The sequence below is a fragment of the Streptomyces sp. NPDC042002 genome, assembly GCF_055588305.1.
The window spans coordinates 1-56110 of record NZ_JBVJCT010000002.1; the positions used below are offsets into that span (position 1 = coordinate 1).

A 56110-nucleotide genomic window follows, 5' to 3' on the forward strand; every position below is an offset into this window, starting at 1 on the left:
CCCCCCCCCCCCCCCCCCCCCCCCCCCCCCCCCCCCCCCCCCCCCCCCCCCCCCCCCCCCCCCCCCCCCCCCCCCCCCCCCCCCCCCCCCCCCGGTGCCGTTGCGCGCGGCGGACGCGGCCGATGCCGCTCGGCGGGGGGCGGGTTCGGCGCCTCTCGGCGCGGCCGATTCCCGCCGACGCCTCTTTGTCGTCTCTTGACCTGCTCATGCCAGAACCCTCACCATGAGCGCCACACCCGCACCAGGCACGTCACCTTGAGCCACTCCCCAGCTCCACTCCCCCACAATTCCGGAGATCCCGGGATTACCGGAGAAACAAGGAGACACCATGCGATTTCGCCCACGCGGCAGCGCACGTGCCGACGGCAGGGGCAGAGGCGGCCGACGCTCCGCCGCCCTGGCCGTCCTCGCCGCGCTCGCCCTCGCGGCTCCCCTGACCGCCACCGCCACCGACGCCACGGCGAGCGGGGCCAGGGCTCTTCGGCCCTCGCCCGACGACGTCAGGCAGTACGAGATCCACCAGAGCTCGACCCCCGCGTCCCGTACGGAGATCCAGCGGTCGGGCGTCACCGTGGACGAGGCCGACGAGGAGACCGTGGTCGTCTCGGGCCGCGCCGACCAGATCGCCACGCTGCGCCGACAGGGCTACGACGTCTCGCTGTTGGGCTCCGCGCCCGACCGTGCCGCCTCCGCCGGCGACGTGCGCCTCTTCGACTTCCCGACGGCGGACTCGAAGTACCACAACTACGCGGAGATGAACGCGGAGATCGACCAGCGGCTCGCGGCCTACCCGAGCATCATGAGCAAGAAGGTGATCGGCAAGTCGTATCAGGGCCGGGACATCGTCGCCATCAAGGTCAGCGACAACGTCGCCACCGACGAGAGCGAGCCCGAGGTCCTGCTCACCTTCCACCAGCACGCCCGCGAGCACCTCACGGTCGAGATGGCGCTGTACCTGCTGCGCGAACTCGGGGCCGGCTACGGCAGCGACTCCCGTGTCACCGACATGGTGAACAACCGCGAGATCTGGATCGTCCCGGACCTCAACCCGGACGGCGGCGAGTACGACATCGCGAGCGGCTCCTACCGCTCGTGGCGCAAGAACCGCCAGCCCAACTCCGGCTCCTCGTACGTCGGTACGGACCTGAACCGCAACTGGAACTACAAGTTCGGCTGCTGCGGCGGCTCTTCGGGGTCCACGTCCTCCGAGACCTACCGCGGCGCGTCGGCCGAGTCGGCGCCCGAGGTGAAGGTGGTCGCCGACTTCGTGCGCGGCCGGGTCGTCGGCGGGAAGCAGCAGATCACCGCCGGGATCGACTTCCACACCTACAGCGAGCTGGTGCTGTGGCCGTTCGGGTACACCACCTCCGACACGGCGACGGGGATGACGGCGGACGACGCCAACGCCTTCAAGGCCGTCGGCCAGAAGATGGCCGCGAGCAACGGCTACACGGCCGAGCAGTCCAGTGATCTGTACATCACGGACGGCTCGATCGACGACTATCTCTGGGGCACCCAGAAGATCTTCGACTTCACCTTCGAGATGTACCCGACGTCCAGTTCCGGCGGCGGCTTCTATCCGCCCGACGAGGTCATCGAGCGGGAGACGTCCCGCAACCGGGACGCGGTGCTCCAGCTCCTGGAGAACGCCGACTGCATGTACCGGTCCATCGGCAAGGCGGCGCAGTACTGCGCCTAGGCCCCACACCGGCCCATCCGGCAGGTGACCGGGGATCCGCGCGCCCTTCGTGACCGGGCGCGCGGATTCCCGTACGGCCTAAGGCTTTTCGGCCGCGTTCTCGCTCTCGGCCTCGACCTCGTCGTCCTCGGACACGTCGGTTGCCTCGGACTCCTCCGCCGCCTCGGACGCGGCGACGGACGTGACGTCGTCGGCATCCCCGGTGGACTCGATGGCCTCGGCGTCCTCACCGTCCTCGAAGTAGGCGTCCAGGACGGCGTCGAGCTGCTCCTCCCACTCCTTGAAGCGTGCTCGGGCGTTCGCCTCGATCTCTATCGGATACCAGCGGCGCTCCGGCGTGTGCACCGTGATGGTGAACCGCTTGCCGAAGCGCGGCGACTCCGTCTCGACGGCGCCGATCTCGTCCCAGCGGAACTCCGCCTCCTGGTCGTCCAGGCGCAGCCGGACTCCGCTGTGGTCGGCCTTGATCGAGGCACGCCGGTCGGAGGCCTCGAAGACGGGACCGTCGGGGGCGGGGCCGGTTTCCGGGTCGGTCCCGGACTCCGTCTCCGTCCCGGCGTCGGTCTCCTCCTCGGGCACGGACTCCTCCGGGGTCTCGGCGGCGGGCGCCTCGTCGGACGCCGCGTCGTCGGAGACCGTCTCGTCGGAGACGGTCCCCTCGGACTCCACGACCGCGTCCTTCGGCTCCGCCGGCACGGGTGACGTAAGCCCGGGGATGTACGCCGGGTTCACCGCGGCGGCGTCCAGGGGCTGGCTCTTCGAACCTATGCGCTGCTCCACAGCGGGAAGTATGGTCGAAGATCCTGTGCCGGACACAGTCAGCCCCTACTTAGCGATGCCTCTGTTACACGAAGAGACTCATCGCGGCTGTACGAAGCGGCCGGCGGTCGCTGTACGAGGACGCCGACCGCGGCCGCACGAGGACGCCTGCCACGACTAGACGAAGACGCTGACCACCGCGGCCACGGCGAACCCCGCGACGGACAGCACCGACTCCAGGACGGTCCAGGTCCTGAGGGTGTCGCGCTCGCTGATGCCGAAGTACTTGGCCACCATCCAGAAGCCGCCGTCGTTGACGTGCGAGGCGAAGATGGAGCCCGCCGAGATCGCCATGATGACCAGGGCGACGAACGCCTGGGAGTGGTGGCCCTCGACGAGCAGCGGCGCGACGATGCCGGCCGTGGTGACGATCGCGACCGTCGCCGAACCCTGGGCGACCCGCAGGACCAGGGAGATCAGATAGGCCAGGACGATCACCGGGAGGCCGACGTCGTTGAAGGTGTCCGAGAGGGCCTGGGCGACTCCGCTCGCCTTCAGCACGGCGCCGAAGACACCGCCCGCGCCGACCACCAGGAGGATGTTGCCGACCGGCTTGAGGGACGAAGTCGACACCTTTTCCAGGGACTTGCGGGACCAGCCGCGCCGGATGCCGAGCAGGTAGTAGGCGAGGAGCAGGGCGATCGTGAGGGCGACGAACGGGCTGCCGAAGAACTCGATGACCGAGCGCGGGGTGGAGGGGTCGAGGGCGATCGAGGAGAAGGTGGCGGCGAGGATCAGCACCAGCGGCGTACCGATGATGCCGAGGACCGTGCCGAGCGGCACCGGCTTCTCCCGCGGCTCGGCGCCGTCCCCCGGGCTGTCGGCCTCACCCGGCAAGGGGGCACCCGCGCCCCGCTGTTCCTCGATGACGGCCCGCTTGGCCTCGGCCGCGGCCTCGACCATGTCCTGCGGTACGGGGACGAAGATCCGCTTGCCGATCCAGGCGGCGTAGACCCAGGCGGCCAGCACGGCGGGGACGCCGCAGACGATGCCCATGAGGATGACCCAGCCGAGCTGGACGTGCAGCAGTCCCGCGGCGGCGACCGGGCCGGGGTGCGGCGGCAGGAAGGCGTGGGTCATCGACAGACCGGCGAGCAGCGGCAGACAGTAGAGCAGGATCGACTTGCCGGACCGCTTGGCGGCGGCGTAGACGAGTGGCGCGAGGACGAAGATGCCGACGTCGAAGAAGACCGGGATGCCGAAGATCAGGCCGGTCAGGCCCATGGCGAGCGGGGCCCTCTTCTCCCCGAAGAGGTTGAGCAGCCGGGAGGCCAGCACCTCGGCGCCGCCGCTGACTTCGAGGATCGCGCCGAGCATCGTGCCGAGGCCGATGATGATCGCGACATGGCCGAGGATGCCGCCCATGCCGGTCTCGATGACCGACACGGCGGTGGACCGCTGGACCGTGCCGAACAGCTCCGTCACCGAGAGTCCGGCGGAGAGGCCGACGGCTATGGAGACGGCGAGCAGGGCGACGAACGGCTGGAGCCTGACCTTCATGATCAGGAAGAGCAGGAGCGCGATGCCGAGGGCGGCGACCGTGAGCAGTCCGGCTGTGCCGTCGAGAAGGAGCAGGAGACCACCGGTGTGCGGTGGTGTCTCCGGGGCCGGTGCTGTCGCGGCGAGCGGATACGACGACATGTCGGGAGGCCTCGTTTTCGTGGGTCCACAGAGCTTTCGGGCAGGGCGGATCGCGGTGCGGCACCCCGGGTTCCGCGGGTGCCGCACCGTGACGTCGTACGCGGTGCGGGAGTTGCGCGGGCGTGGGCCCGGAGGAGCGGTGTGCGGGGCAGGGGCCCGCACGGGCGACGTCAGCCGAGAACGGCGAGCACGTCGATCTCGACGAGGAGTCCGGCCGGCAGTCCGACGTAGACCGTCGTGCGGGCGGCGGGGGGCGCGGTGAGGCCCTGGTCCTCGAAGTACTGGTTGTAGATCTCGTTCATCTCGGCGAAGTGGCCGGTGTCCGTGAGGTAGACGCGGATCATCATCGCGTCGTCCCAGCCGGAGCCGCCCTCTTCGAGGATGGCCTTGACGTTGGCGAGGGTCTGGAGGGTCTGCTCGCGCAGGGTCGGTCCGGCGGGCGTCGGGGGCCTGCCCTCCTCGGCGGGCAGGAAGCCGACCTGGCCGGCGACCTGGAGGATGTTCCCCTTCCGCACACCGTGGGAGAACCTCGCGGGCGGGGCGGTGTGGGTCGAGGGGGTGAGGGCGATCTTGTCGGTCATGCGGTGATCATTTCTTCGGGTCTTCCTTCGTGGGGGCTTTGCCGGAGTAGTCGTGGCTGATGGCGTCCGCCGTACGGCGTACCAGCGGGAGCAGGGCGAGGAGTTCCTCGGCGGTGACGACGACGTTGGGCGCGGAGACCGACATGGCGGCGGCGACGCGTCCGTCGGCGCCGCGGACGGGGGCGGCCACGCAGTTGATGGATTCCTCGTGGCCGCCGAGGTCGGTGGCCCAGCCCTGTTCGCGCACCGCCGCCAACTCCTTCAGGAAGGCGGGGGCGTTGGGGGTCGAACGGGCCGTGTACATGGGGTAGTCGAGCTTGTCGGCGACGGCGCGGCGCTCGGCCTCGGGCAGATCGGCGAGGAGGAGTTTGGCCACCGCCGCGACGGTGATGGCGACGGGTCTGCCGATCCGCGAGTACATGCGCACCGGGTAGCGGCTCTCCACCTTGTCGATGTAGAGCACCTCGTTCTCCTCGTACACGGCGAGGTGGACGGTGTGTCCGCAGTTCTCGTTGAGGCGGACGAGGTGGGGGTGGGCGATCTCGCGGACGTCGAGGTTCTCGACGGCCTCCTGGGCGAGGGCGAAGAGCCGGGCGCCGAGGCGGTAGCGCTGGTCGGACTGGCGGTACACCAGGCCGTGTTCGTGCAGGGTGCGCAGCAGGCGGAGCGCCGTGGACTTGTGGACGCCGAGGCGGTCGGCGACCTGCCCGAGGTCGGCGGGGCCCTCGGCGAGCAGCGGCAGGATGCTCAGCGCTCGGTCGACGGTCTGGCTCATGGCGTACGTTCCTCCTCCGCGGCCCGTGCGTCGGCTTCGGTCCAGCCGGGGCCGAGACGAAGTGTCTCCCAGGCACGGTCGCCGAGAGCGGCCAGCCGGTCGGCGTGCCCTCGGGCGGGCGGCTCGGCGAGGTCGCCCGGCACGGTGAGGGCGGCGGCGGCCATCAGGTGGCCGTGCCGCAGCCGGTCGCGGACGGGAAGCCCGCGCAGGGTGGCGGAGAGGAATCCGGCGGCGAAGGCGTCCCCGGCGCCGACGGCCGCGACGACGTCGACCCGCAGCGCGCGGACGAAGGTGGCCGTGCCGACGGCTTCCCCGGTCCCCCGGGTGTCGTCCTGAGCCCCCCGGGCGGCGCCCTCGCTCCCGCCGGCGGTGTCCCTCGCCCCCTCGGCGGTGGCCGTCCCGCCGTCGGCGTTCTTGTCGAACGCGACCGCTCCGCCCTTGCCGTACTTGACGACCAGGACGGCCGGTTCGGGCAGCGCGTCGCGGATCGCGCGGGCCCCGCGCAGCCCCCAGGCCGCGCGGGCCTCGTCGTCCCCGACGAAGACGATGTCCGCGCCGCGCGCGAGGTCGAGCAGCACGCGGGGACCTTCGGGGGCACGCCACAGTCCCGGGCGGTGGTTGACGTCGAAGGAGACGAGGGGGCGGCCGGGCCGGGGGGCGGTCAGTTCGCGCATCAGGGCCAGACAGCCGTCGGACAGTGCGGCGGTGATGCCGGACAGGTGCAGCAGGCGGCCGGACCGGGCGGCTGCCAGGTCCACGTTGTGCGCGGTCATCGCGGAGGCGGCGGATCCGGCGCGGTAGTAGGCGACTTCGTGGGCGTCGGTCGCCCGGTCGCCCGCGGTGCGGAAGTAGACGCCGGTCGGGCGGTCGGGGTCGCGGCGTACGGCGGAAGTGTCGACGCCGTACGCGGTGATCGCCTCCACCAGGTGGTCGCCGAACCCGTCGGCGCCGACCCTGCCGACCCAGCGGGCGGAGTGACCGGCGCGGGCGAGCACGCAGGCCACGTTCGACTCGGCGCCGCCGATGCCCCGCTCGAAGGAGGGCACGTCGGCGAGGCGTCCGGCCCGGGTGGGCAGAAAGGTGACCATGGACTCGCCGAGCGCCACCAGGTCGACGGTGCCGGTGTCGGTGTCGACATCGATGTCGGCGTCGGGGGACGCGGCACCTGCGGGTCCGTTGCTGGTCACGGCGGTCGGGGCTCCTCGCTCTGGCGGCCGACGGCGGCGAACGGCACCGTTGACCCTGCGTTGGCTGGGATGTTAGACAGCAGTAAGCGACATACGCAATGAGCGTTGCACATGATGCAACGCAACTCGTCAACACGCAGACCCAGGAGGCCCCATGAGCGCCGACACCGCCGCCGAACCGCTGGCCGCTCTCGCGGCGGAGCGCGTCGACCACCGTTTCAAGGGCCTGCCTCCGGACGCGGACGGGCTGAGCGTCGGCGAGCTGGCCGCCCAGCGCCGCAACCTCTTCACGGACGGCTTCACCACCCCCGTCCTCGCCCTCTCCGCCGAGCGCCTGGCCCACAACCTCGAACTCATGGAGACGTACGCCACCCGGCACGGCCTCGCCTTCGCCCCGCACGGCAAGACGTCCATGGCGCCTCAGCTGTTCTGGCGGCAGATCGAGCACGGCGCCTGGGGCATCACCCTCGCGGTCCCCCACCAGGTGCGGGTGGCCCGGGAGTTCGGCATCGACCGGATCTTCCTCGCGAACGAACTCGTCGACCCCGCGGCCCTGCGCTGGATCGCCGCCGAGCTGGCCGGGGACCCGGACTTCCAGTTCGTCTGTTACGTCGACTCGGTGCGCGGTGTGGAGCTGATGGACGCCGCGCTGGGCGGGAGCGCCCGCCCGGTGGACGTCGTCGTCGAACTCGCCGCCGGCGAGGGCGCCCGTACCGGCGTGCGTACGGAGGAGGAGTGCGCGGCGGTCGCGGACGCGGTGGCCGCGACGGCGACGCTCCGGCTGGCCGGTGTCGCGGGGTACGAGGGCGAGGTCCCGGACGCGAACCCCGAGCGGGTGCACGCCTGGCTGCGGCGGCTGACGGCGCTCGCGGCTGCCTTCGACGGCGCCGGGCGGTTCAAGGGCCTGGACACGATCGTCGTCAGCGCGGGTGGCAGCGCCTGGTTCGACGCGGTCGCCGACGTCTTCGCGGAGATCCCCGAACTCTCGCTTCCCGTGCTGAAGTTGCTGCGTTCGGGCGCGTACGTCTCGCACGACGACGGCCACTACCGGAAGCTGACCCCCTTCACCCGCGTCCCGGAGGAGGGCGCCCTGCACCCGGCGTTCCGCCTCTGGTCGCAGGTCGTCTCCCGGCCCTCCCCCGGGCAGGCCTTCACCAACGCCGGCAAGCGGGACGCGGCCTACGACCTCGGCCTGCCGTTCGCCCAGGTGGTGCGCCGGGACGGCGAGGAGCGCCCCGCGGCCGGTATCGAGGTCAGCGGGCTCTCCGACCAGCACGCGTGGCTGCGTACGGCTCCCGGGGCGGACCTGGAGGTCGGCGACTGGTTCGGCATGGGCCTGTCCCATCCGTGCACGTCCTTCGACAAGTGGCAGCTGATCCCGCTGGTCGAGGCGGACGGCACGGTCGTCGACTACATCCGCACGTTCTTCTAGTCGATTACGTCCGCACGTTCCTCCAGGGTCGGGAGACACCCCATGGATCACGCCGATCTCGTCCTCCAGGACGTGGACGTCGCCGACGGCAGTGGCGCCCCCGCGTACCGCGCCGACGTGGCCGTCAAGGGCGGCCGGATCGTCGCGATCGTCCAGGAGGCCGCGGCGGCCGGCTGCCAACGGCCGCGCGGCACAAGGGAGCTGGACGCCGAGGGGCTCGTCCTCGCCCCCGGCTTCATCGACATGCACGCGCACAGCGACCTAGCGCTGCTGCGGGACCCGGACCACAGCGCGAAGGCCGCCCAGGGCGTGACCCTCGAAGTCATCGGCCAGGACGGCCTGTCGTACGCGCCGGTCGACGACCGTACGCTCGCCGAGGTCCGCCGGACGATCACCGGCTGGAACGGCCACGGCGACGACATCGACTTCACCTGGCGCTCCGTGGGCGAGTACCTGGACCGGCTCGACCACGGCTTCGACGGCGAGGGCATCGCGGTGAACGCCGCCTACCTCGTCCCGCAGGGCACCGTCCGGATGCTCGCCGTCGGCTGGGAGGACCGCGAGGCGACCCCCCAGGAGCTGGACCGCATGCGGCAGTTGGTGGCGGACGGACTGCGGGAGGGCGCGGTCGGCCTGTCCTCGGGACTGACGTACACCCCCGGGATGTACGCCCGGGACGCCGAACTCACCGCCCTGTGCCAGGTGGTGGCGGAGCACGGCGGCTACTACTGCCCGCATCACCGCTCGTACGGGGCGGGCGCCCTGAAGGCGTACGAGGAGATGGTGACCCTCGCGCGCGAGGCCGGCTGTCCGCTCCATCTCGCCCACGCCACCATGAACTTCGGCGTGAACGAGGGCAAGGCGCCGGACCTCCTCGCCCTGCTGGACAAGGCGCTGGCGGAGGGCGCGGACATCACCCTCGACACCTATCCGTACACCCCGGGGTGCACCACCCTGGTGGCGATGCTGCCGAGCTGGGCGGGCGAGGGCGGCCCCGAGGCGGTTCTCGCGCGGCTGCGGGACGACACGACCGCCGAGCGCGTCCGGCACCACATGGAGGTCGTGGGCGCGGACGGCTGCCACGGCGTTCCCATCGCGTGGGACACGATCGAGATCTCGGGGGTCAGCGACCCCGGCCTCGGCCCGTACGTGGGCCGGACCGTCCAGGAATCCGCCGGCCTGCGCGGCGAGGCCCCCTGGACCACCGCCCGGCGGCTGCTCATCGAGGACCGGCTCGGCCCGACGATCCTGCAGCACGTCGGCCACGAGGAGAACGTCCGGGCGATCATGCGGCACCGGGTACACACCGGCGGCTCCGACGGCATCCTGCGCGGCGACAAGCCGCACCCGCGCGCGTACGGCACCTTCCCGCACTATCTCGGCCGGTACGTACGGGAGTTGGGCGTCCTCTCGCTGGAGGAGTGCGTCGCCCATCTGACCGGCCGCCCGGCCGCCCGGCTGCGGCTGCCCGACCGCGGTCTCGTCCGCGAGGGGTACCGCGCCGACCTGGTCCTCTTCGACCCGGCGACGGTCGCGGCGGGTTCGACCTTCGCGGCGCCGCGCACCCTGCCGTCCGGCATCCCGCACGTCCTGGTCGACGGCCGTTTCGTCGTGGAGGACGGGCGCAGGACGGACGTCCTGGCGGGACGGACGGTCCGCCGTACGACGTGACCGCCCGCCCTCCCGCGGTCCTACGGCTTGGGCAGGACGCACCCGGTCGCGCTCAGGTTCAGCTTGTTGCCGGTCGTGAAGCAGGCCGGGATCTGGTAGGTCTCCTCGGCGTAGTTGATGCCCTCGTGGACGGTGACGTTGCCGTTCGCGTCGACCTCGCACGGGTTGTCCACCGTGCAGGTCTCACCGTCCTCGTTGCCGGTGTTGTTGACGGCGACGACCTTGCCGGTCGACTGGTCGATGACCGGCGAGCCCGAGGTGCCGCCGATCGTGTTGCAGGCGGAGGTGTAGCGGACCGAGTCCTTCCAGGTCCAGTCCCCCTCCTTGAGGCGGTACACGAACCCGTCGATGCTGCAGCTGTAGAGACGCTTCCAGTAGCCGGAGGCCACCGTGATGGCGGTGCCGGCGGTCGGGTGCGTGTCCTGCACGGTCAGCGCGCTGATGCCGTACGAGCTCTTGATGGTCGCGTACGTGCTGGTGAGCTGGTAGATCGTGATGTCGGTGTCGGTCATCGTCGAGTACGCGACCTTGCTCGCGCGCAGGGTCGCGACCTTGGTGCCCGCCGAGTTCAGCAGACCGAAGGTCCGGCTGGACGACTGGCCGACGATCACCTCACCGGGGTCCGGGAAGCCGGTCTCCAGGCAGTGGCCGTTGGAGAGCACGAGCGCCGGGTCGGTGTCCGCCGAGTTGGGGAAGCGGATGACCGAGCCGGAGCAGTTGCTGAGCGCGACGGTCCCGGCGAGGTTGACGGCCTGGAGGGTGGGCGCCGCCGCCTTGGTGCCCGCCGCGGTGTCCGTCGTGACGGCGGAAGCCGAGTGGGAAGCGAGTGCCGACTGTGGAGCGGGTGCCGCGACCGCGGGTGCCGCGCCCGCCCCGGCCAGTACCAGGGCGAACAGAGCGGCGACGAGAGGCTTTCTCATGTGGGGGTCCCCTCTTGCGACTTGGGGCGACCGAAGGTCATCCGGTCACCTTCTGCTGACCGGAGGTCTTCCGGTCATCTGTTTGTCATGTGCATTGTGAGGGGGGAGGGAAAGGTGAACAAGGAGCCGTTTTCGGCCTAAGGGGCGGAAACCTCGTACGCCTCCTCGGCGTAGCGGAAGAGCAGCGCGCCGCTCGTGGCGACCTTCGCGTCGAGCGCCGCGGCGCGGGCTTCGCGGTTCGGGGTGGTGCGGCTGGTGAAGAAGACGGCGGGCCCGGGATACCGCCCGCTCTCCCGCCAGCGGCCCAGATCGTCGAGCCCCGCCTCCCGGTCCAGTCCGCGCTGCACGTCGGAGATGAGCAGGTCGATCCGGGTGACGCCGAGGACGTGCTCGGCGCGGTCCCGGTCCGTGGCCACCCAGACGCGGGCGCCCTGCGCCTCCAGCAGCTCGGTGAACTGGGTGTTGCGCTCGGGGTGGTCGTCGATCCAGAGGACCCGCATGCCGGAGTACGGCATACCGGTGTACGACGTCCCGTTGTACGGCGTCCCCGTGTACGGCGGGCGGGCGCCGCCCGGCTGCACGGACGAACCGGGCTCCGGTGTTCCGTCCGGAGGATCCGGCGCGAGCCGGGGCGCCCCCCGCTGCAACTGCCCCACCATGTCGTCCACCTCGGTGAGCGCCATCAGCTCCTCGATGAGCCGGACGAAGTTCGGGTCGAGTGCCAACTCCGCGAAACCGGTGGGCAGATGCTCCTCCAGACGGGCGAGCAGCGTGCCCCAGTCCTCGGGCCGGTCCGGCTCCGGCGCGACCAGGTCGTACGCGAGCAGACAGCTCACCGCGACCGGCCAGGCCCCCTCCGCGGGCTGGGCGAACGGCTGGCTCAGCACCCGCCGGGTCGCGCGGTAGCGGAGGAACTCCCGGGCCGCGTGCACATCGGCGCCGTCGCGGGCGAGCAGCACCCGGTAGAAGTCGGGGTACAGCTGCTGGAGCAGCAGGACCCGGATCACCGCCTCCGAACTGAACGACTCCCAGACGGGGTTGAGCGCGCACTCCAGGCCGAAGCCGTTGATGAGCCGCTTGATCCGGCGCGGGTTGCGGGCGGAGCGCAGGGCGATCAGCTCGGCGAGGTGGTCGCCGAGCAGATCCCGGATGCCGGAACGCTCCGCGCACCGGTCGACGTACGCGCGGACCTCGGCGACGGCCGGGACCGGCACCCGGTAGCTCGTCTGGAAGATCTTCTCCATGAACGCCGACCCGGCCGGCGACAGATCCCGCAGCAGCCCGCTCGGTCCCAGCGCGGAGCGGTCGCACCCGATGACGAAGGCGAGCCCCGGAACGTCCAGGTACACCTTCACCGCCTCGCACACCGCGAGCACGGTCTCCTCGGAGCAGCGGTCGAGGTCGTCGACGAAGACGACGAGCAGACGCCGGGTGTCGAACGACGTGGACCCGGCCCAGTCCGCCGTGACGCGGCGCAGTGCGTCGCGCATGGCGTTGCGGGACCGGGCGTCGATGGAGAGGTCCCGCCAGAGCCGGTCGACGAGGGCGGCGGCCCCGAAGAACGCGGCGCCGAACGTCAGCACCACCCGGATCCAGCTGATGAGCGCCCGCTGCCCCGAGACCCGGCGCGCCGCCCGCAACAGCACCCGCCGGTCGAACCGCATCAGGACCGACTTGATCAGACCTTCGAGTGCGTCGGCGCCCGTCGAGGTCCAGGCGTTGTACCAGACGGTGTGGACGCCCGCCCTGACACGTAACTCGGCGTCCACGAGCCGCATCAGACTGCTCTTGCCCATGCCCCAGCCGGCGTCCACCGCGAGGGTGAGCGGGGTCGCGGCGCGCGAGTCGTGGAGCAGTCCGGCGAGTTCGCGGGCGGCCCGTCCGGTGCCCAGCAGATCGTCACCCGGCCCGGCCACCGGCTCGTCGTTCAACAGCGAGAATTCCATGCCCTGCCTCCCCCTTGCGGCAGGGCCAACCTACTGGGGCCGGCGGCTAGCGGGGCCGGTCTCCGCCGTGACCGTGCCCGTGCCTGTGCCCGCCGGTGCCGGACGTCGCCGAGGCGGTCGGCGTGGTCGGGGTGGACGGGTCGGCCGGGGTGGGGGCGGCGGAGGTCGCGGGCGCGGTGGAGGCGGAGGGCGCGGGGTCGGTGGAAGCACCCGGCGTCGTGACGGCGCCCGAGGTCGTGGGCGCACCCGGGGAGGCGGCGCCCGCGCTGCCGGAGGGGGCGCTCGATACGGCGGCCGGCTCCGACGCCGACGCCGACGCCGAGGTGGTGGCCGGCGGGGCGGCCAACGGCTGTGCCGAAGAGGCGGCGGTCGACCCGCCGTCCGGCTGTGCGGGTCCGGTGGCGAGGTGCGCGGGCCCGGCCGTCCGCACGGGCGTGCCGCCCGGTTCCCCGGACACCCCGGAGTCGAACACGCCCGCGACGGCGACACCGAGGACGACGACTCCCGCCGCGCCCCCGGCCACGGCGAGCCGCCGGGCCAGCCGGGCCCGCCGGTGGCGTACCAGCCGCGCGCGCCGCCCCGCCGGGACACCGGGCACGACGGCCAGGACGCCGGTGTCGTCGCCGTCCGTGTACGCCTTGCGCCAGCCGTGCGCCTCGGCCGGATCGGCGTACGTCTCGTAGGCCAAAGGCGTGGCCTCGTCGCTCTGCGGGAGGTACACCGTCGGCCGGGGTTCGGGACCTCCGGGCTGCCAGGACATGATCGCGCATTCTAGGTACCACCAGCGCTTTCGGCGCAGCCGGCGGACAAAGACGCTCGAACCACCACGTCTCACGTGGTGAAGAACACGCCCCGGCGCGCGTTACGCGGCCGTAAGCTCACGGACATGCAGGTGATCCAGTCCACGAAGCTCGCCAACGTCTGCTACGAGATCCGGGGTCCGGTTCTTGAGGAGGCGATGCGGCTCGAAGCGGCCGGTCACCGCATCCTCAAGCTCAACACGGGCAACCCGGCCGCCTTCGGGTTCGAGTGTCCGCCCGAGATCCTCGAGGACATCCTCCGCAACGTCTCCTCGGCGCACGGCTACGGCGACGCCAAGGGCCTGCTCGCCGCCCGCCGCGCGGTCGTGATGCACAACCAGACCCTCGGCATCGAGACGGACGTCGACCACGTCTTCATCGGCAACGGCGTCTCCGAGCTCATCGTGATGGCGATGCAGGGCCTGCTGGACGACGGCGACGAGGTCCTCGTACCGGCCCCGGACTACCCCTTGTGGACCGCCGCGGTCTCCCTGTCCGGCGGCACCGCCGTCCACTACCGCTGCGACGAGCAGTCCGACTGGATGCCGGACCTCGCGGACGTGGAGCGGAAGGTCACCGACCGCACCAAGGCGATCGTCATCATCAACCCGAACAACCCGACCGGCGCGGTCTACGACGACGAGATGCTCCGGGGACTCACCGACATCGCCCGGCGCCACAACCTGCTGGTCTGCTCCGACGAGATCTACGACAAGATCCTCTACGACGGCGCCACGCACACCGCGACCGCCAAGATCGCCCCGGATCTGCTCACCCTCACCTTCAACGGCATGTCGAAGGCGTACCGGGTGGCGGGCTACCGCGTCGGATGGATGTCCGTCTCGGGGCCGCGCGCGCACGCCTCCTCCTACATCGAGGGCCTGACGATCCTCGCGAACATGCGGCTGTGCGCGAACATGCCGGGACAGCACGGAGTGGTGGCGGCGCTCAGCGGACGGCAGACGATCAACGAGCTGGTCCTGCCGGGCGGACGCCTGAAGGAGCAGCGGGACATCGCGCACGAGCTGCTGACGCGGATCCCGGGTGTGACCTGCGTGAAGCCGAAGGGGGCGCTGTATCTCTTCCCGCGCCTCGACCCGAAGGTCTTCAAGATCAAGGACGACCGGCAGATGGTGCTCGACCTGCTGCGCCGCGAGAAGATCATGGTCGTCCAGGGCACGGGCTTCAACTGGCCCGAGGCGGACCACTTCCGGGTGGTCACCCTGCCGACGGTCGCGGATCTGACGGACGCGGTGACCCGGATCGGCACGTTCCTGGACGGCTACGGCCAGCCGTGACACCCGAGGGGGACACGCGGTGCGCTCACCCTGCGTACGCGCCGTGCCCCATTGCGCGAACCGCCTCAACTTTAGACGAGATCCAAGCTAGGATGGCTTCCTGTCAGGCACAGGAGGCCATCCCATGTACGAACCGATCCGCACGAAGTCGGTCCACACGATGGCCGGCGCCCCCTCCTCCGACTTTCCCCACCGGTCGCGCGAGGAGGAGCTGGACATCCAGCTCGCCGGTCACCTCGCGGCCCTGCTCGCCGTCACGGACGAGATCCGCGCGCTCGCGCCGTCCGCCGACCTGGACACCGGCGCCGAACGGCTCACCGAACAGGTGACCCGGCTGCGCGGCGGCTCCGCACCGGTCCGCGCCCCGGCGGCCGACGCGCCCCGCGCGTCCCACCTCGTGACCCTCCACCGGCGTGCCCACGCCCTCGCGGGCCGCGCCCTCGTCGTGGCGGCCTCCCGCGCCGACACGGCCGCGGCGATCCTCTCCGCCGAGCGCATGGACGCTCACGCACAGGCCGTCGAACCCCGCGAGCTGGCCACCCGCTGAGCCCCGGGCTCCCCGAGCCCGAGGCCCCCGCACGGCCCCGGTCCGCGCGCTTCCCAAGCGACGCGCGGACCGGGTGCCACACTCACCGCGTCCGCCCCGCACAGCCCGGCCGGGTCGCCGAGGTCCCCGCCAGGACCCGGAAGGCGTGCACGCCCTGTCCCGCGCCGTACGGCAGGACATCCCCGAGGCGGTCGACACCTTCGTCCGCACCCGGTGGTGGACCCGGCCGGCCCCCGGCACCGAACCGCCGGAGCGCCACCTGGAGCGTCGACTCACCCTGCTGCACGAGGAGTCGGACCGGCTCGCGGCGGCCCTGCGGGAGACGGAGGCCCGGCGCCAGGAGTCGCACACGCGCTACCTGGAGGACCGCGGCCGCTCGCAGTGAGGGCATACGCCGTTCCCGGACGACCGCGACCCTGCGGCGGGCCGCGGACGACCGTGGCGGGTCGCGGCGACAGCGGGCGGGGCGGCTCGCGGCGGCCGAGGGCCGCTCCCACTCCCGTTCCCTCCCGTTCCCGCGGCGACGCGGCTCACGCGTTCGCCGCGATCACCACCAGGATCACGACCACCAGGATCAGCAGCGCCACCTTCAGCGCGGTGGGCCACGGCTCGCCCGGCGTCGGCGGCTGCGGCGGCGCGCCCGGCACCGGCACCGCCGCCGGCCCGTTGAACACGTCGTGCCCGGTGAGCGCCGCCCGGGCGCACCAGGGGCACGAGGTCAGATGCGAGCCGAACGCGTGCAGCGGGCGGCTCGGGCAGACCCGTACCAGCGTGCGCTCCTTGTCCAGGGCGCGCAGCCAGGCCTCCGCCGGGGGCCGGGTGGCGGGATCGTGCACACCGGGGCCGAAGGCGGAGCGGGCCAGCTCCAGGAGTCCGGGCGGGAGCACGGAGGGGTCGATGGTGCCGCGCGGGATGACGACCCGCTCGGGGCGCACGACGTAGGAGCAGCTCGCGGCGATGTTGTCCTTGACGGTCGACTCGGAGGCGCTGTCGTGCGGGACGCCGCCGAAGGGGTGGTTGCCCGCGGTCAGCAGCTGGTAGACGAGGACCGCGAGGGCGAACTCGTCGGTGGCGCGGGTGGCGGGACCGCCGGCCTGCCGCTCGGGGGACGAGTAGTCGGTGGTGTGCATCAGACAGGGGAAGAGTTCCCCGGTCACCGGGTCGTTGAAGGCGATGGAGTCGCAGTCGAGGAAGGTGACGAAGCCGTTGGCGTCGACGACGACGTTGCTGCTGGAGAAGTCGCCGATGACGAGATTGTCGTAGTGCATACGGGCGGTCATGAAGGCGAGGTTCCAGGCGACGCCGACCAGAAAGCGCCAGTCGGCGCGGTCGGCGAAGAGCTTGAGGCGCTGGGCACGGGTGAACAGGCCGATGAGCTGCACGTGCTGGGGTTCACCGAAGCGGCGCATGGCGTAGCCGAGGAACTCGCCCCGCGCGCCGCGGGCGAGGGCGGTCGGCCAGGCCAGCTCGGGCGGCTGGGAGGCGTCGGTGGGGCGGGTCACGAGCGGGGACATCGTCAGCATCCGCATCAGCCGCCGCTCCTGTTCGGGGCCCGGCGGTTCGCGGTACAGCTTGACGACGATGCCGTCGTCGCCGACGACCGGGAAGACGGCCGCCTGGCCGCCGCCCTTCAGGGGCAGTTCGGCGAGGGTGACCGGCTTGCCGTCCAGGAACACGGTGAGGCCGCTCATGGCCGCGCCTTGAGCACGGCCCGCAGCAGGGTCTTGTCGTCGGCGTTCAGGGCGGTGAGCCGGTCCGAGCGGAGCAGGGTCCCGAGCCCTTCGTGGGCGCTCGCGGTCACCGGACCGGGAACGTCGAGGGAGCGGAACACGGCTTCGGCGAACGACGTGTTCGGGGACAGCGCGCCGCCTCCGGCACGGTTGAGCGCGGCCTGCGCCAGTCCGTCGGTGGACAGCAGCACCCCGTCGATCCCGTCGTCGGACACACAGTCGGTGTGCACCCAGCGGGCCGCGTCGGGCGAGGTGAGGAAGACCGTCTCGTTGCTGTACTCGCTGGCCGCCGCCGGCTGCGGCAGCAGATGGAACTGCCGCTCACCGTCCTCCGTACCGGCCCGCAGGACGACGAAGCCGTCGCCCACGGACAGATGGCCGAGCCAGCCGCGCGCGAGCACGACCACGGTGAGCGTGGTCGCGAAGTCCGCCGCGTCGGCGCCCGTCCGGTCCAGGAACACCTTGCAGACGTCGTGGAAGGCGTCCTCCAGCAGTTCGTGCACGGCCTGGCCGGGACGGCGGTCCGCCGCTGTCGCGGCCCGGCGCGCGAAATGCTCGGCGGCCAGGTCCACCGCGAGCCGCGCCCCCTCCTCGGAGCGCGGTCGGCTGCCCGCGCCGTCGGCGACCGCGAGGACCGCCACGGACGCCGACACCGTGTAGGCGCAGGCGTCCTGGCAGGGCAGCCCCTGGCGGCGGTGCCGGTATCCCTCGACGCTCATTCCGTGGACCCGCCACGGCGTCTCCCGCTCGTCCACTGCGGTCATCAGTCAGGAATCCCATCCGGTCGTCGGTCACGATTCCCAGGCCGGGCGCTGCGTCTTGAACTGGCTGAAGATCTTCTCGAAGACCTCGTCGCCCGCGCCCTTCTGCTCGGCGTTGGCACTCGCGGACATCATCTGGAGCAGCTCGCGGAACGGGAATCCCTGCAACCGGGCGTTGAACTTCGGCGCGAACGACCGGAGCACCTGCTCGCCCCGGTCCGTGATGCCTCCGACGCCGATCGCGTACAGCCGGAAGCGTCGGGCGCGCTGTTCGTCGGCGAGCACCGGGATCAACCGCTGCCAGGAGTCGGTGAGATGGCCCGTGGCGTCGGTCGGCAGTCCGTCGGTCACCAGACAGATCTGCGGCCGGTAGTACTGGAGTCCGGAGGCGCGCAGTTCGGCCTTGCGGGCGGCGACGATGTGCATCGACAGTTCGAGCGCCTCGGTCATCAGGGTGACCCCGGCGGCGGCGAGCTGCGGCGGCTGGAACATGTGCGCCGGCACGAAGGGGCTCACCGGGGCGCGCGGGGCCAGGAGTTGGGGCCCGCGCCAGGCGGCGACGCCCTGGCCGCCGAAGGTGACCAGGGCGACCTCGACGCTGTAGCTGAGGCTGACGTCGTCGTGCAGTTCCCGGGTCCACTCCGCGAGCGCGTTGTTGAGCGTCTGGATGGGCTGACCCGCCATGGAGCTGGAGATGTCGAGGCAGAGCACGAGCGGCAGCCGCTGCGCGTTGTTCTCGAACTCGATGTCGGCGTACTCCGCCGGCAGGGTGGGCGGGTATTCGCTGTGCATGGGGATCTCTCCTGGTCTCAGGGCCGGTCGGCTTCGGCGTGCCGTCCGGCCGTCGGCGGGAAGGCGTAGAGGACGTCGGAGTCCCGCTCCCCCGCCTCGGTGACATCGACGAGCCCGCCGGGCGCGGGCGGCGGGCGGCCCGGCTCGGCCCACACCGCCCGGTACAGCACGTGGCCGATCTCGACATAGCCCTGCGGGTGCAGTTCGGTGCGTACGACGGCGGGCCGGGCGGGGCCGGGTACGTTGCCCACCCGGCGCCCGTGGCCGCGGGGCGTCGGCGTGACCCGGAGCCGGGTGGTGGCCTCGTCGGGGGCCCGGGTGCGCGGGCGGGGCGCCGCGGCCACGGGTACGGCGCCGACGCCCGGCACGGCGAGCGCCCGGCGGGACAGGGTGCCGACGGCGACGGCACGGGCGGAGCGGCGGATCAGGAAGAGGAGCAGGCCGAGGAGCAGGACGAGCACGGCGCAGAGGACGGCGAGCACCTGGGTGGCGGTGTCCCAGCCGGAACCGGCGCCCGCGTCGGCACCGGTACCGGACCCTCCGCCGGAGCCGCCGACGTTCCCGGTCTCCTGACCCTGGCTCCGCCCCTTGCCTTGTCCCTGACCTTGCCCTTGCCCCTGGCCCTGGTCTTGTCCCTGGCCCGCCTTGCCGGAGGCGGTCTCGCCGGTGGGGTTCGAGTTGGCGGACGACCCGCCCTGGGAGCCGGACACGGCGTACGTGTGCCGGGAGAGGTCGGCGGCCAGGCCCAGGCCGACGAGGTCGCCGCCGCTCAGCGAACGGCCCTTGCCGAGCCGGGCGCACGGGTCCTTCTCGTTCTTGGGGTCGCAGGCCCCGAGGGTGGCCAGCTCGTTCACGGTCTCGGGCTTCAGCGGGTCGATGGTGGCGTCGTTCGCGACGAGCCTGGCCGTCCGGTTAGCCAGCAGGAGGAGCGCCGTTCCGCCCTGTCCGGTGTGGGCGCCCCGCGGCACCTCGACCACGAGCCTCGCGCGCCGGTCCAGCAGGGTCTGCTCGAAGCCCTTGCGGCTCCCTGCCCTGCCGTCGAACTTCACGGCCTGGTCGAGGGTGACGTGAACCGTTCCCTCGCCGATCCACCGGGACCAGCACCTGAGGTGATCCTCGAAGGTCGCGCCGCACGGCTCGCCGGCCGCCGCGGGCACCGCCGGAGCGAGCCCGACCAGGAGTCCGGAAAGCATGATGAAGGAAAGCCGGCGCCGCATGAAGACCCCCCGTGGCCCAAAGAAAACACCCCCGTGGCCCTGAAAGGCACTCGCCCATAGTGGCGGAAAACGGCGGGCGTCCGAAAGGGTTTGAGGAACGCGGCGGACATCACTTCTACAACTCGAACACCTGATGGCATCGGGTGAACATCTGTCTCGCCCGTTCCACCCAATCGCTGGCCAAAGCATCGAAATCTGTTTGCGTCATACGACAGGTCAGCGGAAGGTCGCACACGCCGGCGAGACAGGGACGCGGCCCCCGTACGTCCCATACGGACAGCATGGGACGGAGTTGTTCGGTGTTCCACGCGTTCGACGCGGCCGCGGCGACGGCCAGTTGGTCCTGGCGCAGGAAATGCCCGTCGGTCGCGAAAGCGACCAGCAGTCTCTTGGTCGTCATGAATCGGACGGTGACCGTCCGGCCCGTCTCCTCCAGGTCGAATCGCATGGAGACGGAAACGGTGTCGGTCGCCGTGTGGAAATTCCGTCCGGCCACCCAGTTCTGCACCAACTGACGCCAGTGCGTGCCGATTTCGAGAATTTCATGGCCACGGCCGGGAAAGGAGTCAGGCGTCGCCACGGCCCACCGCCTCGGCGACCATCGCGTCGGTCAGCCCGGCGTCGAGGAGCGCCTGGGCGTGCGACAGCAGACAGGAGGGCACGGACACGCTGGTGCTCTCCTTGCGGCGCTTCATCAGATCCTGGGTGCGCGCCTTGATGCTGTGGGCCACCGTGGGCGGTGGCCAGACGGTCTGCCGGGGTTCCTCTTCCAGCAACCCGGCCAGGAGTTCGTCCGGTCGGGGCCGGTCCTCGGGCCGCTTCGCCAGACAGCGCGCGACCAGTTCCCGCATCGGCCCGTGGATGCCGTCGAGTTCGGGTTCGGCGAGGACGACCCGGTAGCGCACCGCTTCTCCGCTGCCGTGCGGCGGCCGTCCGGTGAGCGCGTACACCAGGACCCCGCCGAGCGAGAAGACGTCGCTCGGCGGGCCCACCACGGCCCCCTTGATCTGCTCGGGCGACATGAAGGGCGGGGTGCCGACGACGACGCCGACCTGGGTGAGGCCCGGGGCTCCGTCCACGCGGGAGATCCCGAAGTCGATGACGCGCGGACCGTCGGAGGCGAGGAGCACGTTCGCCGGCTTGAGGTCCCGGTGCACCACGCGGGCCGCGTGGATGGCCTGGAGCGCCTCGACCAGGCCCGCGCCGAGCCGTCGTACCTGCGGCTCGGGCAGTGGCCCGTCGGTGTGGACCGCCTCGGCGAGCGAGGGGCCGGGCACGTACAGCGTGGCCAGCCAGGGCAGTTCGGCCTCGGTGTCGGCGTCGACGACGGCCGCGGTGTAGGCGCCGCTGACCACGCGTGCCGCCGCGACCTCGCGCGCGAAGCGCTCCCGGAACTCGCCCTGCGCGGCCAGTTCGGGCCGCACCACCTTCACCGCGACCTCGCGCCCGGCGGGCGAGCGGCCGAGATACACCCATCCCATGCCACCGGAGCCGAGCCGGCCCACGATGCGGTACGGACCGATCTTCATGGGGTCACTGACAGGCGTACGCACCCCGCCCACCTCATTTCGGGGTCCACGGCTGGATGTCAGGAGTGTCCCTCGAAATCCGCGCTTTTTCAGCCGTTCCGGAACCGGCGGGACGGAGGGGACGAAAAAGGCCGGGGCCCCGCACAGATGTGCGTGAGCCCCGGCGGGGCGCTGTCACCGCGGCCGACCGCCACAACGGTCGCAGGTCAGGGCAACTCGGTCGGCCGCGGAGTAACAGGGGCCGTCAGCCCAGGCGCTGCACCAGGGCGCGGTACTCGTCCCACAGCTCCTTCGGCGTGTGCTCGCCGAAGGTGTTGAGGTGCTCGGGGACCAGGGCGGCCTCCTCGCGCCAGACCTCCTTGTCGACCGTGAGCAGGAAGTCGAGGTCGGTGTCCGCCAGTCCGAGACCGTCGGTGTCGAGGGCCTCGCGGGTCGGCAGGACGCCGATCGGGGTCTCGACGCCGTCGGCCTTGCCGTCGAGGCGCTCGACGATCCACTTCAGGACACGGCTGTTCTCGCCGAAGCCGGGCCACACGAACTTGCCCGCGTCGTTCTTGCGGAACCAGTTCACGTAGTAGATCTTCGGGAGCTTCGCCTGGTCCTTGTCCTTGGCGACGTCGACCCAGTGCCCCATGTAGTCGCCCATGTTGTAACCGCAGAACGGCAGCATGGCGAAGGGGTCGCGGCGCAGCTCGCCGACCTTGCCCTCGGCGGCGGCGGTCTTCTCGGAGGCGACGTTCGCGCCGAGGAAGACACCGTGGTTCCAGTCGAAGGACTCCGTCACCAGCGGTACGGCCGTGGCACGGCGGCCGCCGAAGAGGATCGCCGAGATCGGCACGCCCTTGGGGTCCTCCCACTCGGGCGCGATGATCGGGCACTGCGAGGCGGGCGTCGTGAAGCGGGCGTTCGGGTGCGCGGCGGGCGTGGCGGACTCCGGCGTCCAGTCGTTGCCCTTCCAGTCGGTCAGGTGTGCCGGAGTCTCCTCCGTCATGCCCTCCCACCAGATGTCGTTGTCGTCGGTGAGCGCGACGTTGGTGAAGACGGAGTTGCCCCACAGCGTCTTCATCGCGTTGGCGTTGGTGTGCTCACCGGTGCCGGGGGCGACACCGAAGAAGCCGGCCTCGGGGTTGATCGCGTACAGCTGGCCGTCCTCGCCGAAGCGCATCCAGGCGATGTCGTCGCCGATGGTCTCGACCGTCCAGCCCGAGATCGTGGGCTCCAGCATGGCGAGGTTGGTCTTGCCGCAGGCGCTCGGGAAGGCGGCGGCGACGTACTTCGACTCGCCGTGCGGCGGGGTCAGCTTGAGGATCAGCATGTGCTCGGCGAGCCAGCCCTCGTCGCGTGCCATCACGGACGCTATGCGCAGGGCGTAGCACTTCTTGCCGAGGAGCGCGTTGCCGCCGTAGCCGGAGCCGTACGACCAGATCTCGCGGGTCTCGGGGAAGTGCGAGATGTACTTCGTGGAGTTGCACGGCCACGGCACGTCGGCCTCGCCCTCGGCCAGCGGCGCTCCGAGCGTGTGCACCGCACGCACGAAGAAACCGTCGGTGCCGAGTTCGTCCAGGACGGGCTGCCCCATACGCGTCATGGTGCGCATGGACACGGCGACGTAGGCGGAGTCGGTGATCTCGACGCCGATCGCGGAGAGGTCCGAGCCGAGCGGGCCCATGCAGAACGGGACGACGTACATCGTCCGGCCCTTCATCGAACCGCGGAAGACGCCCTGCTCACCGGAGAAGATGTCCCGCATCTCGGCGGGGGCCTTCCAGTGGTTGGTCGGGCCCGCGTCCTCCTCCTTCTCGGAGCAGATGAACGTCCGGTCCTCGACCCGCGCGACATCGGTCGGGTCGGAAGCGGCGTAGTACGAGTTGGGGCGCTTGATCGGGTCGAGCTTCTTGAAGGTGCCCTTGCGGACGAGCTCCTCGCTCAGTCGCTCGTACTCGGCCTCGGATCCGTCACACCAGACCACACTGTCCGGCTCGGTCAGTTCGGCGATCTCGTTGACCCACGAGATCAGTTCTTTGTGGTTGGTCGGGACGGGAGCCGCGATGTCGCGCGCCACGATTGCTCCTAAATGAGGGGTTTTGTTGTCATGCCCCGTGGGGGCTGCGGCCCGGATGCTTCACGGTGATTGAACCCCTGGCGCTCATCCGGTGCCGACCGCACTCATTTGATGATCCGACTGAGTCGCGCATATGTCCAGAGGGCCTCACACCTGAGCGGAGTGAGGATCGCCACTAGCCGGAAGGTTTCCCCCCCGCTCGCCCCGGGTTCACCGCGAGTACCCCGACGGCACCCGCCGACCGCGTGAGATCATGACCACTATTGCGGTTCGCTTACGCGGGATTGACACGTAACTTACGGTTCCGTAGGTACGATTCGGCCCATGACTGCGTCCGTCCCCGACGCGCCCACGGACACGCCGGCCGCCGGCCACGTCTCTGTCGCGCACTCCCTGTCGGAAGAGATCAAGCCCAAGCTCCGCGGCTGGCTGCACCTCGGCATGTTCCCGGCCGCCCTCGTCTCCGGACTGGTCCTCACCGCCCTGGCGGACTCGACCCGCGGCCGCATCGCCTGCGGAGTCTTCGCCCTGACGGCCTGCCTCCTGTTCGGGGTGAGCGCCCTCTACCACCGTGGTGACTGGAGTCCGCGGATGGACGGCATCCTGCGCAGACTCGACCACGCGAACATCTTCCTGATCATCGCGGGCACCTACACGCCGCTGACCATGCTGCTGCTGCCGGAGGCCAAGGGGCAGTGGCTCCTGTGGAGCATCTGGGCCGCCGCGGCGGCGGGCATCGTCTTCCGGGTGTTCTGGGTCGGCGCGCCGCGCTGGCTCTACACGCCCTGCTACATCGCGATGGGCTGGGCGGCCGTCTTCTTCCTGCCCGACTTCATGCGCACGGGCGGCATCGCCGTCCTCGTCCTGGTCATCGTCGGCGGCCTGCTCTACAGCGCGGGCGGGGTGATCTACGGGATCAAGCGGCCCAACCCGTCACCGCGCTGGTTCGGATTCCACGAGGTCTTCCACTCCCTGACCCTGGCCGCGTTCATCGTGCACTACGTCGGCATCTCCCTGGTGGCCTACCAGCACGGCTGACCGTTCTCCCCGAACTCCCCCACCTCCCGCCTCTTCAGTGGCCGCGGCTCCCGAGCCGCGGCCACCGCGCGTTCACGGCCGTCGAGCGTTTCCGGCCCGACGGCACGCCCTCCCCTGCTCCCCCACGCCCCCGCACCTGTCACCCGCCCGTCAACTGAAAGCCTCACTGGATTGACAGTAGCCACCTTTTGAGAGTTACTCTCATTTCATGGCGACTCTCACGCAAGACGGCACCGTTCGGCGCGACCCCCGCCGCTGGTGGGCCCTCGGGGCCCTGGTCGCGAGCATGCTCGTGCTCGGCTTCGACATGACGATCCTGAACGTGGCGCTGCCGACGATGGCCCGGGACCTCGGCGCGTCCACCGGTCAGCAGCAGTGGATGGCGGACGCGTACGTCGTCGTCTTCGCCTCGCTGATGCTCCCGGCGGGCCTGCTCGGCGACCGCTTCGGACGGCGCCGGATGCTCATCACGGGCCTCGGTGTCTTCCTCGCCGGCTCGCTGGCCGGCTCCCTCGTCGACGACGTCACCTGGGTGATCGCCGCCCGCGCCCTGATGGGTGTCGGCGGCGCGCTGGTGATGCCGCTCGCGCTAGCCGTACTGCCCTCGCTGTTCGGACCCGACGAGCGCACCAAGGCGGTCGGGGCCGTCTCCGCCGCCTCGGCGCTCGGCCTGCCGCTCGGCCCGATCATCGGCGGCTGGCTGCTGAACCACTTCTGGTGGGGCTCGGTCTTCCTGGTCAACGTGCCGATGGCCGCCATCGGCATCACCGCCTGCGTCTTCCTGCTCCCCGAGACCAGCGACCCCGCCTCGCCCAAGGTCGACGCCGTCTCCACCGCGCTCACCGCGGTCGGCCTCAGCGTCCTGGTCTACGCCATCATCGAGGCCCCGGCCCGCGGCTGGGGCGACCCGCTCGTCCTCGGCTGCTTCGCCCTCTCCGTCGTCCTGATCGCGCTGCTCGTCGTCCGCGAACGCCGCAGCCCCCGCCCGATGCTGGATCTGTCCCTGCTCGCCCAGCGCGGCTTCCTGCTCAACACGCTCGCCGCGACGCTCGTCATGTTCGTCCTGTCCGGCCTGATGTTCGTGCTGCCGCAGTACCTCCAGGCGGTGCTCGGCCACGACGCGCTCGCGACCGGGGTGCGGATGCTGCCGATGATGGGCGGGCTGCTGGTCGCCTCCCGGGGCGCGCAGCCTCTGATCACCCGTTTCGGGGCGCGCGCGGTGATCAGCGCGGGTCTCGTCGTCCTCGCCTTCGCCGCGTTCCTCGGCAGTCGTACGAGCGTGGACGACGGGTACGGCGCCACCGCCCTGTGGCTGTCGCTCGCCGGGCTCGGCTTCGGTTTCGCCGTGGTGCCCGCGATGTCCACCGCCCTCGGCGCCCTTCCCCGCGACCGGGCCGGCAGCGGCTCCGGGCTGCTGATGACGGTGCGCCAGGTGGGCGGCGCGATCGGTATCGCCCTGCTCGGTTCCCTGCTGGCGAGCACGTACGCCGACCGCCTCGACACCTCCGCGCTGCCACGCGCCGCCGCGAAGATCGCCGGCGACTCGGTGGTCGGCGCCCACGTGGTCGCCGACCGGCTCGGCGACCCCGCTCTCGCCGCCTCCGCGAACGCCGCGTACATCCACGGCATGGACCTGGTCCTGCTCGTCAGCGGGATCGCCGCGCTGGTCACCGCCCTGCTGGCGGCGGCGCTGCTGCCCAGCCCCCGGCAGCCCGCCCCGGTGCCGGAGGAGGACACCGACATGGTCCCGGCCCCGGCGGATGCCGGACAATAGGAGTCATGGCCGCCACCGCACAGAGTTCCCCTCCCGCCGCGGAGCCCCAGCCGGGGCTCCGCGAGCGGAAGAAGATCAAGACCCGCATCGCGATCCGCGAGGCGACGTACCGGCTGATCGAGGAGCAGGGGTACGACGCGACGACGGTCGAACAGATCGCGGAGGCGGCCGAGGTCTCCCCGTCCACGGTGTTCCGCTACTTCCCGACCAAGGAGGACATCGTCCTCACGGACGAGTACGACCCGCTCCTGGAGCAGGAACTGCGCGAGCGCCCCGCGGACGAGCCGTGGTTCGAGTCCCTGCGCCATGTGCTCAGGAGGGCCGTCAGCGTCGGCAACTCCGAGGACCCCGAGATCTCCCGGCTACGGACACGGCTGATGGCCGAGGTCCCCGCGGTGCGTTCCCGGATGCTGGAGAGCCTGTCCGTCACCGGACGGCTGCTGAGCCGGGCGATCGGGCAACGCTCCGGCCTGGACCCGGACAGCCTGGAGGTCCGGGTCTTCGCGATGTCGCTCATCGGCGGCCTGGTGGAGACCTCCCTGTACTGGGCCGAGACCGGCCAGGGGGACGACCTGGCCGATCTGTTCGAGCGCACCATGAACGTCCTGGAGCACGGTCTGCCGCCGCGAAACCCGGAGGCCCGGGGCACACCCCGCATGACATCCTGACCGCGTGAACGGACCGGAGATCCACATCGAATTCGCCCCCGAACTGGGGCTGTTCGTCCCGCACGGCCGCCGCGCCGGCGTCACCCCCGTCGGCACCGACGGCTCCTCCACCCTCGGCCATGTCGTCGAGTCGCTCGGCGTCCCGCTGACGGAGGTAGGCGCCCTGGTCGTGGACGGGCGCGAGGTGCCCTTCTCGCACATCCCGGCGGCCGACGAGTCCGTGCGGGTCCGCGCGGTCGAACGCCCGCAGCGAATCCCGGGCGCCCCGCTGCGCTTCCTCCTCGACGTGCACCTCGGCACCCTCGCCCGCCGGATGCGGCTGCTCGGCGTCGACACGGCGTACGAGTCCACCGACATCGGCGACCCGGCTCTCGCCGCCCGTTCGGCGGCCGAGCGGCGGGTCCTCCTCAGCCGCGACCGCGGCCTGCTGCGGCGCCGCGAACTGTGGGCGGGCGGCTTCGTCTACAGCACCCAGCCCGACGACCAACTCCGGGACGTCCTCGGCCGGTTCGCGCCCGAGCTGAAACCCTGGACGCGCTGCACCGCGTGCAACGGCCTGCTCCGCACGGCCAGCAAGGAGCAGGTCGCGGACCAGCTGGAGAGCGGCACCGAGCGGTCGTACGACGTCTTCGCCCAGTGCGGTGAGTGCGGGCGCGCCTACTGGAAGGGCGCGCACCACGACCGGCTGGAGACCGTCGTGGAGCGCGCCCTGGCGGAGTTCGGGAGCTGACGGACCGGCGAACGGATCACGTCCGGCGCCGGTCACGTCTTCCTAACGCCTGATCAGATCCTTTGCCCCGCAGGCCAGTCCGTCCCCGCTGGGGTCGAGCCCGAGGGGGTCGTCCTTGCCGTTGATCCTGAGGCGCCCGTAGTCGTTCTTCTTCAGCCAGGCGCAGCGGGAGGCCGTCGTCTTCCTCACCCCGTCCGGGAAGACCGTGGGCACGCAGACGTTGATCGTGCCGTAGTGGCGGTCGCAGCCGGAGATCGTGCTGGACACCTTCTGCGAGGTCCGCTTCCTGCCCGCCCCGGTGACGGTGCCCGCCAGGGAGTCGGCGAAGGAGTGGACGTGCGCCGAGGCGGTGTCGGTGGCGAGCGCGGACGGCCCCTGGAGATGCACCCATTTGGCCACCGAGGGAACGCCGTTGGCGTCGACCGCGAAGAGCATGTACCAGCCGGGCGGCGCCATGTCGGGGTTGCTCGTCACATTGAGGTCGACGTTGTCGCCGTCCACGCTGAGCGGCAGGTCCACGAACCGCTGGTTGGGGTCGGAGGAGTGCGTCACCGCGGCGGGCCGGATCAACTCCGCCTTGACGATGGGCCGGTCGACGGTGATGCGCTGGGTGTCCCCGTACACCCACTCGTCGTCGATCACCGAAGTGATCGTCGGGCGGGTGCCCTTGAGGAGGTAGGGCGGGGTGTAGATGGACACGTCGTGGTTCCAGGTGCCGTTGCCCGGGTTGTCGCCGGTGGCCATCACCCGGCCGTCCGGCAGCAGGAACGCGGAGGAGTGGTAGCCGCGGGCCTCCGGGTCGGCGGCCACCGGGTCGAAGGTCGTGGTCGCGGGGTCGAAGATCGACGCCTCGTAGACGGGGTTGGCGCGGTTGTGCAGTCCGCCGCCCGTCTCCAGGACCTTGCCGTCGGGCAGCAGGACGGCGGAGACGTACATCTTGCCCTGCGCGCCGGTCTCGGCCACCTTGCCGTTGCCGAGGTCCACCGTGCCCTGCGGGATCTGCGGGCCCATCGTGTAGGCCGGGTTGGCGGCCTTGAGGTCGATGACGTCGGTGAGCCGGCCCGCGTCCGGGTTCGAGTCGATGTTGCCGCCGCCGACGGTCAGGACCTTCTGGTCCTGCGCGGGAGGCAGCAGCACGCTCGCGGACTGGTCGCGCTGGTCCTTGTTCTGGAGGCCCGGGACCGCGGTCGTGGTGTTGGCGTCGTAGTCGTAGATCGCCGAGCCGGTGCCGGGGGTTCCGTTGCCGAAGACATGGCTGCCCGAGTAGAAGAGCCGGCCGTCCTGCATCAGGATCATCGACGGGTACAGCCCCCAGAACGACCAGGTCTGGTTGACCTGCCACAGCGGCAGCCACTGCTGCTGGGCGTTCGACCAGCGCTCCGCGGTGACCGAACCCGACGAGTCCTCGCGCAGCCCGCCGAACGAGATGATGTCGCCGTTGCCCAGCTCGGTGGCGGACGGATACCAGTGGCCGTCGTTCAGGTCGTTCGTCCTGCTGTACGTCTCGGTGACCGGGTCGAAGATGTACGAGTCCTTGTACCCCTCGTACCCGTGCCCGCCCGCGACCGGGAACGCCTTGTTGCCGCTCAGCACCAGCACCCGCCCGTCGGCGAGCTGCACGTGCCCGGAGCAGAACATGTCCTTGGGCGTGGGGATCACCTTGTACGAGCCGGTCACCGGGTCGTACACCGCCGACGTGAACGTGCCCGCGTCGAAGTTCTCCTCACTGTTCCCGGAGCCCGCGATCAGGAGCACCTTGCCGTTGTTCAGCACGACGGAGTGCATGGAGCGGACCGGGTTCTGCGTGGGCAGGACCGTCCACTTCCCGTTCGCGCACTCGTCGGCCGTGCCCGTGCAGGTGGCCGGCGGAATGGGGTCGGAGACCTGTTCCATCGTGTAGTCGTCGGTGGTCGCCGAGCCCGTCCCGTACACGGAGACGCCCCAGGTGATGCGGTCGGTGCCCGCCGGGACGGCCGGGGTGCGCACCGTCGCCTGCGTCCAGGCCGCCGCCATGTCCAGGGTCTTGAGGTCGGTCCAGTACTGCCAGCCCGCCGTCGTGTCGTGCCGGAACAGCGTGATGGCCGCGTCGGGGGTCGTCGTCTTGTAGTAGAGCCCGAGGTCGTACTGCTTGCCGGCGGTGACCACCGGCGCGCACGCGGTGGACTCGGTGATCAGCGCCTTGCGGTCGCCGTCGACCCGGCGGGTCACCGTGACCTTCATGGCCTTGGAGCCGGAATGGGCGTCGGTCACGGTCGCGAAGCCGAAGTCGTTGTCGCCCCAGCCGGACTTCTCCCAGCAGGACGGCATGCCGTCCGTACCGGCGGTCTCGAAGCCCGGGTTCGTGACGAGGTTGACGGCGGACGCGGGCTGCGGTGACACGAGCAGCAGCCCGGCGGCGAGGCCCGTCACGGCCAGCAGGGCGGTTCTCCGTCGTGGTCTCACCCGGAATCTCACGTGGTTCTCCTTGCCGTACGGCTCTCACGTCCGCTCTCGCTGCCGCGGCGCGGGAGATAGACCAGCGCTTCGGTCCCGGCGAAGCGCAGAACGAACGTCGTCACCAGGGCCAGTGCCGTGGCGGACAGGACACCCATGCCGAACTGGTGGACGAAGAAAGCGATCAGCGGGATGCGCAGCACCAGATCGGCGTTGGCGAGCAGCGCGAACCGGCCCGTCCGATCCCACCGGCCCCGGTGCTTGCGGCGCTCGCGGAACAGCAGATGCTCGATGAGCAGGAAGTTCCAGGCCACGCCGAGCTGGTTGGCGAGGATCTCCGCCGGTACGTAGTGCAGTCCGGCGGCGGTGAGCGCGTACAGGCCGAGCAGGTTCGGCACGAAGCCGGTGGCTCCGATCAGCCCGAAGACCACCATGCGGGCGACCGGCGAGGCGGTGCGCAGTCCGACGAGGTGGCGCAGGAACCTGAAGCCCTCCTGCGCGCTCGACTTGGACTCGCCCGCGAAGCGGTCCTGGAAGACGAAGGGCACCTCGGTGACCTGGCGGGGGCGGCTGCGTACGGCCAGTTCGAGGAGGATCTTGTAGCCGAGGGGCTGGAGGATGTCGGCGGTGACCGCGCTGCGGCGGATCGCGAAGAAGCCGCTCATCGGGTCGCTGATGCCCCGCAGCTTGCGCGGGAAGAGCGTCTTGGTCAGCCAGGTCGCGCCGCGCGACACGGCGATCCGGTAGCCGCCCGCGAGTCCTTCCCGGCTGCCGCCCTTGATGTAGCGGCTGGCGACCACGAGACCCGCGTTCGCGCGCTCTCCGGACGCGACCAACTCGGGTATCAGGGACGGCGGATGCTGGCAGTCCCCGTCCATCACGACGATCCACTGGGAGCTCGCCGCCTTGAGCCCCTCGACGACCGCGCCGCCGAGGCCGCCCTCGGGCACCTCGCGGTGCAGCAGGGTCACCGGGAACGGGCAGTCCCGGGCGGCCTCGGTGATCACCTCGGGGGTGTCGTCCGTGGAGTCGTCCACGAAGACGACCTCGCAGGGCAGCCGGGCCGGCACCGACTCGGTGATCTGGTGCAGCAACTCCCTTATGTTCGCGGACTCGTTGAAGGTCGGGACGACGATGGTGACGGCACCGGGCTCCGGGACCTCGGCGGCGCGTACCGCCGGGTCGCCCAGTTCGCCGGGGACAGTGCTCTCGAAGCTGCTCATCGACTGCCTCCGGAACGGGCCGTGTTGTTGGTGGTGGTGTCGTCGATCCGCCGGATCTCGATGCGGTCCTCGCCCGTGCCGAAGGTGGCGACGGCCGTGGAGTGCTCGATCGCGGCCTTCACGTTCGGCAGGTCGACCGCGTCGCGCCGTACGGTCGGGGAGGCGACCACGTAGTCGAGGTCCTTCCAGCCGTGCGGCATCGTCTTGGTGACCGCAGGGTCGAGATCGGCCTTGTAGAACCAGATGGCGCCGAGGCCCGGCCGGTAGCCGTCGTGCACGAGGTCGAGCCAGAGCGCGTCGTCGACCAGGACCCGGGTGTCCCGCGGGTCCTTCACCTCGGTCCTCAGCCAGGAAGAGGCCGCCCGGTAGGGGGCGTTGGCGTCGGCGGTCACGGCCGTGTGATCACCGTCGAACCAGCGGGGCACGACATAGGCGCCGGCGGCCACCACCAGCACGGCGGCCAGCCCGCGCCGCCCCCACGTCACATAGGTCCGCTCGTCGTCGGCCCGCCGTCTGCGCAGCACGGCGTGGGCGACGCTCGCGGTGCCTCCGGCGAGGACGAGGGCGAGGAAGGGGAGCGCCTGGATGACGTACATCGCGGGCAGGTAGCCGTTCGGGCGCATGGCCACCAGGGCGAGGATCGCCACGGTGAGCGCGGGTCCGGCCAGGGCACGCGCGGTCACCGACCAGCGGAGGGTGACCAGGAGCAGCAGGGCCCCCGCGAGTCCGCCGAGCGGCAGGACCCGGTCGTAGTAGAGCCAGGAGTGGAGCACCCCGTACGAGCCGGTGCCCCGCTCCAGGATGAACCCGGAGCCGGGGCGGCTCATCTGGTAGGTGATGCCCTGCCAGAGCGAGACGTGTCCGCCGCCCGGGAACAACTCGCCCTTGAGCAGGGCGAAGAGCGGGTACGCGGCGCCGATCAGGACGCACGCCGTGACGGCGCCGGTCAGGGCGAACTTGCGGGTGTCACGGTGGCTGTGCCGCCACATCGTGATGAACAGCGCGGGCAGGATGACGAGCATCGTCTCCTTGGTCAGCACAGCGGTGGCGGCCGCGAGGCCCGCGCCGAAGTGGTGCCACAGATGACGGCTCGGCGACGCGGCCAGGCAGAACGCGAGCAGCGTCCACATCACCGCGATGTTGTCGAGGAAGATCTCCCGCTGGAGCACGACCGAGAGCGGGGAGAGCCCGAAGAGGACCATCGCGAGTCCCGCCGCCCACCGCGGCAGCGACAGCCGGCGCGCGAGGACGTACAGCAGGACCGCGCTCACCGCGCTGACCACGAGCATCGCGCAGCGCATCGACCCGACCGTCATCAGCGACGGTCTGATGTGCGCGGGAATCCAGGTCAGACCGGCTATCTGGATCCAGCCGAGCGGCGGATGGTCGTACCAGTACGTGTAGTGGGCCAGGCCCTTGCCCTGCTGGACGGCCCAGGCCTGGGCGAGATAGGTGCCCTCGTCGTCGCTGAGGGTCGGGTAGGCGGCGATGTTCCAGCCCTGCACGACGAGGATCGCCGCGAGCAGCACCGCGCACAGGATCAGATCGGAGCGCGAGCCGCCAAAACGCGGTACGGGCAGGGACGTCGGGACGATTTTGGGCGTACGAGGCCGCTGCGCGGGGACCGTGGGTGTGGTCGCCGCGGGAAGTGTGGAGGTCACGCAGGAACGTCCTCTCGGATCACGTCGGTGAGATGCGCGCCGACATGACTGGTCAACTCCCAGTCGTTGCGCCCCCGTTGCTCACGCCAGACGGCGCGCACGGCGGCACCCGCGAGCAGCACCTGATAGAAGGGACCGCCGACGACGAGCTTCAGGTAGTGCACGGGCCGAACGCGAAGCCCGTACTGCTTGCCGAAGTCGTGCAGTCCGACGATCTCGAAGACGAAGGTGACCAGGGCGGTCACGGCCGGCAGGAACGTGATGAAGGCGATCCCGACGGGCACGTCGAGGAAGAGTGCGACCGCCACGTTGAGCGGGATGATCACTCCGGAGACCGCCTGGAGATACGGCGTCATCAGCGTGTAGCGGGCGAGCAACCGCTGTCCGAATCCCGGCAGTTGCTTCCAGTCGCGCTTGCGGTAGACCTGAAGGAAGCCCTGGTTCCACCGGGTGCGCTGCTTGAGCAGCGACATCAGGGAGCCGGGCGTCTCCTCCTTGGTCACCATGTCGGAGTCGTACGCGACGACGACCTTCTTGCCGACACTGGACAGCCGGACGCCCAGATCGCAGTCCTCCGCGAGGCAGTCGGGATCCCAGCCGTCGGCTTCCCGCAGGACCTTCGTCCGTACGAAGACGGTGTTGCCGCCGAGCGGGATGAACCCTTTCTGCGCGTGCAGATGAAGGCGCGAGCGGAACCAGAAGAAGTACTCCAGGCAGTTGCGCAGGCTGTACCAGCTGGAGTTGAAGTTGATGAGCTGCACCCCGCCCTGGACGACGTCCGCCCCGGTCGTACGGAACGCGTGGTCGACGTGGGCGAGCAGCTCCGGATGGACCTGGTCCTCGGCGTCGAAGACCCCGACCACATCGCCGCGGCAGTGCGGCAGGGCCGTGTTCATGGCCTTCGGCTTGTTCTTCTTCTCGTGGTGGTCGACGACGACCCGGACGCGCGGATCGCGTGCCTCGGCACTCCGGGCCACCTCGGTGGTCTCCGGGTCGTCGTGCCCCACGATGACGATGATCTCGAAGTCGGCGTGGCTGGATTCCAGCAGCCGCTGGATGGTGTGATCGAGCACGGCCTGCTCGTGCCGCGCGGGCAGCAGCAGCGAGAAGGACAGGCTCTCACCCCCGTCCGGACTGCTGAACCGGGTGGAGGCCAGCACTTCGGGCGTACGCCACGCGTGCATCTGCCACCACAGGGTGAAGGCCGCCATCCAGAAGAGCGCCAGAGAAACGGCAGCGATAAAGACAGACGTGAGCAACAGATCCCCCCAGATCCCCAAAAACCCCCAGTCGCGACAGTGCGTCACACTTGTCGCGTCACCGGGCCGAGACTATGGGCGATCTGTGAAGCTGACAGGTTCTTCCGGTGAAGAGCGTGTTTCGTCCCACTCGGTCGACTTGCTGAACAATCAGCGCTCTAGGGGCGTTTGAACCGGTTGGTAGTCACGCGTTTCGGCCGTTCAGAGCCGTGCGAAGCCGGTCGGGATCGGTCGTCGGGACGTCACACGCGAAGTTACGGCAGACGTACGCGGCCGGCTTGCCGTCCACCAGTGAGCGGCCGGAAAGCAGCGGCAGCTCGTCACTCTCCGGCGTCCCCACCGCCACGACGGCACCCGGCGCGGTACCCAGAAGTGCCGCGTGCCGCAAGGCAGTCGTGGCCGGATCGCTTCCCTCCCCCACCACCGCGACCTCCCGGGGACCATCGAGCAGCGCCTCGGCCACCGCGAGCCCCCAGCCGATGAAACGGGGCGCCCGCGGTCCGAGCGACTTCACCACACCCAACGCCCGTTCGGCGGCGGTGCGATGGGGTTCCGCGCCGGTCTGCGCGGCGTACGACAGCAGCGCTCCGGCCGCCGCGCTCCACCCCGAGGGCGTGGCGTTGTCGGTCGGGTCCTGCGGACGGCGGATCAACCGCTCGGCGTCGGCCGCCGTGTCGTACAGGGCACCCGACTCGTCGTCCGTGAACTGCGCCAGGACATGGTCGAGCAGGAACCCGGCGAACTCCAGCCAGACCCCTTCCCCGGTCACGGACGTCAGCGCGAGGAAGCCCTCGGCGACGTCCGCGTAGTCCTCCAACACCCCCGCGTGGGCGCCGGTTCGGCCGTCCTTGCTGGTGCGGGCCAGCCGCGCCCGGTCGTCCATGTGCAGTCGTACGAGGAGGTCGGCGGCGCCGATGGCGGCCTCCACCAGGTCGGGGCGGTCGAAGTAGGCGCCGGTCTCCGCGAGGGCGGCCACCGCGAGCCCGTTCCAGGCGGCGACCACCTTGTCGTCGCGCCCGGGGGCGGGCCGCCCGGCCCGCGCCGCGAGCAGCCGCGTCCGCACGGAGGCGAGCTTCTCGGCGTCGAACACGCCTTCCTGCTGCGGGAGTTGGAGTACGGACGCCCCCTCCTCGAAGGTGCCCCCCTCGGTGACCCCGAAGTACCGGGCGGCGAGTTCGGCGTCCGCGTCCCCGAGCACCTCACGCAACTGCTCGGGCGTCCACACGTAGTACGCGCCCTCGACGTGCCTGCCGGTGCCGTCGTCGCTGTCGGCGTCGAGCGCCGAGGCGAACCCGCCCTCGTTCGTACGGAGTTCACGCACCAGGAAGTCCGCGGTCTCCAGGGCGACCCGCCGGGCGAGCTCGGACCCGGTGGAACGCCAGAGATGTGCGTAGACCCGGCAGAGGAGCGCGTTGTCGTAGAGCATTTTCTCGAAGTGGGGGATCACCCACTCGCGGTCGACGGAATACCGGGCGAAGCCGCCGCCGAGCTGGTCGTAGAGGCCGCCGCGCGCCATCCGCTCGCAGGTGTCGACGGCCATCTGGAGAGCGCCCTCCGAGCCGGTCCGCGCGTGGTGGCGCAGCAGGAACTCGATGACCATGGACGGCGGGAACTTGGGCGCCCCGCCGAATCCGCCGCGCGCGGCGTCGTAGTCCCGGGTGAGTCCGAGCAGCGCGGCGGCCAGCTCCTCCTCGCCCGGCACCTGGCTGTCCCCGAAGGTCAGCTCCCGCTCGGCGAGATCCCGCGTGATCTTCCCCGCGACCTCGGCGACCTCGTCCCGCCGGTCGGTCCAGGCGCCGGCCACACCCTCCAGCACCTGCCGGAAGGACGCCATGCCGTGGCGGGGCTCGGGCGGGAAGTAGGTGCCGAAGTAGAAGGGCTCGGCGTCCGGCGTGAGGAACACGGTCATCGGCCACCCGCCCTGCCCGGTCGCCGCCTGCACCGCCTCCATGTAGACGGCGTCGACGTCGGGCCGTTCCTCGCGGTCGACCTTGACGCTGACGAAGTGGTCGTTCAGATACGCGGCTGTCGCGTCGTCCTCGAAGGATTCGTGGGCCATGACGTGACACCAGTGACAGCTGCTGTACCCGACACTCAGCAGAACGGGTCGGTTGCTTCTGCGGGCCTCGTCGAAGGCCTCGGCAGACCACGGCCACCAGTCGACGGGGTTGTCGGCGTGCTGGAGCAGATACGGGGACGTCTCATGGGCCAGTCGGTTCACCCTGCCACTCTCCCACGGCGTCCGGGACGGCGTAGAAGCGCAGGTGCACCGGGCGTGCCCCCGCGGGGGCATCTTCACGAGGGTGGCCGTACCGGTCGAGGAGCGCCCGGTACTCACGTACGAAGTCCAGGAGTTCGTTCCTGGTCATCCAGTTGCCGGCGCGCTGGACCTGCGCCCACCCCTCGGGACCCGCGTACTCCTGGTGCGCCCGGAGGTAGAGCCCGGTGTCCATCTCGATCTTCAGCCGCGCCACGCCCTCGGCGGCGGCGCGCTCCTCGGGGGTCATCGTGGCCGGATCGGGCGTGGTGTGGCTGAACGGCAGCGCCCGCCACCAGCGTTCACGGCCGCCCGACTTCTCGGCGATCTCCTCGATGAGGTGCTGCTCCGCCAGCTTGCGCAGGTGGTAGCTGGTCGTACCGGAGCTCTCGCCCAGCTCCGTGGCCAGCACGGTCGAGTTCGCCTCGCCGTGCCGGCCCAGGTAGTCGAGGATGCGGCGGCGCAGCGGATTGCCGAGGGACTTGTACAGGGCGGTGCGTTCGAGGCTGGTCAGCTCGGAAGCGGGCATACGACCACGGTATCCCCGACCCGTCCCCTTCCGCAGAATAAATTCTGCAAAATTTCCTTTGCAGAATTTCCTCTGCGGTCCTATCGTGGAGGCATGCGGATGAATCGTGCTGTCACGCGAAGCAAGTGGGCTCTCGTGCTGCTCGGCGTCGCCGCCATGGCGCTCGTGCCATGGATGGTGCTCCTCGTGCTGACACTCCCGGCGAGCACCGAGGTGCGGAACTGGCAGGTGGCCTGGCTGGGGCTCGACGTGCTGATGGCGGCGGGCTGCGCGGCCACCGCCGTGCTGGGGCTGCGCGGCGACCCGCGCGTCCGGCTGACGGCCTCGGCGACGGCCTCGGTCGCGGTGCTCGACGCCTGGTTCGACATAACCACCGCGCAGCCGGGCGCCCCTCTCCTCCAGGCCCTCGCCTGTGCGGTGGCGGAGGCGGCGCTCGCCTGCGCGTGTGTCTTCGTCGCCCTCTCCAAGGGGCGGGCTCCCAGCGAAAGACGGGACAGGTCCCGTGTCCTGGAGAAGGTGGGCTCCGCGCCGGCCGGCGGACGCGATCCGCGGGATTGATCGACGGCCCTCTCGCGCTCGCGTCCTCCCCGAAGGACACTCATAGGCCAGGGAGTTGCTGCCGGAGGGGGACGTCACATGCGGGACAGCCATCGGGCGGAGGCCGAGCGGCTGTTGGTGCGGGCCGTCGAGGAGGAGGTACGCCGCTCCGGGGGGCGGGTGGACGGGGGTGCGCTGCTGTCACGGACGCGGGCCGCGCTCGACGCGATGGCGGAGACGGCCGCCGAGGAGTACTCGGCGTACACCGGGGCGCTGGACGAGTCGGAGGCGGGACGGCAGAGCTTCGGGCAGCGGTTCGCTCGTGAGGGATCCGGAACTCCCCTGCTGGTGGCGGTCGTCGGCGCCCTCGCGGCCGTCGTCACCGACCTGGCCCTCGGTACCGGCGCGGGCACGGCCGTCGGCACCGGCGCGACGGTGGCCGTGGCGGGCGCGGCGGCGACCGTCCTGAAGGTGACGGCCTCGCACGTGCCGGCCGCGAGCCGCCGGGCCGGAGCGCTGGGGCAGCCCGGCGGCCCCGAGCAGCTGCGTCTGCAATGGCTGACGGCCCTTGAGGTACGGGGCGTCCGCCCGTTCCTCGACCAGCAGCGGGTGCTGAACGCCTCCACCGGCGCGAAGAAGGGTGCGCCCCAGCTGCGGCGCACCGACAAGAGCGCGGCTGCCCGGCGGCGGAGTGTGCTTGAGCAGTCCTTCAGTCAACTGCCGGAGCAGGAGGGTCCGTTCACCGGGCGCCGGACCGAACTGTCGCGGGTCGCGCAGTGGGTGCACGCGGCGCGGGCGAGCACGGAGTCGAAGCCGACGGTCGTGGTGCTGCACGGCGCGCCCGGCTCGGGCCGCAGCACGCTCGCGGTCCGGGTGGCGCACGCCCTCAAGGACCAGTTCCGCGGCGCGTGCGTGGTCGACCTGCGGGGCGACAGCCCGGACGACCCGCCGCTCACCACCCGCGACGCGCTGCTCCACCTGCTGAACCGGCTCGGCGCCCCGCGCGAACAGCTCCTCTTCCGTGAGCGCTCCTCGCAGGACCAGCAGGTCAGACGACTGAGCGAGCTGTATCACCAGCATCTGACGGGCCTGCCCGTGACGATCGTGCTGGACGACGCGAGCGACGCCGAGCAGGTGCGCACCCTGGTCCCCGAGCGCTCGGAGAGCCTGGTCCTGGTCACCGCTCGGGGGCCGCTCGACCTGCCCGCCGACCTCCCCGCCTGGGTGCACCAGGTCCCTGTCGAGGCACTGGACGCGGCGGGCTCCGAGGAACTGCTGACCGCGGCGGCACAGGACGCGTCCGGTCCGTACGACGCCGAATCCACCGACCGGATACGGGAGTTGTGCGGCGGTCTGCCGCTGGCCCTGCGCGTCGCGGGCTCCTCGCTCGGCCCGCGCACCCCGCGCGAACTGGCCACCGACCTCGCGGCCTACGGCCCCGTGGAACCCGTCGAGCGGGTGCTGTGGCTGCGCTACACGGACCAGTCGGACATGGCGCGCCGGCTGCTGCGCCGGCTGGCCCTGGCCGGTCGCGCCTCGCTGGGCGCGGCAGCGGCGGCGTCCCTCCTCGCGACGGACGAGCCCGAGGCCGTCCGTCATCTGACCGCGCTCTCCCGGGCGGGCCTGATCGACCATGTGCGCGGCAGCCGCTATCGCCTGCACGATCTCGTGCGGGCGTTCGCCGCCGCCCGCCTCCTCGACGAGGAGGAACCCTCGGAGCGCACGGCGGCGCAGGATCGCCTGATCGTGAACTACGCGGAGCTCGCCGACTCGGTGATCCGGCTGGTGGACGGCAAGACGTCGACGCGCGCCGACCAGTTCGGGCCGCACGGCTTCACCTCCCTGGACGCCGCGCTCCGCTGGCTGGACGACGAGTCGAGCTTCATCACGGCGACCCTGCGGCAGGCGGAGGGGGTGAACCAGGCGGCGGTGCTCAACCTGCTGGGCGCCCTGTGCGACTACTGCCTGCTGCGCGGCGACCTCTACCGGCTGGGCGAGATCAGCGAGCTGACCCAGGCCGTCGACCAGGGACTCCTCGTCCGATCGGTGCAGTGGCGCACCGGTATCGCGGCCCGCCAGCTGGGCGAGCTGGACAAGGCGCGGACGACCCTGGCGGCGGTCGTGGACCTCTATTTCGAGGCCCATCACGACGCCGGGGCCGCCAGGGCGCTGTGCTCCCTCGGCATCACGCTGCACCACCAGGGCAACCTCATCGAGGCGGCGGCCAAGCTCCAGGAGGCCATGGACCTCCAGGCCTCACCCGAGCTGGCGGCCGACCGTGCCTGGACGATGCACGCGCTGGCGGCGGTGGAGCGCGACAGATCCCGGCTCGCCCAGGCCCTCGGCCTCCTCACCGAAGCCCTCGTCCTGCACGGCGAGAGCGGTTCGGTGCACGGTGAGGCCTGGGCCCACTTCCAGCTCGGCCAGCTGGGCCTGCGGATGGGCGACGTGGCGCGCGCCGAGCGTGAGCTGCGCGAGGCGCTCGATCTGTACGGCCGTACGCGCGACGCCCGTGGCGAGGCCTGGGCGCTCACCCAGCTGGCCCGCGCCCGGCTCGTCGAGGGCGACCCGTCCTCCGCGGTCGACGGGCTGCGCCAGGCGGCCTCCCGGCACCGCGAGAACGAGGACGCGCGCGGCGAGGCCTGGACGGTCTACTACCTGGGCCAGGCCCTGGAGGAGACCGGCGACCTGAACCAGGCGGTGCGCGAGCTGGAGCGCTCCCGGACGATGTTCTCCCGGATGCGGGACGTCTACGGCCTGGCGTGCGCCCGTCACCACTCGGCCCGGGTGACCCGCGACCAGCGCGCCGCGCAGACGGGCTCGCTGCGGAACTCGGGCTTCGCCCGCCAGCTCCTCGTCGACGCCCGCGCCGACTTCCAGCGCATCGGGGTGGCGCACGGCGAGGCCTGGACCTGCCTGGAGCTCGCCGTCGTCGACGCCGGCAACGTCCGTACGCAGCAGGCGCTGACCCTGTGCGAGGAGGCTCTCGGCCTGTTCGCCTCGTACGGCGACCATCGCGGGGAGGACTGGGCCCGCTTTCTGCGCTGCACCCTGCTCCCCTACGCGGCCCCGGGCGGCCACGAGGTGGGCGCGGCCGTGGCCCAGGAGGAGCTGTCGCAGCTCTCGCGAGCCGGCCACCCCACCCGGGACGGCAGGCTCGACGACTTCATCGAGGCGTACCAGCTGCTGCTGGAGCGGGGAGTCGACCTGGACGCCGGCTGGCAGGCCTGGCGCCTGGGCATGGTGCCGGGACGGCACGCCCGCGAGGTGATGGGCGTGACCGTGGTGACGTGAGGGCTGGTGAGGCGCTCCCGCGAGGGCCGGAGCTCCCGCGGGGGCGGGCTCAGCCCTTCGCGGGTGCGGCCTTCCCACCGGAGCCGGTGCCGGACGCCGCCGCACCGGAGGCGGACCGTTCCGCGTCACCGGGGCCCGCCGCCTTGTTCTCGGGGTCCTGCTCGAAGGTGACCTTGCCCATGTGGCGGTTCATGGACTTCATCAGACCCCAGACGGCCAGGGCCATCACCGCGAAGACGATGAAGCCGAGGACGCCGGGGGTGACCTTGTTCTCGTCGACCTCCTTGGCGAGGGGGACGAGGTGCGTCAGTGCCAGGCTTGCGCTCATGTCAGGCATTGTCGCGGATGCCCGCAAAGAGGTCGTCCTCGGGGAGGGATGTATCGACGAGGGACTTCGCGAGCTCGTACTCCTCGGTCGGCCAGACCTCCCGCTGGATGTCCATGGGGACCTTGAACCAGCCGCCGTCGGGGTCGATCTGCGTGGCGTGCGCGATCAGCGCCTTGTCACGGATCTCGAAGAAGTCCGCGCACGGAACGTGCGTGGTCAGCGTGCGCTCGGCGCGCTCGAACTCGCTCCAGCGCTTCAGCCAGTCCCCGTACGGCGACTCCAGTCCGCGGTCCAGGAGCGCGTGGTGCAGCGCCTCGGTGCGCGGGCGGTTGAAGCCCTGGTTGTAGTAGAGCTTCCGCGGCTGGAACGCCGGCCCGAACTCGGACTCCGGGTACTTCTCGGTGTCCGTCGCGCCCTCGAACGCCACCATCGAGATCTTGTGGGTCATGATGTGGTCGGGGTGCGGGTAGCCACCGTTCTCGTCGTACGTGGTGATCACCTGCGGGCGGAACGAGCGGATCTGCCTGACCAGCTCGCCGGCCGCCTTGTCCAGGTCCTCCAGGGCGAAGCAGCCCTCGGGGAGCGGGGGCAGCGGGTCGCCCTCGGGCAGGCCCGAGTCGACGAAGCCCAGCCACTCCTGCTTGACGCCGAGGATCTCGCGGGCCTCGTCCATCTCCTTCTTGCGTACCTCGTGGATGTTCTCCTCGATGTACCTGTCGCCCTGAAGCTTGGGATTGAGGATGGAGCCGCGCTCCCCGCCCGTGCAGGTCACGACCAGCACGTCCACCCCCTCGGACACGTACTTCGCCATGGTGGCCGCGCCCTTGCTCGACTCGTCGTCGGGGTGGGCGTGCACGGCCATCAGTCGCAGCTGGTCAGTCAAGACTCAATCCTCGGTCGGTCGGCTGTCGCCTGAGTAGGTCGGCTGTCGGCGCCCGGCGTGAATCAGCGCTTCGGGCGGCTTCTATAGTGACGGAATCGGGGGGCGAATAATTCCGGGGTCCTCCTCACGGGCCCCAGCCGAGAGGACGATCATGAGTACGGCGAGCGCGCAGCTGCCCGAGGGCCGGTACGGCCGCTCCGCGGACGAGCGTGCCGACCGGACGCTCAAGATCATCGGGAGCGTCCTGGGCGCCGTCCTGTTCGTGCTGGTCGGCTGGTTCGGCTACCACTACATCGCCGGGACCAAGATCAGCGCCCAGGTGATCACCTTCGCGGCGGTCTCGGACAGCGCGGTCGAGGTGCATCTGGAAGTGCACAAGGACTCGGGCACGCACGGCTACTGCACGCTGCGTTCACAGAGCGCCGACGGCCTCGAGGTCGGCCGCGCCGACTTCCGCTTCGACCAGGACTCCTCCCGCCTCGACAAGGTGGTCACCCTGCGTACGACAGCCCGTGGCTCCACGGCGGAACTCCTCGGCTGCCACGCGGGCTGAGCGGCACCGCCGACCCGGAGGCCATGGCGTCGACGCAGACCGGCATCACTCTCAGCAACTGGTAGCTGACCTGCGTTGACGCAATTCTGATGTCTTATGTCCTCCCCTCAGAGCCGCTGAATTGTTAGGCTCGTGGTTTCGCCCACCCGTGAGAGAACATGCTTCAGGGTAGGGCGATGCTTTGTATTCCCAGTACCTACGAGGAGCACCTGTGACCCAGACCAGCGAGAACGTCACCTGGCTGACCCAGGAGGCGTACAACCAGCTCAGGGCCGAGCTGGAGTACCTGTCTGGTCCTGCGCGCACGGAGATCGCCGGCAAGATCGCCGCCGCGCGCGAGGAGGGCGACCTGCGCGAGAACGGCGGGTACCACGCGGCCAAGGAAGAGCAGGGCAAGCAGGAGCTCCGAGTGCGCCAGCTGACCCAGCTCCTGGAGAACGCCAAGGTCGGCGAGGCTCCCGCGGCGGACGGCGTGGTCGCACCGGGCATGGTCGTCACCATCGCCTTCGACGGCGACGAGGACGACACCCTGGACTTCCTGCTCGGCTCGCGCGAGTACGCGAACGCCGCCATCGAGACGTACTCTCCGCAGTCCCCGCTGGGCTCCGGCGTGAACGGCAAGAAGGTCGGCGAGGACGCCCGGTACGAGCTGCCGAACGGCAAGCCCGCCTCGGTGAAGATCCTCAAGGCCGTGCCGTACCAGGGCTGAGACCAGGACCGGCGACGACGACGCCCCCGGCCGCACGCCGGGGGCATCGTCATATCCGCCTCGATGTCCGCGTCGGCGTCGGCGCAGGGGCCGACGCCCGCGTCACGCCGTCGCCGAGCGGTACTTGCGGACCGCGAGCGTCCGGAAGATCAGGACGATCAGGACGGAGTAGATCAGCGAGGCCCGGATCGAGTGCTGCATGGGCCACGCCTGGGACGTCGACACCCCGGGATTGGCGAACAGCACGCGGCACGCCTGCACGGTCGCGCTGAACGGGTTCCAGTCCGCGACATGCTGCAGCCAGGGGGTCATGTTGCTGGTGTCCACGAACGCGTTCGAGATGAACGTGACCGGGAAGAGCCAGATCAGCCCGCCGGAGGTGGCCGCCTCCGGCGTCCGCACGGACAGACCGATGAGCGCGCCGATCCAGGTGAACGCGTACCCCAGCAGGAGCAGCAGCCCGAAGGCCCCGAGGACGCGGAACGCGTTGGTGCTGCCGTTCGAGCCGACCCGCCAGCCGACCATCAGGGCGACGATCGCGAGGACCAGCAGGGTCAGCGCGGTCTGTACGAGGTCGGCCAGGGTGCGGCCGGTGAGCACCGCGCCGCGTGCCATGGGCAGCGAGCGGAAGCGGTCGATGAGGCCCTTGTGCATGTCGTCGGCGATACCCGCGCCGGCGCCCGCGGTGGCGAAGGTGACGGTCTGGGCGAAGATGCCGGCCATCAGGAAGTTGGTGTAGTCGGTGGCGCTGGTGCTGCCGCCGATCTTCATCGACCCGCCGAAGACGTAGGTGAACAGCACCACGAACATGATCGGCTGGATGAGCCCGAAGATGACCATCTCGGGAATCCGGGACATCCGGATCAGATTCCGCTTGGCGATGACCAGGGAATCCCGGATGGACCGGACGACGGGGTTCGAGGGCGCCGCGACCTGCACGGTGTCGCTGACGGCGCTCACTTCGCGGCCTCCTTCTCGCTCTTGTCGGTCCGGGCTGCCTTGCCCTTGTCGGTCCGGGCGTCCGCGGACCCGCCGTTCCCCTCGGCCTTCCCCTCGGCCTCCTCCTCGGCCACGTGCCCGGTGAGGGAGAGGAAGACGTCGTCGAGGGTGGGGCGGCGCAGGCCGATGTCGTCGATCTCGATGCCCCGGGAGTCCAGCTCGCGGATCACCTCCGCGAGGAGCTTCGCGCCGCCGGTGACCGGCACGGTGAGCTTGCGGGTGTGCTCCTCGACCGTGGTCTCGCCCTTGCCGAAGCCGCGCAGCACCTCGGAGGCGGTCGCGATGTGTTCGCGCTCGTGCACGACGACCTCGACGCGCTCGCCGCCGGTCTGCGCCTTGAGCTCGTCGGCGGTGCCGCGGGCGATGACGCGGCCGTGGTCGACCACGCAGATGTCGTGCGCGAGGTGGTCGGCCTCTTCGAGGTACTGGGTGGTCAGCAGCAGCGTCGTACCGCCGGAGACCAGCTGCTTGATGACGTCCCACAGCTGCTGGCGGTTGCGCGGGTCGAGGCCGGTCGTCGGCTCGTCCATGAACATCACCGGGGGCGACACGACCAGGGCCGCGGCCAGGTCGAGGCGGCGGCGCATACCGCCGGAGTACGTCTTCGCGGTGCGGTCGGCGGCGTCGGCGAGGTTGAAATGCTCCAGGAGCTCGGCCGCGCGGGCCTTCGCGGCCTTCGCCCTCATCTGGTAGAGCCGGCCGACCATCTGGAGGTTCTCGCGGCCGGTCAGGTACTCGTCGACCGCCGCGAACTGTCCGGAGAGGCCGACTCTGCGCCGTACCGCGTCGGGGTCCTTGACCACGTCGATGCCCGCGACGACGGCCCTGCCGCTGTCGGGGCGCAGCAGGGTCGTCAGACAGCGGACCGCGGTCGTCTTGCCCGCGCCGTTCGGCCCGAGCAGGCCGAGCACGGTGCCTTCCGGAACATCGAGGTCGACACCGTCCAGAGCCCTTATGTCACCGAAGGTCTTCACCAGGCCTTCGGCGTAGATGGCACCCGGCATGAGAGTTCTCCACGTCGTTGGGGATTTTCTCGGATCTGCACGCGATTCGGACTTGTACGCAACGAGAACAGTTTCCGGCTCGACCCCGACCGGGCGCCGACCCAGACACACACACCGTAACGCGATGTATCGCGTCACTCAATGGATTTTCCCCGAGTGCGACGACCGGCTCCGACCTCAGTCGATGACCGTGTACCCCGCCTCGCGCAGCGCCAGATTCACCTCGGCGCAGTGCTCGTGCCCCTTCGTCTCCAGGTGCAGCTCGACCTCCACCTCCGTGAGCCCGAGCCGCGGATCGGTCCGTACGTGGCTCACGTCCAGGACGTTGGCGTCGGCCACCGACAACACGCCGAGAAGTGTGGCCAGCGCGCCGGGCCGGTCCGTGAGCCGCAGCGTCACCGCCAGATAGCGGCCGCCCGCCGCCATGCCGTGCCGCAGGATGCGCTGCATCAGCAGCGGATCCACGTTCCCGCCCGACAGCAGTGCCACCACCGGGCCCTCGAAGGCGCCGGGAGCGCGCAGCAGCGCCGCCACGGAGCTCGCGCCGGCCGGTTCGACGACCAGCTTGGCGCGCTCCAGGCACAACAGCAGGGCGCTGGACAGATTGTTCTCGGAGACCGTACGGACCTCGTCGACCAGTTCCTCGACGAGGCGGAACGGCACGTCGCCGGGGCGGCCGACCTTGATGCCGTCGGCCATCGTGGCCGGGTTCTCGATGGACACCGGCCGCCCGGCCGCGAGCGAGGGCGGATACGCCGCAGCGCCCTCCGCCTGCACGCCGATGATCCGTACGTCCGGGCGCAGCGACTTCACCGCGACGGCCACGCCCGCCGCCAGCCCGCCGCCGCCGATCCCCAGGACGATCGTGCGCACCTCGGGGCACTGCTCCAGGATCTCCAGACCGACCGTGCCCTGCCCCGCGATGACGTCGGGGTGGTCGAAGGGGTGGATGAACACGGCCCCCGTTCTGCGCGCGTACTCCTGCGCGGCGGCCAGGGTCTCGTCGACCACCTGCCCGTGCAGCCTCACCTCCGCGCCGTATTCACGGGTGGCCGCGACCTTCGGCAGCGGGGCGCCGGTCGGCATGAACACGGTGGACCGCACACCGAGCAGAGAGGACGCGAGCGCGACGCCCTGCGCGTGGTTGCCGGCGCTCGCGGCGACGACACCCGCGGCGCGCTCCTCGGGAAGCAGGCCCGCGATCCGCACGTAGGCGCCGCGCAGCTTGAACGATCCCGTCCGCTGGAGGTTCTCGCACTTGAACTGCACGGGGGCGCCCACCAGCTGGGACAGGTACCTGCTGCCCTCCATCGCGGTCACCCGCGCCACACCCGTGAGCATCTTCTGCGCGCCGCGTACGTCGTCGAGAGTCACGCCGGGAAAGGAGTCAGCCGTGCTGTAGCTCATGACCACCAGTCTCGCAGTTCACGCGGGCGCACTCCCGTCGTGACCACGCACCGAGACTCGGTTTGCGCAGCCCCGGTACGGCCCGCGCCCCGGCCGCGTAACCTGTCCCCCAACCCAGCTCCCCACGCATGAATTGAGCCCCCGGCCATGCCCACAACACCAGAGATGTCGATGGACATGACGACCGTCGGTGACACCGGTCTTCTCGAAGCCCTTCAGCACGAGGTCGCGGTCTTCGCGCGCCGTGCGGAACAGACCCGGCTCGGCGGGGTGGGGCAGGTGCGCAACTCCATGGACCGTGCCGCGTACCTGCTGCTCAACCGTCTCGACAAGGAAGGGCCGATGGGCGTCAAGGCGCTCGCGGCGAGCATGGGGATCGACTCCTCGACGGTCACCCGGCAGGTCGCCCCGCTGGTCGACACCGGGCTCGTCAAGCGCACCTCGCACCCCGAGGACGGACGCGCGGTGGTGCTCCAGCTGTCCCCGCGCGGCCAGTCCCGGCTCGACGAAGTACGCACGTCCCGGCGCCAGTTGATGGCCGAGCTGACACACGAATGGGCGCCGGAGGAGCGCGAGGTCTTCTGCGCGCTCCTCACACGCTTCAACAGCGCGCTCTCCGCCCGCCAGGCAACCCAGAACACGCCGGTGCCGGAGTCCGAGCAGACCTCCTGAGCTGCGCGGGGGCAGTGCGCCCTACCCGGCCTCCCCAGATCTCCGTACGCCTCCACGCGCGCGTGCATGTGCGCCGAACCCTTGACCGGAAGGCGCCCCCTGGCCTCATATGAGACCGGGTCCTCGTCGTACACGGTGCGACGGGTCGCACGCGGCCGCGGACCCTTCCTCAGGGTCGCCCTCAGGCGGGAGGCATGGTGCGAGAACGGCGTGCGTCCCAAGGCGTCCGCCGGGCCCGGGAGTTCGAGGCGTTCGTGGCGGGCGCGGCTGGGCGGCTGCTGCACACCGCCACGCTGCTCACCGCGGAACCCCGGGACGCCAACCCGCGCGCGCGGCGGCTGCTGACGCTGGCCCTCGCCCATACGTACGCCTCCTGGGACCGGCTGCACGGCGAGGATCCCTACGACAGCGCCCGCCGGCAACTGGCCGTGCGCTTCCAGCGCGCCGCCTGGTACCAGTACGGGAGCTTCGGGCGGCGGCCCCCCTCACCGGACAACGTCCTGGCCCGGCTCACACCCTTGGAACGGCTGATCCTCGTGCTCAGGCTGTACGAGGGGGTCGCCGAGGAGCAGGCGGCGGCCACGCTCGGGCTCCCCACAGAACGTGTACGGGCGATCTGCGCCCGCGCCATGGCGACGCTGCTGCACCCGCCCCGAGGCCCCGCGCCGGCCAGGGTGGAGGTGGCACCGTCATGAACCTGCCGGAGCGCGAGGCGGCCGTACGGCGGATGCTGGAGCAGGCACCGGCGCCCCCGATGCCGCCCGACCTGTACGGCGAGGTCGTACGCCGCGGAGGGCGCATGCTGCGCCGCAGGACGGCGGCCCGGCGACTGCTGTGGCTGGTGCTGCTCACCGCGGCCGTCGTCTTCGCCGTCTGGGCGGCGACGACCCGTCCGTGGGTGGAGCCGCCGTCGCAGACGACTCCACCACTGACGGGCTGGTGACCGGCCTCCACCACCGACGGGCCTCCACCGACTGACGGGCCGGCTGTCCGTCGCCCGGACGGCGGCTTCCGCTCGACCGCGGGCCCGCTGGAACCGTGTCCCTCCGGACGGACGACGGCCCCCGCTTGCCCCGGTGCCTGCCGAAGCCGTGCCGTCCGGCCGGAAGGCACGGCTCTCTCTTAACCCAGGGCCTGCTGAAGGTCCTCGAGCAGGTCGTCGATGTTCTCGATGCCCACGGAGATGCGGACGAGGTCGGCGGGGACCTCCAGCGCCGAACCGGCCGCCGAGGCGTGCGTCATGCGTCCCGGGTGCTCGATCAGGGACTCCACCCCGCCCAGCGACTCGCCGAGCGTGAAGACCTTGGCGCGGTTGCAGACCTCGACGGCCGCCTCCTCGCCGCCCGCGACCTGGAAGGAGACCATGCCGCCGAACGCCCTCATCTGCTTGGCGGCGATCTCGTGACCGGGGTGCTCCGGAAGGCCCGGGTAGAGAACGCGCGTCACGCGCGCGTGCCGGGTGAGCATCTCGGCGACCCGGCCCGCGTTCTCGCTGTGCCGGTCCATGCGCACGGAGAGCGTCTTGGTGCCGCGCAGCACCAGCCAGGAGTCGAAGGGGCCGGCGACCGCGCCCATCGCGTTCTGGTGGTACGCCAGCTCCTCGCCGAGTTCCTGGTCACCGGTGATCAGGGCGCCGCCCACGACGTCCGAGTGGCCGCCCATGTACTTGGTCAGGGAGTGCACGACGACGTCCGCGCCGAGCGCGAGCGGCTGCTGGAGGTAAGGCGTCGCGAAGGTGTTGTCGACGACGAGCCGGGCGCCCGCCTCGCGCGCGATCTGCGCGACCACGGCGATGTCGGTGATGCCGAGAAGGGGGTTGGAGGGTGTCTCGACCCAGATCACCTTGGTCTTCGGGGTGAGGGCGGCCCGTACCGACTCGGGGTCGCTGGTGTCGGCCACCGACCACTCCACGCCCCACCGGGAGACGACCTTCGCGAAGAGCCGGAAGGTGCCGCCGTACGCGTCGTTGGGGATCACCACGTGGTCGCCGGGGCTCAGCAGCGTACGCAACAGGCAGTCCTCGGCCGCCAGTCCCGACGCGAACGCGAGGCCGCGGCGACCGCCCTCCAGGGCGGCGAGGTTCTCCTCCAGGGCGGTCCTGGTGGGGTTGGCGCTGCGGCTGTACTCGTAACCGCCGCGCAGGCCGCCGACGCCGTCCTGTTTGTAGGTCGAGACCTGGTAGATCGGCGGGACGACCGCTCCGGTGAGGGGGTCGGCCGTGTTGCCCGCGTGGATCGCGAGCGTCTCGAAATGCTGACTGATGTGCCTGTCGCTCATGAGTCCCGAGCGTAGTGCTCCCCCGTTCATGACGTCGTACACCCCTCGCCGGGAACGCCGGACCCGAGACGGAACGGGACCGGGTTGGCCAATTGTCGGACCCGTCTGGTTCGCTTGAGGCATGGAGATTCTCTGGGTCCTGATGGCGCTGGCCATGTTCAGCCTGGTCCTGCTGCCCGTGCTGCGGCGCAGGCGCACCGGTGTGCAGCTGGTCTCGCCCGGCGACCCGGACGCCGCGGACCCGGCGAACTACGGGTTCCTGCGCCAGGAGGAGCTGGACATCCGTATGCCGGGCCCGGACGCGGATCTGCTGAACGTCCTGGACGTGGTGCAGCGGACCCAGGACTACCGCGCGGCCTCGCAGCTGCTGGCCGGCACGGAGACCGACGGCGAGACGCGCTGGCAGCGGGTGCAGGCCTTCGCGGGCGCCGCGTCGCTGGAGCTCCAGCAGCGCCCCGGCGGGGTCAGCGAGACACCCGGCGGGCAGTGGCTGCGGGTGTGGCGCGCCGAGGCGCCCAAGGACGCGGGCGGCGCGGCGGTGCACGCCGAGTTCCTGGTGCAGCAGGCGTGGCGGACGTCGACGCCGGGGACCGACGACTTCCGGATCATCATGGAGGAGGCGCGGTCCGCGTGCGGCGAGGCGGCGCTGCTGTCCCCCGGTGACCCGATCCCGTACGTCATCGAGCTGTCGGTGGCCCGTGGACTCGCCTACTCCCAGCCGGAGTTCGAGAAGCTCTGGCTGAAGATCCTGGACCGCGCGCCCGCCCACATGGGCGCGCATCTGGCGGCCCTGCACTACTGGTGCGAGAAGTGGCACGGCTCGCGCGAGACGGCGTACTCCTTCGCGGAGGCCGCGGCGGCTCGCGCACCGCAGGGCTCCCTCCTCGCGGCGATGCCGCTCTTCGCGGTCTTCGAGCACCTCCCCGAGGTGAACCTGGTCCGCAGCTTCTACCAGAGCGAGGTCGTGACCAAGGCCGTCCACGGCGCGCTGTACGCGGTCCACGCGGCCCGCCCCGACGACCCGATGCTCGCCCACGTCCGCCATCTGCTGGTCCTCTTCCTGGTCCGCGGCGAGCGCTGGTCCGAGGCCATGAGCCAACTGGTGCACATCGACGGCCACGTCGGCGCCCTGCCCTGGACCCTGACCCCCGACCCGGCCGCGGACTACGCGATATACCGCGCCCTCGCGGTAGCGGGGTACGAGGCGAACGGCGGAAGCCCGGCGACGCTGTCGCACTGACGGCGTCACGCGCGGCGAGGACGGCCCGGGAATTCGGTTGCCCCGCCCGGCCGTCCCGGGCTGAATACCAGGCATGGCCGACATCCAGGGCTCATACGACGACCTCTTCACCGCTGTGCCCAACGCGCTGTCCGCGTTGCTGGACGAGGGGGACGCCGGTGGCTCGGTGGCCGTCTTCGTGGACGGGGAACCGGTGGTGGACGTGTGGGGCGGGTTCGCCGACGCGGACCGCGCGATCCCGTGGCAGCGGGACACGATCACCAGCGTCTGGTCCGTCACCAAGACGATGACGGCGCTGTGCGCGCTGATCCTGGTCGACCGTGGCGAGCTCGACCTGGACGCGCCGGTCGGCCACTACTGGCCCGAATTCGCCAGGGCGGGCAAGGAGAAGGTGCTGGTGCGGCACCTGCTCGCGCACACCGCGGGCCTGCCCGACTGGGACGGGCCGATCGAGGACCTCTACGACTGGCCGGCCGCCACGGCTCGGCTGGCCGCACAGACTCCGCGATGGGAGCCGGGAAGCGCTGCCGGGTACCACTCGCTCACCCAGGGATTCCTCGTGGGCGAGGTCGTACGCCGGATCACCGGCCGCAGCCTGGGCGTGTTCTTCGCGGAGGAGGTGGCCGGACCGCTGGACGCCGACTTCCGCATCGGGCTGCCCGCCGAGCACGACCGCCGGGTGGCACTCGCGATCCCGCCGTCCTCCCGGAGCGAGGATTACGCCGCGAGCGCGCCCAGCGGCAAGGCGGTTCCCACCGCCGCCACCCGCGTACGGGTCCGTGACGGCAACAGCGTGGCCTGGCGTCGTGCGGAGATCCCCGCGGCGAACGGATTCGGCAACGCCCGCTCGGTCGCCCTGGTGCAGTCGGTGATGGCCTGCGGAGGAACGGTCCGCGGGACGCGGCTGATGTCGCAGGCGGGCTGTGACCGTGCGAGGCAGGAGCAGTTCAGCGGCGAGGACCGCCTGCTGGGCATGCCCATCCGTTGGGGCCTGGGCTACGCACTGTTCGACAACACCTACGGGTGGGGCGGCTGGGGCGGTTCCTTGGTCGTGATCGATCCCGAACACCGTATGGCGGTGGCTTACGTGACGCATCAGATGCGCGAGCCCGCGGACGACACCCGGGGCCTGGAGATGATGATGGCCGCCTACGACGGGCTCCAGGGCCTACGGACCTGATCCGACAGGTCAGGCGTGGTCTCGGCTCGGCGAGACGGGGATCGGCTCGGCAAGACGGGGTCGCCATCCCCGCTGGAACCGAAGGTCCTTCAGTTCTGGCAGCCGCAGCCTGCCGCGGACTTGGCCTCGGCGACCGGGACGCCGGGGTCGGCCGGGGTCTCGGCGGGCGTGCAGCAGGCGTTGACGCCGCAGCACGCGTCGGCCGACCCGGTCGCAGGGGATGTCCGCGCCTCGGTCCGGGGTTTGCCGGCGCGGACGACGGCGGAGTGCATGCCGTCGGCCACGGGGTGCGTGGGGGTGATCTCGACGTCCACGAACCCTGCCGCCTCAAGGCCTTCGCGGTACTCGGCGAAGGACAGGGCGCCGGCGATGCAGCCGACGTAATCGCCGCGCTCCGCGCGCTCCTGGGGTGTCAGGCTGTCGTCGGCGACGACGTCGGAGACGCCGATGCGGCCGCCCGGCGTCAGGACACGGAACGTCTCGGCGAACACCGCCGCCTTGTCGGTCGACAGGTTGATCACACAGTTGGAGATCACCACGTCGACGGTGTTGGCGGGGAGCGGGATGGCCTCGATGGTGCCCTTGAGGAACTCGACGTTCGTCGCGCCCGCCTTCCTGGTGTTGGCCAGGGCCAGTTCGAGCATCTCCTCGGTCATGTCGAGGCCGTACGCCCTGCCCGTGGGGCCGACGCGGCGGGCCGAGAGCAGGACGTCGATGCCACCGCCGGAGCCGAGGTCGAGGACGCGTTCCCCTTCGTGGAGATCGGCCACGGCGGTCGGGTTGCCGCAGCCCAGTGAGGCGGCGACGGCTTCGGCGGGCAGGGCGTCCCGCTCGTGGGCCGCGTAGAGGGTGGAACCGAAGTTCTCGTCCACCTCGACCGGCTGCGGCCCGCAGCACGCGGTGCCGCCCTCGGTCACCTTCACGGCTGCGGCGGCATACCGTCGGCGAACGGTCTCGCGCAGTTCAGTGGACTGATCGCTCATGACTCACTCCTGAATGACGGGGCACGTCAGGCCCTGGAACGGCTTGTATTGACGTTTGTTGATGCAAGCTTGCGCCTTGGATCGAAGAACGTCAACATAGAGGTATGTCGAAACAAGAGCTCGCGGTGATCGGTCAGGAGGCGGACGGCGCCTGCTGCCCTGGGCTGGCCTCCGCACCGCTGGCCGAGGAGCAGGCCGCAGAACTGGCGAAGGCGTTCAAGGCGCTGGGCGACCCGGTGCGGCTGCGGCTGCTCTCGATGATCGCCTCGCGGGAGGGCGGCGAGGTGTGCGTGTGCGAGCTGACGCCCGCGTTCGAGCTGTCGCAGCCGACGATCTCCCACCATCTCAAGCTTCTCCGGCAGGCCGGACTCATCGACTGCGAGCGGCGTGGCACCTGGGTCTACTACTGGGTGCTGCCCGGCACCCTGGACCGGCTGGGCGCGTTCCTGACCACTCCCGAGCCCGCCGGGGTGACCGCGTGAACGCCTCGCTCGGACGGCGCGCCGTGGCCGAACTGGTGGGAACGGCCGCGCTGGTCACGGTGGTGGTCGGCTCGGGCGTTCAGGCGACACTGCTGTCGCCCGACGTCGGCGTGCAGTTGCTCGCGAACTCGCTCGCCACCGTCTTCGGCCTGGCCGTGCTGATCACGCTGCTCGGACCGGTCTCGGGCGCCCACTTCAACCCGGCGGTCACCCTGGCCGCCTGGTTCACCGGGCGGAAGAACGGCGACGGAACGACCGCGCGCGAAGCGGCCGCGTACATCCCCGCCCAGATCATGGGCGCGATCGGCGGCGCGGTGCTGGCCGACGCGATGTTCGCCGAACCACTCGTGAAGTGGTCCACGCACGACCGCTCCGCCGGTCACCTGTGGCTGGGCGAGATCGTGGCGACGGCCGGGCTCATCCTGCTGGTCTTCGGCCTGGCCCGTACGGATCGCGCCCACCTCGCGTCAGCCGCGGTGGCCTCCTACATCGGGGCCGCGTACTGGTTCACGTCCTCGACGTCGTTCGCGAACCCGGCGGTGACCATCGGCCGGGCCTTCACCGACACGTTCGCGGGCATCGCCCCGGCCTCCGTCGCCCCGTTCGTCGTCGCGCAACTGGTCGGCGCCGCTGTCGGCGTGGGCCTGCTGGCGGCGGTGTTCGGCCGCCCCGCATCCGCCGGGACGGACACAGCCGCCGTCCTCTCCCGTGGCGAGACCGAACTCGCCCCGTCCGCTGCTCCCTGAACCCACCTCCCCCTCCCCGGAAGACACTTGCCATGAGCACCGCCACCCCGCGCCCGTCCGTGCTGTTCGTCTGCGTCCACAACGCCGGACGGTCCCAGATGGCCGCCGCGTTCCTCACCCACCTCGCGGGCGACCGGGTCGAAGTCCGCTCGGCGGGCTCCGCTCCCGCCGACACGGTCAACCCGGCGGTCGTCGACGCGATGAAGGAGGTCGGCATCGACATCTCCGCCGAGACACCGAAGGTGCTCACCGTGGAAGCCGTACGGGCCTCCGACGTCGTGATCACCATGGGGTGCGGTGACACCTGCCCGGTCTTCCCCGGCAAGCGGTACCTCGACTGGCGACTCGACGACCCGGCCGGGCAGGGCGTCGCCGCGGTCCGGCCGATCCGCGACGAGATCGAGCGGCGCATCCGCACCCTGGTGACCGAACTGGCGGCCTGAGCGATCCGCCCTCGTACACGTCCGATGTCCGCCGCCCGAACGGCCCGCAGCCCACGGACACTTGGGACAACGCCCCGCCGATCGGCCGCCGGCTCCCCCTTCACCACGGAGTCCCTCGTACAGGCCAGTCGAAAAAGGAATGGCCACCCGCCCCGGCCGACCCCACGCCGTACGCCACGGAAGAACCGCAACGCGGGATCCGCGCGGCCCACACAGCCTCCACGATCACCGCACGTCCGCCAGACAGGTGAGCCGCGACGGTTCCGGACAGGTGGAATCGGTGTCCGCGCAGTGGCGCCGCAGGACACCGATCACGGAGGATGGCACGCGAATGCGACCCCTGTTCGTGATCAAAGGCTTCGAGAACCTTGATCATCAGGGGTCGCGTCTCTCGTTGCCGAACCGGGCGAACCGACCGGGCGGCGCATACGCGGGCGATCAGCCCATCTCGCCGGCCGAGACGGCGGTGCGCAGGTGGCCGTATTGAATCGCGAGTGCGACCAGACCGCCGGGACGGCGTGACGATGTGCCAGGCGGGGATCCTCTGAAGCGTTCCAGTTCCGATCGCTCCGTTCGGGTCCGCCGGGATGTTGGTTCAGCGATATTCGCGGGTTGTGGGAGGGCCGAAGAAATCCCCTCCGGGCGTTGAACCCCCCCGTACCACGGCCCCGTTGTAATCCTCCGAGGGCACCCCGCGCCAACGGGGCAGCACGCGAACCCGAAGGATCGCGCCGAGGGAAAGGACGTCCATGCCCGATACCGAACGGACTGTCATCGACGCGGCAACACTGCCGCTGCCGAAGAACGGCGCCGGCACATCGACAACGGGAGTCCGGCGATTCGCGACCGACGAGCCGGCGCCTCGACTCGCATAGGTGCGCCCAACCGCGTTCCCGCATCTCTGAGAGCCATGGGGGACCGTCCGGGGCCGAACCGTCCAGCGGCGATTTCCCGACCTCCGAGCCGAGGCTGCCGACGAGCAACGTCGAGGCGTCCACGAAAGAACACGTTCGACGAATACCACGCCGAGATCGACAAGGCCGACACCCCCATGAAGAAGCTGGAGGCGATCGGCACACTCGTCCGCACCTGAGAAGAACCGTCATCTCGCAGACCCCGACGGGGCCGACGAGATGACAGAGGAAAGGCGTACCGGATGAACGACGACAGCACCGGCGGCGAGGAAGCGGAACAGGGACCGCCCCCGTTCATCCTCTACCAGCAGGGTGACGACCTGACGACGGCTCAACGCAGCCTCGCCATCTGGGTGCACAACCTCCTGCTGCCGGTCTACGCCGGAGAGGAGTCGTCCCGCGCCCCGTGGTGCCCGCGCTGGTGGGAGCACCCCGACGCGATGGCCCACCTCTACGGCCTGTGGATGGCATGGCAGGAAA

At 71.0% G+C, this 56110-nt stretch carries 51 protein-coding genes (1 of these 51 cut by a window edge); 23 read left to right on the forward strand and 28 right to left on the reverse strand.

Annotated features, from left to right (window positions below; translation table 11 throughout):
• The first annotated feature begins 328 nt into the window (after positions 1-328).
• Positions 329-1699 carry a M14 family metallopeptidase gene (locus ACZ6KY_RS02755; protein WP_469308509.1) on the forward strand — a complete coding sequence of 457 codons (1371 nt, stop codon included), beginning with the start codon at positions 329-331 and terminating at the stop codon, positions 1697-1699.
• A 78-nt stretch (positions 1700-1777) separates the two neighbouring features.
• Here ACZ6KY_RS02755 and ACZ6KY_RS02760 read toward each other — a convergent pair whose 3' ends face one another.
• From ACZ6KY_RS02760 to ACZ6KY_RS02780, 5 genes are all read right to left on the reverse strand, one after another.
• Positions 1778-2479 (reverse strand): hypothetical protein, encoded by a 702-nt coding sequence (locus ACZ6KY_RS02760; RefSeq protein ID WP_469308510.1) that lies wholly within the window; start codon positions 2477-2479, stop codon positions 1778-1780.
• 156 nt (positions 2480-2635) lie between these two features.
• Complete coding sequence (locus ACZ6KY_RS02765; protein WP_469308511.1) at positions 2636-4159, reverse strand: GntP family permease; 1524 nt, start codon at positions 4157-4159, stop codon at positions 2636-2638.
• Between the two features lie 170 nt (positions 4160-4329).
• Positions 4330-4740, reverse strand: coding sequence for a RidA family protein (locus ACZ6KY_RS02770; protein ID WP_469308512.1), 411 nt, complete (start codon positions 4738-4740; stop codon positions 4330-4332).
• A gap of 7 nt (positions 4741-4747) precedes the next feature.
• A complete protein-coding gene (locus ACZ6KY_RS02775; RefSeq protein ID WP_469308513.1) occupies positions 4748-5515 on the reverse strand; it encodes an IclR family transcriptional regulator in 768 nt (255 codons plus the stop codon).
• Positions 5512-6702 (reverse strand): sugar kinase, encoded by a 1191-nt coding sequence (locus ACZ6KY_RS02780; protein ID WP_469308514.1) that lies wholly within the window; start codon positions 6700-6702, stop codon positions 5512-5514. Before ACZ6KY_RS02780 ends, ACZ6KY_RS02775 begins: the two co-directional genes overlap by 4 nt.
• 154 nt (positions 6703-6856) lie before the next feature.
• Here ACZ6KY_RS02780 and ACZ6KY_RS02785 point away from each other — a divergent pair, with 154 nt between their 5' ends.
• Together ACZ6KY_RS02785 and ACZ6KY_RS02790 are read left to right on the forward strand one after the other, a co-directional pair.
• A complete protein-coding gene (locus tag ACZ6KY_RS02785; RefSeq protein ID WP_469308515.1) occupies positions 6857-8134 on the forward strand; it encodes an amino acid deaminase in 1278 nt (425 codons plus the stop codon).
• 42 nt (positions 8135-8176) lie between these two features.
• Positions 8177-9805: an N-acyl-D-amino-acid deacylase family protein gene (locus ACZ6KY_RS02790; RefSeq protein WP_469308516.1), complete on the forward strand. Its 1629-nt coding sequence runs from the start codon at positions 8177-8179 to the stop codon at positions 9803-9805.
• Between the two features lie 20 nt (positions 9806-9825).
• On the opposite strand, the gene ACZ6KY_RS02795 is transcribed toward ACZ6KY_RS02790, so the two are convergent.
• From ACZ6KY_RS02795 to ACZ6KY_RS02805, 3 genes are all read right to left on the reverse strand, one after another.
• Positions 9826-10725, reverse strand: a complete 900-nt coding sequence (locus tag ACZ6KY_RS02795; protein ID WP_469308517.1) for a S1 family peptidase — start codon at positions 10723-10725, stop codon at positions 9826-9828.
• A gap of 137 nt (positions 10726-10862) precedes the next feature.
• The gene (locus tag ACZ6KY_RS02800) at positions 10863-12671 is read right to left on the reverse strand and encodes a P-loop NTPase fold protein (protein WP_469308518.1); all 1809 of its coding nucleotides are present in this window, start codon (positions 12669-12671) and stop codon (positions 10863-10865) included.
• A gap of 46 nt (positions 12672-12717) precedes the next feature.
• A complete protein-coding gene (locus ACZ6KY_RS02805; RefSeq protein ID WP_469308519.1) occupies positions 12718-13431 on the reverse strand; it encodes a hypothetical protein in 714 nt (237 codons plus the stop codon).
• A gap of 126 nt (positions 13432-13557) precedes the next feature.
• Between ACZ6KY_RS02805 and ACZ6KY_RS02810 the strand changes: the two genes are divergently transcribed.
• The 3 genes from ACZ6KY_RS02810 to ACZ6KY_RS02820 all read left to right on the forward strand — a co-directional run bounded on the left by ACZ6KY_RS02810 (position 13558) and on the right by ACZ6KY_RS02820 (position 15701).
• Positions 13558-14769 carry a pyridoxal phosphate-dependent aminotransferase gene (locus tag ACZ6KY_RS02810; protein WP_469308520.1) on the forward strand — a complete coding sequence of 404 codons (1212 nt, stop codon included), beginning with the start codon at positions 13558-13560 and terminating at the stop codon, positions 14767-14769.
• A 124-nt stretch (positions 14770-14893) separates the two neighbouring features.
• Positions 14894-15316 carry an SCO4983 family protein gene (locus ACZ6KY_RS02815; protein ID WP_469308521.1) on the forward strand — a complete coding sequence of 141 codons (423 nt, stop codon included), beginning with the start codon at positions 14894-14896 and terminating at the stop codon, positions 15314-15316.
• 145 nt (positions 15317-15461) lie between these two features.
• A complete protein-coding gene (locus ACZ6KY_RS02820; RefSeq protein WP_469308522.1) occupies positions 15462-15701 on the forward strand; it encodes a hypothetical protein in 240 nt (79 codons plus the stop codon).
• 145 nt (positions 15702-15846) lie between these two features.
• Here ACZ6KY_RS02820 and ACZ6KY_RS02825 read toward each other — a convergent pair whose 3' ends face one another.
• The 7 genes from ACZ6KY_RS02825 to ACZ6KY_RS02855 all read right to left on the reverse strand — a co-directional run bounded on the left by ACZ6KY_RS02825 (position 15847) and on the right by ACZ6KY_RS02855 (position 23407).
• Positions 15847-17007: a hypothetical protein gene (locus ACZ6KY_RS02825; protein WP_469308523.1), complete on the reverse strand. Its 1161-nt coding sequence runs from the start codon at positions 17005-17007 to the stop codon at positions 15847-15849.
• Entirely contained in the window at positions 17004-17810 is an 807-nt protein-coding gene (locus tag ACZ6KY_RS02830; RefSeq protein ID WP_469308524.1) for a PP2C family serine/threonine-protein phosphatase, read from the reverse strand. The genes ACZ6KY_RS02825 and ACZ6KY_RS02830 overlap by 4 nt, the downstream gene beginning before the upstream one ends.
• 27 nt (positions 17811-17837) lie before the next feature.
• Positions 17838-18599 (reverse strand): vWA domain-containing protein, encoded by a 762-nt coding sequence (locus ACZ6KY_RS02835; protein ID WP_469308525.1) that lies wholly within the window; start codon positions 18597-18599, stop codon positions 17838-17840.
• A gap of 17 nt (positions 18600-18616) precedes the next feature.
• Positions 18617-19792 carry a hypothetical protein gene (locus tag ACZ6KY_RS02840; protein WP_469308526.1) on the reverse strand — a complete coding sequence of 392 codons (1176 nt, stop codon included), beginning with the start codon at positions 19790-19792 and terminating at the stop codon, positions 18617-18619.
• Between the two features lie 139 nt (positions 19793-19931).
• Complete coding sequence (locus ACZ6KY_RS02845; protein WP_469308527.1) at positions 19932-20396, reverse strand: hypothetical protein; 465 nt, start codon at positions 20394-20396, stop codon at positions 19932-19934.
• Entirely contained in the window at positions 20383-21345 is a 963-nt protein-coding gene (locus tag ACZ6KY_RS02850) for a serine/threonine-protein kinase (protein WP_469308528.1), read from the reverse strand. The genes ACZ6KY_RS02845 and ACZ6KY_RS02850 overlap by 14 nt, the downstream gene beginning before the upstream one ends.
• Positions 21346-21589: 244 nt before the next feature.
• Complete coding sequence (locus tag ACZ6KY_RS02855; RefSeq protein WP_469308529.1) at positions 21590-23407, reverse strand: phosphoenolpyruvate carboxykinase (GTP); 1818 nt, start codon at positions 23405-23407, stop codon at positions 21590-21592.
• A 324-nt stretch (positions 23408-23731) separates the two neighbouring features.
• On the opposite strand from ACZ6KY_RS02855, the gene trhA reads away from it, so the two are divergent.
• The 4 genes from trhA to ACZ6KY_RS02875 all read left to right on the forward strand — a co-directional run bounded on the left by trhA (position 23732) and on the right by ACZ6KY_RS02875 (position 27617).
• The gene (gene trhA / locus ACZ6KY_RS02860) at positions 23732-24445 is read left to right on the forward strand and encodes a PAQR family membrane homeostasis protein TrhA (RefSeq protein WP_469308530.1); all 714 of its coding nucleotides are present in this window, start codon (positions 23732-23734) and stop codon (positions 24443-24445) included.
• A gap of 208 nt (positions 24446-24653) precedes the next feature.
• Entirely contained in the window at positions 24654-26219 is a 1566-nt protein-coding gene (locus tag ACZ6KY_RS02865) for an MFS transporter (protein ID WP_469308531.1), read from the forward strand.
• 5 nt (positions 26220-26224) lie between these two features.
• On the forward strand, positions 26225-26887 hold the full coding sequence (locus ACZ6KY_RS02870) for a TetR/AcrR family transcriptional regulator (RefSeq protein ID WP_469308532.1): 663 nt from the start codon (positions 26225-26227) through the stop codon (positions 26885-26887).
• A gap of 4 nt (positions 26888-26891) precedes the next feature.
• Positions 26892-27617: a Mut7-C RNAse domain-containing protein gene (locus ACZ6KY_RS02875; RefSeq protein ID WP_469308533.1), complete on the forward strand. Its 726-nt coding sequence runs from the start codon at positions 26892-26894 to the stop codon at positions 27615-27617.
• A gap of 42 nt (positions 27618-27659) precedes the next feature.
• Here ACZ6KY_RS02875 and ACZ6KY_RS02880 read toward each other — a convergent pair whose 3' ends face one another.
• The 6 genes from ACZ6KY_RS02880 to ACZ6KY_RS02905 all read right to left on the reverse strand — a co-directional run bounded on the left by ACZ6KY_RS02880 (position 27660) and on the right by ACZ6KY_RS02905 (position 36979).
• Positions 27660-29924 carry a galactose oxidase-like domain-containing protein gene (locus ACZ6KY_RS02880; protein WP_469308952.1) on the reverse strand — a complete coding sequence of 755 codons (2265 nt, stop codon included), beginning with the start codon at positions 29922-29924 and terminating at the stop codon, positions 27660-27662.
• A gap of 143 nt (positions 29925-30067) precedes the next feature.
• Positions 30068-31273, reverse strand: a complete 1206-nt coding sequence (locus tag ACZ6KY_RS02885) for a glycosyltransferase (protein WP_469308534.1) — start codon at positions 31271-31273, stop codon at positions 30068-30070.
• Complete coding sequence (locus ACZ6KY_RS02890; protein ID WP_469308535.1) at positions 31270-32934, reverse strand: ArnT family glycosyltransferase; 1665 nt, start codon at positions 32932-32934, stop codon at positions 31270-31272. The genes ACZ6KY_RS02885 and ACZ6KY_RS02890 overlap by 4 nt, the downstream gene beginning before the upstream one ends.
• A complete protein-coding gene (locus ACZ6KY_RS02895) occupies positions 32931-34193 on the reverse strand; it encodes a glycosyltransferase (RefSeq protein ID WP_469308536.1) in 1263 nt (420 codons plus the stop codon). The genes ACZ6KY_RS02890 and ACZ6KY_RS02895 overlap by 4 nt, the downstream gene beginning before the upstream one ends.
• 184 nt (positions 34194-34377) lie before the next feature.
• On the reverse strand, positions 34378-36414 hold the full coding sequence (locus ACZ6KY_RS02900; protein ID WP_469308537.1) for a thioredoxin domain-containing protein: 2037 nt from the start codon (positions 36412-36414) through the stop codon (positions 34378-34380).
• Positions 36395-36979, reverse strand: coding sequence for an ArsR/SmtB family transcription factor (locus ACZ6KY_RS02905; RefSeq protein ID WP_469308538.1), 585 nt, complete (start codon positions 36977-36979; stop codon positions 36395-36397). The genes ACZ6KY_RS02900 and ACZ6KY_RS02905 overlap by 20 nt, the downstream gene beginning before the upstream one ends.
• A 93-nt stretch (positions 36980-37072) precedes the next feature.
• Between ACZ6KY_RS02905 and ACZ6KY_RS02910 the strand changes: the two genes are divergently transcribed.
• Positions 37073-37537, forward strand: coding sequence for a hypothetical protein (locus ACZ6KY_RS02910; protein WP_469308539.1), 465 nt, complete (start codon positions 37073-37075; stop codon positions 37535-37537).
• A gap of 78 nt (positions 37538-37615) precedes the next feature.
• Entirely contained in the window at positions 37616-40810 is a 3195-nt protein-coding gene (locus ACZ6KY_RS02915) for a tetratricopeptide repeat protein (protein WP_469308540.1), read from the forward strand.
• Positions 40811-40859: 49 nt separating this feature from the next.
• Here the strand turns inward: ACZ6KY_RS02915 and ACZ6KY_RS02920 are convergent, their stop codons facing one another.
• Both ACZ6KY_RS02920 and mca read right to left on the reverse strand, forming a co-directional pair.
• Positions 40860-41138, reverse strand: coding sequence for a hypothetical protein (locus ACZ6KY_RS02920; protein WP_469308541.1), 279 nt, complete (start codon positions 41136-41138; stop codon positions 40860-40862).
• 1 nt (position 41139) lies between these two features.
• On the reverse strand, positions 41140-42021 hold the full coding sequence (gene mca / locus ACZ6KY_RS02925; protein WP_469308542.1) for a mycothiol conjugate amidase Mca: 882 nt from the start codon (positions 42019-42021) through the stop codon (positions 41140-41142).
• Between the two features lie 151 nt (positions 42022-42172).
• On the opposite strand from mca, the gene ACZ6KY_RS02930 reads away from it, so the two are divergent.
• Positions 42173-42574: a DUF4307 domain-containing protein gene (locus ACZ6KY_RS02930; protein ID WP_469308543.1), complete on the forward strand. Its 402-nt coding sequence runs from the start codon at positions 42173-42175 to the stop codon at positions 42572-42574.
• Positions 42575-42785: 211 nt separating this feature from the next.
• A complete protein-coding gene (gene greA, locus ACZ6KY_RS02935; protein ID WP_469308544.1) occupies positions 42786-43283 on the forward strand; it encodes a transcription elongation factor GreA in 498 nt (165 codons plus the stop codon).
• 102 nt (positions 43284-43385) lie between these two features.
• Here the strand turns inward: greA and ACZ6KY_RS02940 are convergent, their stop codons facing one another.
• From ACZ6KY_RS02940 to ilvA, 3 genes are all read right to left on the reverse strand, one after another.
• Positions 43386-44243, reverse strand: coding sequence for an ABC transporter permease (locus ACZ6KY_RS02940; RefSeq protein WP_469308545.1), 858 nt, complete (start codon positions 44241-44243; stop codon positions 43386-43388).
• Positions 44240-45286, reverse strand: coding sequence for an ATP-binding cassette domain-containing protein (locus ACZ6KY_RS02945; protein WP_469308546.1), 1047 nt, complete (start codon positions 45284-45286; stop codon positions 44240-44242). The genes ACZ6KY_RS02940 and ACZ6KY_RS02945 overlap by 4 nt, the downstream gene beginning before the upstream one ends.
• 177 nt (positions 45287-45463) lie before the next feature.
• Complete coding sequence (gene ilvA, locus ACZ6KY_RS02950; protein WP_469308547.1) at positions 45464-46693, reverse strand: threonine ammonia-lyase; 1230 nt, start codon at positions 46691-46693, stop codon at positions 45464-45466.
• A gap of 165 nt (positions 46694-46858) precedes the next feature.
• Between ilvA and ACZ6KY_RS02955 the strand changes: the two genes are divergently transcribed.
• The 3 genes from ACZ6KY_RS02955 to ACZ6KY_RS02965 all read left to right on the forward strand — a co-directional run bounded on the left by ACZ6KY_RS02955 (position 46859) and on the right by ACZ6KY_RS02965 (position 48308).
• Positions 46859-47365 (forward strand): MarR family winged helix-turn-helix transcriptional regulator, encoded by a 507-nt coding sequence (locus tag ACZ6KY_RS02955; protein ID WP_469308953.1) that lies wholly within the window; start codon positions 46859-46861, stop codon positions 47363-47365.
• Positions 47366-47562: 197 nt separating this feature from the next.
• Positions 47563-48060 carry a sigma factor-like helix-turn-helix DNA-binding protein gene (locus tag ACZ6KY_RS02960; RefSeq protein WP_469308954.1) on the forward strand — a complete coding sequence of 166 codons (498 nt, stop codon included), beginning with the start codon at positions 47563-47565 and terminating at the stop codon, positions 48058-48060.
• Complete coding sequence (locus tag ACZ6KY_RS02965; RefSeq protein ID WP_469308548.1) at positions 48057-48308, forward strand: hypothetical protein; 252 nt, start codon at positions 48057-48059, stop codon at positions 48306-48308. The genes ACZ6KY_RS02960 and ACZ6KY_RS02965 overlap by 4 nt, the downstream gene beginning before the upstream one ends.
• A 179-nt stretch (positions 48309-48487) precedes the next feature.
• Here ACZ6KY_RS02965 and ACZ6KY_RS02970 read toward each other — a convergent pair whose 3' ends face one another.
• Entirely contained in the window at positions 48488-49642 is a 1155-nt protein-coding gene (locus ACZ6KY_RS02970; protein WP_469308549.1) for a cystathionine gamma-synthase, read from the reverse strand.
• 121 nt (positions 49643-49763) lie between these two features.
• On the opposite strand from ACZ6KY_RS02970, the gene ACZ6KY_RS02975 reads away from it, so the two are divergent.
• Positions 49764-50882, forward strand: coding sequence for a hypothetical protein (locus ACZ6KY_RS02975; protein ID WP_469308550.1), 1119 nt, complete (start codon positions 49764-49766; stop codon positions 50880-50882).
• A gap of 73 nt (positions 50883-50955) precedes the next feature.
• Positions 50956-52062 carry a serine hydrolase domain-containing protein gene (locus tag ACZ6KY_RS02980; RefSeq protein WP_469308551.1) on the forward strand — a complete coding sequence of 369 codons (1107 nt, stop codon included), beginning with the start codon at positions 50956-50958 and terminating at the stop codon, positions 52060-52062.
• An 89-nt stretch (positions 52063-52151) separates the two neighbouring features.
• Here ACZ6KY_RS02980 and arsM read toward each other — a convergent pair whose 3' ends face one another.
• Complete coding sequence (gene arsM, locus ACZ6KY_RS02985; RefSeq protein WP_469308552.1) at positions 52152-53045, reverse strand: arsenite methyltransferase; 894 nt, start codon at positions 53043-53045, stop codon at positions 52152-52154.
• Positions 53046-53149: 104 nt separating this feature from the next.
• On the opposite strand from arsM, the gene ACZ6KY_RS02990 reads away from it, so the two are divergent.
• The 4 genes from ACZ6KY_RS02990 to ACZ6KY_RS03005 all read left to right on the forward strand — a co-directional run.
• The gene (locus tag ACZ6KY_RS02990; RefSeq protein ID WP_469308553.1) at positions 53150-53527 is read left to right on the forward strand and encodes an ArsR/SmtB family transcription factor; all 378 of its coding nucleotides are present in this window, start codon (positions 53150-53152) and stop codon (positions 53525-53527) included.
• Positions 53524-54273, forward strand: coding sequence for an aquaporin (locus ACZ6KY_RS02995; protein ID WP_469308554.1), 750 nt, complete (start codon positions 53524-53526; stop codon positions 54271-54273). Before ACZ6KY_RS02990 ends, ACZ6KY_RS02995 begins: the two co-directional genes overlap by 4 nt.
• 32 nt (positions 54274-54305) lie before the next feature.
• A complete protein-coding gene (locus tag ACZ6KY_RS03000; protein ID WP_469308555.1) occupies positions 54306-54716 on the forward strand; it encodes an arsenate reductase ArsC in 411 nt (136 codons plus the stop codon).
• A 1156-nt stretch (positions 54717-55872) separates the two neighbouring features.
• Positions 55873-56110 carry the 5' portion of a DUF4913 domain-containing protein gene (locus tag ACZ6KY_RS03005; RefSeq protein ID WP_469308556.1) on the forward strand. It continues 164 nt past the right edge of the window, so 238 of the gene's 402 nt are visible here — the first part of the coding sequence; its start codon is at positions 55873-55875; its stop codon lies off the right edge, out of view.

What these genes read in the sequence shown, in the direction of transcription:
- ACZ6KY_RS02755 (WP_469308509.1), top strand. Translation starts at nt 329, where the DNA reads ATGCGATTTCGCCCACGCGGCAGCGCACGTGCCGACGGCAGGGGCAGA.
- ACZ6KY_RS02765 (WP_469308511.1), bottom strand. Translation starts at nt 4,159, where the DNA reads ATGTCGTCGTATCCGCTCGCCGCGACAGCACCGGCCCCGGAGACACCA.
- ACZ6KY_RS02770 (WP_469308512.1), bottom strand. Translation starts at nt 4,740, where the DNA reads ATGACCGACAAGATCGCCCTCACCCCCTCGACCCACACCGCCCCGCCC.
- ACZ6KY_RS02775 (WP_469308513.1), bottom strand. Translation starts at nt 5,515, where the DNA reads ATGAGCCAGACCGTCGACCGAGCGCTGAGCATCCTGCCGCTGCTCGCC.
- ACZ6KY_RS02785 (WP_469308515.1), top strand. Translation starts at nt 6,857, where the DNA reads ATGAGCGCCGACACCGCCGCCGAACCGCTGGCCGCTCTCGCGGCGGAG.
- ACZ6KY_RS02790 (WP_469308516.1), top strand. Translation starts at nt 8,177, where the DNA reads ATGGATCACGCCGATCTCGTCCTCCAGGACGTGGACGTCGCCGACGGC.
- ACZ6KY_RS02795 (WP_469308517.1), bottom strand. Translation starts at nt 10,725, where the DNA reads ATGAGAAAGCCTCTCGTCGCCGCTCTGTTCGCCCTGGTACTGGCCGGG.
- ACZ6KY_RS02800 (WP_469308518.1), bottom strand. Translation starts at nt 12,671, where the DNA reads ATGGAATTCTCGCTGTTGAACGACGAGCCGGTGGCCGGGCCGGGTGAC.
- ACZ6KY_RS02805 (WP_469308519.1), bottom strand. Translation starts at nt 13,431, where the DNA reads ATGTCCTGGCAGCCCGGAGGTCCCGAACCCCGGCCGACGGTGTACCTC.
- ACZ6KY_RS02810 (WP_469308520.1), top strand. Translation starts at nt 13,558, where the DNA reads ATGCAGGTGATCCAGTCCACGAAGCTCGCCAACGTCTGCTACGAGATC.
- ACZ6KY_RS02815 (WP_469308521.1), top strand. Translation starts at nt 14,894, where the DNA reads ATGTACGAACCGATCCGCACGAAGTCGGTCCACACGATGGCCGGCGCC.
- ACZ6KY_RS02825 (WP_469308523.1), bottom strand. Translation starts at nt 17,007, where the DNA reads ATGAGCGGCCTCACCGTGTTCCTGGACGGCAAGCCGGTCACCCTCGCC.
- ACZ6KY_RS02830 (WP_469308524.1), bottom strand. Translation starts at nt 17,810, where the DNA reads ATGACCGCAGTGGACGAGCGGGAGACGCCGTGGCGGGTCCACGGAATG.
- ACZ6KY_RS02835 (WP_469308525.1), bottom strand. Translation starts at nt 18,599, where the DNA reads ATGCACAGCGAATACCCGCCCACCCTGCCGGCGGAGTACGCCGACATC.
- ACZ6KY_RS02840 (WP_469308526.1), bottom strand. Translation starts at nt 19,792, where the DNA reads ATGCTTTCCGGACTCCTGGTCGGGCTCGCTCCGGCGGTGCCCGCGGCG.
- ACZ6KY_RS02850 (WP_469308528.1), bottom strand. Translation starts at nt 21,345, where the DNA reads ATGAAGATCGGTCCGTACCGCATCGTGGGCCGGCTCGGCTCCGGTGGC.
- trhA (WP_469308530.1), top strand. Translation starts at nt 23,732, where the DNA reads ATGACTGCGTCCGTCCCCGACGCGCCCACGGACACGCCGGCCGCCGGC.
- ACZ6KY_RS02865 (WP_469308531.1), top strand. Translation starts at nt 24,654, where the DNA reads ATGGCGACTCTCACGCAAGACGGCACCGTTCGGCGCGACCCCCGCCGC.
- ACZ6KY_RS02870 (WP_469308532.1), top strand. Translation starts at nt 26,225, where the DNA reads ATGGCCGCCACCGCACAGAGTTCCCCTCCCGCCGCGGAGCCCCAGCCG.
- ACZ6KY_RS02880 (WP_469308952.1), bottom strand. Translation starts at nt 29,924, where the DNA reads ATGCCGTCCTGCTGGGAGAAGTCCGGCTGGGGCGACAACGACTTCGGC.
- ACZ6KY_RS02885 (WP_469308534.1), bottom strand. Translation starts at nt 31,273, where the DNA reads ATGAGCAGCTTCGAGAGCACTGTCCCCGGCGAACTGGGCGACCCGGCG.
- ACZ6KY_RS02905 (WP_469308538.1), bottom strand. Translation starts at nt 36,979, where the DNA reads ATGCCCGCTTCCGAGCTGACCAGCCTCGAACGCACCGCCCTGTACAAG.
- ACZ6KY_RS02910 (WP_469308539.1), top strand. Translation starts at nt 37,073, where the DNA reads ATGCGGATGAATCGTGCTGTCACGCGAAGCAAGTGGGCTCTCGTGCTG.
- ACZ6KY_RS02915 (WP_469308540.1), top strand. Translation starts at nt 37,616, where the DNA reads ATGCGGGACAGCCATCGGGCGGAGGCCGAGCGGCTGTTGGTGCGGGCC.
- ACZ6KY_RS02920 (WP_469308541.1), bottom strand. Translation starts at nt 41,138, where the DNA reads ATGAGCGCAAGCCTGGCACTGACGCACCTCGTCCCCCTCGCCAAGGAG.
- ACZ6KY_RS02930 (WP_469308543.1), top strand. Translation starts at nt 42,173, where the DNA reads ATGAGTACGGCGAGCGCGCAGCTGCCCGAGGGCCGGTACGGCCGCTCC.
- ACZ6KY_RS02945 (WP_469308546.1), bottom strand. Translation starts at nt 45,286, where the DNA reads ATGCCGGGTGCCATCTACGCCGAAGGCCTGGTGAAGACCTTCGGTGAC.
- ilvA (WP_469308547.1), bottom strand. Translation starts at nt 46,693, where the DNA reads ATGAGCTACAGCACGGCTGACTCCTTTCCCGGCGTGACTCTCGACGAC.
- ACZ6KY_RS02955 (WP_469308953.1), top strand. Translation starts at nt 46,859, where the DNA reads ATGTCGATGGACATGACGACCGTCGGTGACACCGGTCTTCTCGAAGCC.
- ACZ6KY_RS02965 (WP_469308548.1), top strand. Translation starts at nt 48,057, where the DNA reads ATGAACCTGCCGGAGCGCGAGGCGGCCGTACGGCGGATGCTGGAGCAG.
- ACZ6KY_RS02970 (WP_469308549.1), bottom strand. Translation starts at nt 49,642, where the DNA reads ATGAGCGACAGGCACATCAGTCAGCATTTCGAGACGCTCGCGATCCAC.
- ACZ6KY_RS02975 (WP_469308550.1), top strand. Translation starts at nt 49,764, where the DNA reads ATGGAGATTCTCTGGGTCCTGATGGCGCTGGCCATGTTCAGCCTGGTC.
- ACZ6KY_RS02980 (WP_469308551.1), top strand. Translation starts at nt 50,956, where the DNA reads ATGGCCGACATCCAGGGCTCATACGACGACCTCTTCACCGCTGTGCCC.
- arsM (WP_469308552.1), bottom strand. Translation starts at nt 53,045, where the DNA reads ATGAGCGATCAGTCCACTGAACTGCGCGAGACCGTTCGCCGACGGTAT.
- ACZ6KY_RS02990 (WP_469308553.1), top strand. Translation starts at nt 53,150, where the DNA reads ATGTCGAAACAAGAGCTCGCGGTGATCGGTCAGGAGGCGGACGGCGCC.
- ACZ6KY_RS03000 (WP_469308555.1), top strand. Translation starts at nt 54,306, where the DNA reads ATGAGCACCGCCACCCCGCGCCCGTCCGTGCTGTTCGTCTGCGTCCAC.